Source organism: Paenibacillus sp. PAMC 26794 (assembly GCF_000316035.1).
Classification (GTDB): Bacteria; Bacillota; Bacilli; order Paenibacillales; family Paenibacillaceae; genus Paenibacillus.
The window spans coordinates 1-42,917 of record NZ_ANHX01000033.1 but is presented as its reverse complement, the minus strand read 5'-3'; the positions used below and the strand labels follow the sequence as shown (position 1 = coordinate 42,917).

Sequence of the window (42,917 nt, the reverse complement as noted above, 5' to 3'; positions counted from 1 at the left end):
TTAAAAATTAGAAATCTCTAAAATACGTTTAGAAAGAATAGGAGAAGATTAAGTTGTTGTTTGCTCAATTGGCTAATAAATATCAGTTACATTTTAAATCGGGGTCAATCAACGAAATTCCAGGAGTTGCTATTTTCAATACATCTTGTACTAATCGATATTTTTTAGAGAAACGTTGGGAACAAGGTGGAAATATTTTAACTGCAATTATGATGAATCCAAGCAGAGCTTCACACGATGAAACTGATAAAACAGTTGATCAATTAATCAGTGTCGCGAAAATGCAAAATTGCCACGCATTATTTGTTGTTAATATCTCTAGTCATATTCAAGGTACAAGTAGTAAAACTAAAAATTCACATTTTGATTATGAAGCAATTAATTGGTTGTTTGTTGCTAACGCTATTTTAGAAGCTAAAGTCGTTTTCCTTGGATGGGGTATGAAAGGGCAAAATGGGATCAATAAACAACAAAAATTGTACCCTGCTATAGTAAAGACTTTTGAGGCTTCGATAGATAAATTGTATAGTTATGAAGTATTAAAATCGTTAGATAAGAAATTTATTAAAAACCCTCTTTATTATGTACCTCATCCACGACCTCAGAGACAGAAGGATAAATATAAAAACACATCAATTTAAAATATTAGTAGTGATGAATTTGTATGCTTATTTTCTAGATAATTAAGCTAGCTTTAATTTAAATAAAACTAATGCTTGCAAGTAGTTCAAAGAAGACGTTGACATCCTATAACATAATATTCACGCTGCGGACATTCGTCCTTGGTCCAGCATTCGCTGGACACCCGACATACGTCGGGTCGTGAATACGGGAACGTTATATGAAATCAGCAAACCGATAAATAAAGGATGATGTAGATATGAGAGAAAGAAAATATTATTCTCAAAGACAAGGTGATGTAAAACCTCTGGTATTGAAACTGGCTTTTAAGGCAGTTTATGAATCTTTTGAAGAAAGGTATTATTTTATCGATTTTTTAGGGGAAAGAATATTTGAAGAGGGTGGAATAATTGGTAATAGCTTCGAAGCTTTTTGTATGCGTCAAATAAATCGAAATATCAAGCACCCAAGGAACTCATCACTTTATAAGGAAGAAGACAGTTTTGATGTAATAGAACTCTTGCACGAATATATAAATTACCCTCTAGTTACTATAAAAGAAAATTATTTTGGTAGAGAAGAAGCGACTTCAATTCCTGAAAAAAAATCGATTGCTCCAAAAGAATTCCGAGATGAAATAAATGTATTTCTTGAACAGTACTCTAATGGTTGGGAACTTTCTAATGATGGCTATATCAGAAACACAGTAGAAGAAGGCTTTAGAAGCCTAGTCGATAATACAGCGATTTATGGGGATGAAGATAATATAGATAATAAAATTCGTCGTGCTAAAGAATTATATTTAAAACATGGATCTAGTAAAGAAGATAAGAAGTCAGCAGTAAGAGAAATCGGAGATGCTCTGGAATTTATACGAGATGATTTGAAAGAGAAAGTCGGAAAAAATGAAGCGGATCTTTTTAATATACTAAACAATTTTGGAATAAGACATAATAATGTGTCTCAAAAAAATAGCTATAATTATGATGTTTATCTTCCTTGGATGTTCTACACGTTTCTTTCAACATATGATGCTTATGTGAAGTTAAAGAATCGGAACTAAGGTCAAATTAAAGCTGACATCCTATAACATAATATTCAAGCATCCGCTCCGATGGAGCCTGGGTCTGTGTGGTGGATTTCGGAGAGGGATTTTAGCAGACAACTCCGTTGGGGTTCATGAATACAGGAACGTTATATGAGAGAGCGAAGAATCAAGAAAGGAGTTCTTTTATGTTTAATGTAGACGAAACTGCATATTTAAAATACAAAAGAAAAAGGAAATTTCAGGACAATTTATTGGATGTGGCGAAATTATATAATAAGTTTGGAAAATCGTATGATTCAATTATGTTTACATTAAACGAACATTTAAAATACTTTCCATTGTTAGATTCATGGCGGAGAGAAATTTGTTTTTCCTGGGACACTTGTAGGCAGTCTTTAATATGTGCAACTGCTACCTACGAAGAAAAAATCAAAAATAAGTATCAAACTAAAAGACAAACCAAAGAAAGAATTTACTATACAAATATCACAGAGTATTATCTCGAAAATACATTATATAGATTGTTTAGTATTTTAGATAAACTTTCACATGCATTAAATTTAGTTCTTAATCTTGGATTTAAAGAAAGGGATGTTTCTTTTCCTAGAGTAAGAGATAAGCTAATCAATACTTATCCACAACATAGAATTATTCCAATAATTGAAATGTTTGAATCTAGGGAAAGTCTACACAAGATACTGAGAGAAACAAGAAATGCTATGATACATCGAGAGGGACCATTAGATTCGAGTCTTTCTTTTGAACAAGTGACGTTTGAAGTACCTGAAGGATTTAATGAAAAAGGTTATGTATCTGCTGTAATCCCTATATTAAATAAACCTAAATTAACGTTGGAAGAACTCTATGAAGTGGTTCACGAATATTATGAGATTTCAACTAGATTGATAAATTTTACTCTTATTTTGCTTCTTCTAGAGATTTCAGAAAAATATGAGAAAGAACTAATGATCTTCAGGGATACTGTGTAAAAAATTAGTAATGTATATTTGAAAGTAAGTCATAACATCGTCATATAACAAGATATTAACGCATCGGACATGCGCTCTCTGTCGCCAAGATGGAGTTCGGAAAAGTTTGATCAGGAGACAACTCTGCACCACCTAACAGCGTCGCGACCGGTCTTTAAGGTGGTGAGGGTCCGTGAATACAAAACCTTAAGCGAAAATACTGAATATTTATGACAAGCTCTGTTGATGATTTGATTGTTAAAGCTTATACCTACCATCTTAAATATATCATTTTTAGATGATTATTTTAATTAATGGATTTTTATAGCTTTAAATAAAATTAGTTCTTAAAAAAAATAAAAAATTAATTGGAGATAGCGACATTATGAAAAAAGAGGATGTTAATACTCTATCTAAATTTTTAGCATATTTTCAAAATGAAACAGATCGGGGAGCAGCATTAGTTGGGGCTGCAATGGTCGAGTCAAAATTAGAAATACTACTTAATAAAACCTTATTAGATAATTTCTCAAAAGAAGAATTACTAAGTGGTTTTAATTCACCCATAGGAGCATTTAGTTCTAAAATTAAATTATGCCATGCCTTGGGTTGTATTACAGATAAAGAAGCTAGAGAAGCAAATTTGATAAGAAAGATAAGAAATGAATTTTGCACATTAGCTGGATGATATAGCCTTTTCGAATTCACCTATTCGAGATTACTGCTTACAATTAGAAGCGAATACTCAGGAGATATAAAACATGAGAAGCGTTTTCGTTTTTTATTCGTTAATTCAGTTGCTCTATTATCTATAGCTTTATGGCATCACCCTGAACTTGTGAATAAGCATAAAAAAATAGAAGCAAGAGAATGGGAAATGGAATTATAAAATAATAGGAAAAGAGGAAATCTAACAATTACAAATTTAATTATCAGAGCTGAACTTAAAGAATGATTATCACCCTTCGGTTTTTTTTTTTTTGCTGTTTGCTCTAGACTAGGACCAGGGAGAAGTAATGTATTGTAAATTGTATATAAAGGATTTAGTGAAATAAATTGTTAGTGATGGTCAAGGCGCCATATTAATATTCCAACAACCATCAAAAGCGTAAGTAATCTGGCGACGTTAAAAGGTGGCCTTAGTCTAATTTCTCACTGTTCAGTTTCTTCCTCAAGCAAATACCCCACAGAAACCTCCAAAGCCTTTGCAATTACCACTACTTCGTAATCCTGAACAAGACGATATTGCCCCTCCAGACGTGAGAGACTGGTCTGACTGATATCCAAGCCCAGTGTTTGCAGTCTGGCGAGGAATTCTCGTTGTTTGATTCCTTTACTTTTACGGATAGCTACGACTTTGGAGCCGATTATATTTTTGTCGCCAGGTGGTTCTTGTCTATGCTTCATTATGTACACCCCTCATTTCAACCAAATTGTATGAGAAATAATGGTTGTTTTAATGCGGATATCGAATTAAAATGAAATAAACCGATAATCGCATTAAAAATGGCTGCTCACGTCTAGTCTTAACAAGACCTGGCGCAGCTTAGACCCATCAGAGAGGTGGATGTATGAGCCGGTTGCTTGACTTATTGGAAAAGGAACGGCGCAAGCTTAATCAGCTTGGTGAGACATCCTTGAAGCAAGCGATTCCGTTGTGGGACAATCCCGAGGTTCAGGAACAGAGCCGAAGGGTAGATGAACTGGTGGCACGAGTGAGTGAAATGAAGGCGAGACATAACCGAGTTGTACGATGATGAGTGAGGTACATAATGCGCAAGGGAGGATGAGCAATGAATTTTTCACCGTGGTTGGAACAAGCGATTCAGGCGAGGCTAGATGAAGTATCTGCCCAAATCGAACATGATCCTGAATTGAGTCGTGTACGTGAGGAAAAGGACAAAGCGTTCGAAGGATTGTTTGCTGGCAAGGATATCGAGCAAACACCTGAATATGCTGAGTGGGAGAGCCAATACATTGTCAGTAAAGGAATAGAGAATGAGCGGTTATACATGCAAGGGTTAAGAGACGGAATTCAGCTCACTGTATCCTTGCTAGGTCAGTCGATGCCTGAGGAGATTGATACGAAGGCTTGATCCACTAACGCGAACGCATAAGTCAGAGGAAGCGACCTTAATCTCTATCTAAATAAAAACAGCCGAAGCGTATAACTTAACGCTTCGGCTGTTTTTTTAACTCTCTACTTTTCCAAAACCCAGATCTTACTTCCCACTTACCGATTTAAACCAATCATTCACTTCTTGCGTGATCTGATCTCCGCCATTGGATTTCCAGTTGGCGACGAATTGGTCAAAGGCATCAACTGGCAGTTTGCCGTAGATGATTTTGTTGAAGGTTTCCATTTCGGACTGGCGGAGCAGGTTCCATTTGGATACCATGGTTGGTGTTGCAGCGCCAGTGAAATAGTTTTGTTTACGGATGTCGATTTGCGACATAACGACTTTACCTGCATACCAGTTTTCCGGTTTGCGGAATTCGGCCATTTGTTTCTCGTAAGGTGTTTCAGGCTTCTCGCCGTTGGCCAGCTTCACGAGTGTTTTCATGTACAGATCCGGGATACGTGCTGGCCCTGTCAGGAATGGGAATTCGTTGGAGAAGTCTTTGATCTTCTCTTTGTCACTGGTCGGTTGTCCGTCAATGATATCCCAGTCATAACCTTTGGCGAAGCCGTATTCATACTCACTGCCCGCAGCCGGGTTAGCCAGGTTATCGAGCATGTAGTTGTAGTACAGGAAGATGGCTTCTGGATGCTTCGCATCCTTGTTAATCATGATACTGGCGTTCACGCCAGAGTTCTGCCACTTCGTACCGATCTTGCCGTCTGGGCCAGCTGGAACAGGGTAAGCTTTATACTTTGAGCCAGGTACGTTCTTCAGCAGGTCAGGTGCAGGCCAGTCCGGTACCCAGTTTGCGCCAGGCAGAATGCCTGCTTTGCCAGCTGTCCAGCTTTCAGCGGATTTGCCTTCGTCCCACAGAGCGGAGTCAGCGTGGATATAACCTTTATCCATCCATTCAGCCAGCTTGGCAAGGGCTTGTTTGGCACCCGGGTTAACGGAGCCGTACTCGAGATTGCCGTTCGCGTCTTTATTCCATTGCTCTTCGATTGTGCCGTATGCACCGAACAACCAGTCGAGCTGACCCATCCAGGTGTTGGTGTTATTTTTCAGCGAGATCGCCAGAGGGAATACTTTGTCTGGAGACAGACCGTCCGGGTTTTCGTTTTTGAATTTGTCCATGATGTTCTCAAGGTCTGCGATGGTTTTCGGAGCTTCCAGGTTCAGCTTCTCCATCCAGTCCTCGCGGAGCCAGAGCAGTGTATCGTCGTTATCGGTGTACTCCATGATCGGCATGTTGTATTTCTTGCCGTCCTTGGTGAACGGATACCACAGTTCAGGATGTGCTGCTGCGTGATCTTTCAGGGTCTGACTCGCGTACTTGTCGAACAACTCATCGATGGCGATGAATTGACCGGAGTCGATCAATTGATTTGTCAATACCGCATTGGTGGGTACCGTTACGAAATCAGGCAGTTTCTCGCCAGAAGCGATAGCCAGTTGCAGCTTTTGTCTGTATTGATCGTCATTGGCCGGATACCAGGTATCTTTATGCTTCATACCCAGCGTTTCGAGCATCCAGCGATCGTGCACGTTATTTTCTTTGGTATCTCCTTGCACGTATTTCTTCGGCATTAATACCGAACTGAACTCGATGGGTGGATCATATTTTCCTTTGGCAAAAGCAGCTTCTGCTTCAGCTGAGCCGACAGTTCCCGGCGTATTATTACCATTGTCACTGCCTGTCTCGCCACTGCCGCACGCAGTGATCGTGATGAGCGCGATAACCATGAGCAGTGACCACCATGTTTTTTTGAATTTGATCATTGTTCAATCCCCCTACGGTGTATGATCTTTACAGTGTAACTGTACCAATTTGTGCGGGAGTGCATCTATATGAGTTTTTTAGTTTTGATAGGACTCTATTAGTGAATGTGCAAAAAGATCGGTTTTCAGTCATGTTATTTATGCTGGTCTCTGTATTCCTGCGGTGTAACGCCGAACTGGCGCTTGAACACTTTTATAAAATAAGCCGGGTCCATATAACCAATCTCCATGCTGATTTCATACACTTTTTTGGTGGTCGTGACCAGCTTGTGGCAGGCCCGATCCATGCGCAGGCGCGAGATGTAATCACTGATGCCTTCGCCCGTTTCGATCTTATAGATTTTGGACAAATGGGTCGGGTGCAGATTAACATGGTCAGCGAGCACACGCAAAGACACATCCAGATGCAGGTTCTTATCTGTGAAATCCTGAATCTTCTTCACATACTCGGAACGGATGTCCTTGATCTCGTTAGACGTGCCTTCCTTGAGTTTGCCCAGCACACTGAGTGACCATTTCCGCAATTTGCTGATGGTAGCGAAAACTTCCCCACTTTGCAAACCCTCGACATCATTTCCCATTAAAGTGGTCAGAGTCAGCTTGTTCCGGTGGGCAATATTGGTGAATGAAGCCGTAATAAGAAAACCTGCCTCCATGCAGTGTTCCCAGGATTCCGACCATTTCTCATCCAGTTCCGCGCAGACCGCGCGTATTTTCTCTTCCGCTGCATCCCACTGTCCGCTCTCTAGCAAACTAATAAAGGTGGGCGGGGTGTACAGCACGTCGAGTGGACCTTGCGCCGCAGGTGTCTCGACATCGCTGACACGCATGACGAATTCGCGTTCATCGCCAACGATCTGCCGGAAATAAGCGGAAGCCTGACGGAAGCGATCGTAAAGCTGATCCGGAAAGGTGAACCACTCGGTGATAACGATGGAGAGGGAGCCTTTCAGAAATTGTTTTACTTTGGATTGAAGCTGTATCGACAGCTTCTCCAGAATGGTTTCTTTGCCAATATCGCCTTTCCGTTCTTTCAACTGAAGTAAAAACACCAGATATCCGTGCTCCTCCTTGACGCCCCACACTTCCATAAACTCACCCATAATCTCTTCCGCCATATTGATGATCGCATATTCGATCAGGGTCTGATCATTGCTGTCATAGTGTCCGAATTCTTCTTCCAAACGAACCAGCATTAATGCGGCATCCCCGGTATGAAAGGGCAGAGCGTAATTAGCGAGCTTCCGATCCCATTCGGCAGCGGCGATTCGTTGTCCCTGTAAAGCTCCTAGGAGCAGTCGTCCCCGCAAATGGGGGAGATTCTCTCGCAACGTAAACTGCGTTCGTGTCAGTGAACTGACCATTTCCCATTCGTTGTTCAATTGATCGATGGCTTTCTGCACAGCGCCCATTAATTCCTCGTCTGTCGGGGGCTTGAGCAGATAGTCTACGGCTTCAAACTGGATGGCTTTTTTGGCGTAATCAAATTCGGAATACCCGGATAACAGGATACATTTTATTTTTTTGTCCCGGATGCGGATGCGTTCAATTAGTTCAATGCCCGTCATTTCAGGCATCTGAATGTCCGAGATCACGATATCGATGGGGTGCGTGTCGATCATTTGTAGTGCTTCGTGTGCCGAGTATGCTTTATGCACATGTTCGATCCCCAGTGTGTGCCATGGTTTGGTCATGGACAGGTTATCGACCCAGTGTGCTTCATCGTCTACGATCATCATTTGCATGGTGTATTGTCTCCCTTGGTGGTTGAACCCAGACAGCTGTACACTTGCCACTCCGATGACAGAATAACCTTCCGATCGCTGTTACCCCCAGATTTTCTGAATCAATTTTATAAGGTGAAAATCTGGTGATAAAGGCGAACGCTCTGCTTCTTCAGGTTTTTTCTGTCCTCTGCGTTATCGTGTACGTGATCTTGTTCAAAATTAAATCGTCAATTTATTGTTTGTATTAACTTAAATTTGTATCGGTATTACCTTTATCGGAATCTGTGTCCTCTTTTGGTATCTCCCAGATGATTTCGGTTCGGAATCCGCCAAGTGGGGATGGGCCGAATAGGAGGTAGGAATGACTGCCGAACAGGTGCGTGATTCGTTGGTACGTATTCCAAAGGCCGCAGCCCATTTCTTCTTGTAAAGGTTCCTGCATCTTCAAGTTCAGTGCTTCGTATTGTTCTGGGCTTAAGCCAGGACCATCGTCGTCGATGTATATTCTGCCAAAACCATTCAAGCGCTCCCCGGTAATTCGGATTTCCCCGGATGAATAGGACTTCGCCACACCGTGTATTACGGAATTCTCGACCATCGGTTGAAGCATTAATCGTGGCACCGACTGGGCAAGCATATCCTCAGGGATATCGATGTGATATTCAATCCGCCCATTGCGCAGCTTCTGGATATCCAGATAGTTGATCAGCAGCTTGATCTCTTCTTGTAGCGACGACGTCTCCCGTTCCATACGGGTGGTGTAGCGATAATATGCACTAAGGTTATGCGCCATGGAGACCACGGCTTGCTCGTCTTTCATCTGGGCCATGTTGATGATATACCCAAGACAATTATATAGGAAATGCGGATTGATCTGCGCTTGTAATTGTTTCAGCGTAGCTTCCCTGGCTCTAATTTTCTCATGGAAAACATTCTCGATCAGATCTTGAATCTGATGGGACATATCGTTGAATCGGCGGAACAGGAATGAGAACTCATTCTGGTTTTTGCTATACAGTCGGACAGAATAATCCCCTTGCTCTACACGGCGTAAGCCTTTGATCAGCTTTTTGATCGGATATTGAACATTTCGGTACAGGAGGATTGAAGCAGAGATGCCAACCACCAGCAGCAAAATCATACAGGTGTAGAACAGATTCTGACTGAGCGAGATGGGTTTCAAAATCTGATACAGCGGGATCACGTCAACCAGATGCCAATCCAGATAAGTGGACTTCACAGAGCTAACCAGATAGTTCTTCCCGTTCAGCTTCACGACATCCTGCGTGGTGTCTTCCGGGGAATGCGTATCCAGATACTGAATGAGTTCTGCGGATAATTGCTTGTCCGCACTGCGATTGAGAATCGGTGAATATCCTTTGTGATATAAGAAAGGATCGCCTTGTCCGCCCGCTTTATACGTATCCAGCATATTTTGAATGTTCTCATAACTGAAGCTGGCTTCAATCACCAGATTACTTCCCGTGAGCATCCCCGGCTGTGCCAAGGAATCGGTATAGAACCAATAGAAGGATTGCAGCTTGTCTTTTGATTCCGGACCCTGGTCCCCATAGGTCCATTGTCCACTCATATTTTTTTTCAAATACGCTTCATCATATCCTGTGGTTCGATTGTAGTTGGCGATGACATCCTTATTCTGCTGTGAATGCACTGCATATCGGGTGGGCCATATATCCGTAACGCCGGTTTGCAGCATCATCTTCTCTTGTATTACATAACGGGTCTGCATCCGGTCATACCGATCATCCCACATGTTGAGGCCGTTGAATGCTCTGACATTCGGGTCTCTGGAGAGAATCAGGCTGAAATCCATCATCTGATTGATGCGGGAGTCGATCTGACTGGACAGAAACGTAAGCTGTTTCGTGTTGGAGATCTGCAGTTCTTTGCTGACGACATCATAGGTGACGTTGTTCGAGTAGGTGTACATGATTAGAATGGGGATGAACAAGACCACAATTAACAAGTTTATTTTGGAAAAAAGACTGAATCGGGATCTGGTTTTACCTTGAAAAGGCATTAAGCGCTTCCATATATGCATGAAAAGTCTCCTTCTAATTCGTGTGTAAACTACCTCTTCTGATGATACCCTAACAAAACACTATCAAGCCTAACAATGTTATATAGCAGACCTCAGAATGGCTTGATACTATTTATATCAGAGAACCCGATCACACACAAAAACTTTTTTTGGGAACAGGAGAAGCGCTATGGAGGCTAAATTGGAGGGTAAGCGGATCCCGCAGGCAAACGTTGGGAACAAGCTGGATAAAAAGAGAAAAAAACGCTACAAACAGCCATGGATTCTGCACTTTATGGTGTTGCCGGCGGCCATTATGGTCTTTATATTTTCATACATTCCGATGTCCGGGATTTTGATGGCATTTCAAGATTATAAACCTGCACTGGGATTTTTCAATTCCGAATGGGTAGGACTGAAGCATTTCAGGTACATGTGGGAAAATGATTATTTCTTGCAGATTACGTGGAATACGCTGTTCTTTGCCTGTACGAAGATCATCATGAACCTGATTATTCCGTTTATATTTGCATTATTGCTCAATGAAGTTCGGAAGATGGCGCTGAAAAGAACGATTCAGACGCTCGTGTATCTTCCTCACTTTCTGTCCTGGGTTACGTTATCCGGCATTCTGATCGACATTCTAGCCCAAACGGGTATTGTCAATCAGTTCCTGGTATCCGTATTCGGCATCAAGCCAATCTTCTTCCTGGGGGATGGCAGCTGGTTCCGGTTCACGGTTATTGCGAGTGATGTCTGGAAGGAATTTGGCTTCAATACGATCATCTTCCTTGCGGCACTGTCCGGCATTAATCCTGCGCTCTATGAAGCGGCTGAAGTGGATGGAGCAGGACGCTGGAAGCAAACGATGTATATTACTATCCCGGCACTTATTCCCATTGGGATCGTAATCGCAACGCTGGCACTGGGTAATGTGCTTAACGCCAACTTTGACCAAATCTTTAACTTATATAGTCCGTTGATTTACCAACAAGGAGATATTATCGATACGTTTGTGTATAGAGAAGGTCTGCTTAGTGGGCAGTTCAGTTTCGCTACCGCTGTGAATCTGTTCAAATCGGTCATCAGCCTGATCCTGATTGTGATCTCGTACCGACTGGCTTACCGATTCGCCGGATATCGAATTTTCTAGAAAGGATGACAAACGAATGTACCATAAAACGATGCCTTACCGCATATTCAGCATATTCAACAATGTGTTACTGACCATCCTTTCACTGCTCTGCTTGCTGCCTTTGTATCACTTACTCATGGTATCACTTAGCGCATCCGCACCTGCGAATGCTGGTCTCGTAACGTTCTGGCCAATTGGATTTACACTGGAGGCGTATGCCAAGACGTTCGCCAATACCAACTTCCTCTCCTCCTTATGGGTATCTGTGGAGCGGACGGTACTCGGTACTGGACTTGCGTTGATCGTTAATACGATTGCAGCCTATGCGCTTTCCAAGGAGACGCGGGTGTTCCGCGCACGTAACATCTATCTGTGGTATTTTGTCATCACGATGCTGTTCAGCGGTGGCCTCATTCCGGGGTACATCCTGATTCTGAAGCTGGGACTGATGAACACATTGCTGGCCTTGATCCTGCCAGGATTGGTTGCGGTATTTAACATCATTCTGTTGCTGAATTTCTTCCGTACCGTTCCGAAGGATCTGGAAGAAGCGGCATTTATCGATGGCGCAGGGCACTTTAAGACGTTTATCAAAATCTATCTGCCTGTCTCGGTACCCGTTATTGCAACGGTTTCGCTCTTCATGATGGTTGGGCATTGGAACGCGTATTTCGACGGAATCATCTACATCCGTGATGCGGAGAAGCTGCCACTCGCGACATTCATGCAGACGATCATCGTGCAGGCCGATATGTCGAAGCTTGATCCAGAAGCGGTGAAGAACCTGTCCCAACGGACCATTCGGGCTTCGCAGATCTTTATCAGCGCACTGCCAATCCTGCTTGTGTACCCGTTCCTGCAACGTTATTTTGTTACTGGGATCGTGGTAGGTGCTGTGAAAGAGTAGTTGAATGTAGGGGTTAGAATAGTTTTTAAAATGGAGTCACTGAACTGGGGAAGGCCAGGGAGGTGGCTTCTTTTTTGTGTATGAAGGATAACTCGTTCGTATGTATGAAAGGATGGCCATATAATAATGTGGTCACTAAGGCCACCACAAAATAATGTAAACTGAGTTCGTGAACCGGATGAACCTCCAAAGAGCTAAAATAGAATCAAATGATTGCGTCAACGGTGGGTTAGTGAACATGGTATTCATGGAAGTTTTAGACTATATCATGCCTTTGTATCGATATGACGCTTATTAATAAGGGGGGATTTCGTGTTTACAATCTCAAAATAGGTAAAATATGAAAAATTTCAGGTTGCCGCTAAAATCACAGTCGCGGCAATAATCCTGAATATTATCAATGCGAGCTTTAAGTATTTTTGCGTTTCAAAACAAATATTCTAAAGCAACTGTAAATTAGCACTATTATATTCATAAATAATAGACCTAAATATCCATCCGTAAACTTTGTTCTTTCAATCCACTTGTTTACCAATTCTCCAGAAAGAGCGTGTTTCCCTAAATATTTATTTATATCATCCTGACTTATTTCATCAATATATATAAGTGGAAACTCCATGCTATTGGAAGAAGCAAGAGGCGGATAAAAGTCTACCCATTTTTGACCTGTCCATCGATCATACTTATATTCAAAGTTTACGCTGGGTTCAGATTCAAGATTGTCCCATCTCAGAAAACCTAATATGAGTAGAATACACAGTGTAACAACGCTAATTATTATCTTTTTATTTTTCAAATGAATCACATCCTTATATTACACTAAGTATATCTATTATTCAGATATACTTAGTGCTAATGGGCTTGTATATTCTACCTAATCCATCGAATTATTCAATTCTTCTTTGATCTCTTCAACGAACTCTGTTGCGTTTGTATTTTTAAATCCTTTAAGCATTTTAGAGTTTGAACTTGAACTAACAATTCCGTTGTTATCCACTTGCCATATACCATCATTAAAATTATAGGACCAAAAGAAGTTATCTGATGTACGGTTTAACATTAAAACAACTTCATCATCCGTTTTTATTTTATCAGTACTTTCTGTTCTCTGTAAGTAGGTTATTTCATTCTCAACTAAATCTCCCGAAATGACTTCTTCAATCTTAACTTTTACAGGAGAAACTAAATATGAAGTGTCAACTTTGGGATTATAAATACCGGTCTCTCGACTCACCTCAGGCAACTCTTCAATTACAATGCCTTTTACAATCAACTCAGGAATTGATAATTCTTCAGCTGTAGAGTCACTTTGAATAGCAGCAGCTAAATGATTATGGGCATCATTTGTATGTAATGATGAAGAGTAAATATAACCAAAGCCAATACTAAATGAAATCAGAATTCTTCTCATTTTCCCACTCCTATATATATACTCTATTAAAATCGTTAATATCCGTTGACGTAGGTGTTAAAGAAAAATTACTTTCATTCCACATGTTTTTTTTCATAACTGAAGTTGCTCCAATTAAACTGTTATGGTGAATAGTGAAAGCATGACCAAGTTCATGAGCTATAACACCTCTTCTTCGATCTTGTTTTGTTGATGATAAAAGTCCTCCAGTATCCTTGCTTATATTAATATAAATAGCAGCATAATCAATACTGTTAGATGATGTACACTTATTTGTTGCTAAACTAGTAGCACAAGCAAATGTACCATCATATGGTTGTGTCCACGCATATGTGTTCGATCCCCAGCCGTTATTCTGCCATGTTTGTTCATTAATGGCCCTAATATCAACATTAGATGAAGCAAACGAAGCTGATGATAAGTTTAAATTTGCACTTGTGTTTTTCCATCTGTTAATCCCTTCTGTTATATCTGTCGAAGTATAATCTCCACCAGCAGCATATTCAGTACTAATTTTCAAATTCAATTTTCCTGATTTGATAAAAGAACTTTTCCACGTGGAAAAGCCAAAGTTGTAGAGCTCACCTACAAACCTGAAAATGTAGTTGCGAAGAAAATTTATGACTCTCTTGGTTTTATTCAAACAGGTGAAATATTGGCATGTGGCGAAGTACAGGTGGTATTAACCTTGTAATTGTCCGTACAGCCCCGATTCTGCTCGTTCTTCGTGAAATTCACACCATGACTTGGGCTATTTAGCTCACTTTATTCTCTAATCGGGTGAATTCCAAATTCAGAGAGGATGGACACGATGATGGATCAAAACTTGAAACAAGCAATCGTCGGGGGGGAAACTTCGCTTGGCATTGAATTTGGGTCCACACGAATCAAAGCTGTACTCATGGATCACAATTTTAACACCATCTGTTCCAGCAGTTATGAGTGGGAAAATCAATTGATTGGCGGTTACTGGACTTACCATATCGATGAAATGATTCATGGGTTGCAACAAACCTATCATCAATTAAAGCAAGAGATTGAAAAAAATTATGGTGTAACGATACAAAAAATTGGCTCAATCGGATGTTCTGCTATGATGCAGGGTTATATTGCACTTGATCAAAATGGGGAGTTATTGGTTCCGTTTCGTACATGGCGTAATGCCACAACGGGGAAGGCTGCATCAGAGCTAACCGAGAAATTCCAGTTTAAAATTCCAGAGCGCTGGAGCATCGCACATTTGTATCAAGCGATTTTGAACGGAGAAGAGCATGTTACGAACATCAATTATATTACGACACTATCAGGTTACATACATCGGCTGTTAACTGGCAGTAAAGCTATTGGTATAGGGGATGCCTCAGGTATGTTCCCAATTGATGAATCCACACTGGAATACCATGAAGATATGTTGAAGAAGTTTGACGATATAATTGCCGACAAAGGCTACACGTGGAATCTTAAAGATATTTTGCCTAAAGTGTACACTGCAGGTGAACATGCCGGATATCTTAGTGAAGCTGGTGCCCGACTGTTAGATCCATCAGGTAACTTGAAATCCAATATTCCACTGTGCCCTCCGGAAGGCGATGCTGGAACAGGGATGGTCGCTACAAATAGTGTCCAAAAACGTACGGGTAACATTTCCGTAGGTACATCGATTTTTGCCATGATTGTATTAGATAAAAACCTATCTACGGTATACCCTGAGATTGACATCGTGACTACACCTGATGGCAATCCTGTGGCTATGGTTCTTGCGAATAACTGCTCCAGCGATATTAATGCCTGGGTCGACTTGTTCCGTGAGTTTTATGAGGCTATGGGACAGAAGCCCGATATGAACCAGTTATTCAGTGTGTTGTTCAATGAAGCACTGAAAGCTGACGCTGATGGCGGTGGCTTACTGAGCTATGGCTACTATTCAGGCGAGAACATTACAGGAATTGCAAAAGGTCGTCCGTTGTTCGTACGTTCTCCAGAGAGCCGCTTCAACCTGGCAAACTTTATGAGAGTCCATCTGTTTGCTGCGTTTGCTGCACTAAGGCTCGGGCTGGATATTCTCACACAGAAGGAGCACGTAACGATTGAGCACATTTGGGCGCATGGCGGATTGTTCAAAACCCCACTAGTCGCTCAAAAAATGTGCGCATCCGCACTGAATATTCCCGTGTCGGTCATGTCTACCGCTGGTGAAGGCGGCGCATGGGGAATGGCTATTTTGGCTTCCTACATGGTTAATAAGCAGCAGCACGAGGGTTTGGCGGAGTACCTTACTACTAAGGTGTTTATTGACGCAGAAGGCCAAGAGGTTTCTCCAAATAGGGCGGACGTGAATGGATTTACCTTGTTCATGGAGCGTTACACGGAAGGGTTGGCCATTGAGAAGTCAGCAGTAGATCATTTCGTGGAAAATGGGAAGGAAGCCTGAGATGTAATCATATTTCTTGAACAGAGGAAATTGGAACGAAGCCCGTTGCCTACACTATGCTGCCCTGCTATAATTTCGATATATCTATCGTATTGGGGGTTATGACGTGGCAATATGGATGATGCCGGATTGCTCGTTCGCTAGAAAGCCTTACGCAAAGCCTGAATAGGGGCGGACTTTGTGTAGGGCGCGACAAAAATGAGATCGTTTGCCCTGGAATCAACATTAACATAACGTTTCATCCCTCAGGCTTTGCACCTTATTTGTTCTTCCAATAAAAATAAGGGGCTGAACGCCATGCAAACACCATTTATTCAGAATCATCAATTTAATTATATTCAAAAACAAGCTGATTTCCTGCTGAAAACGCTACGCTCGGTTGTGGATCCCAAAGTATTGGAAACCGTCCGTTATACGGTCGGCACAAATGCGGTGAGCATCTTCGATGAACTCACTTCGGAGCAGAAGCAACTGCTGGAGCAGTTATCCACGTATGAGACGGCACATGAATTGCAGACGTATCTGAACGGGCTGGAATCATATCTGATTCCATATCCGCAAGTATCAGCGAAGCAGATTCAGAAGCTGTTTCCAAAGGCCAAGAAGCTTAAAGTGCCGGATCTCGAATCCATCGATTACGCACATACAACCTATCTGAGATGGACTGACATTGCCACGAGTCGCTTGTTCATCGTGTACCCGCACGAAGGCAGGTTCCTCGGTATTGAGGGACGGATTACACCCACGAACAAAAAAGGGTACTGTATGTTCTGTCATCGTCATCAGGAACTTGGATTCTTCAACGTGAAGACCAAGGCTCATTCGCCAGACAACTTTTCTTCCATTGCCCAGTACGTATGCATGGATAACACAGCTTGTAACCATAGCATCACCGATATCACTATGTTGGAGAAGTTTCTTCTCTCGACAGTAAAATAATGCAAGACACACAGCAGGGTCGCTCTTCGGAGCGACCTTTTTGCCGTGTTCAAGCGTAGTGATTCGCCATTGAACGTACCACAAAACTTCAGAATTCATATTCGGGTTATACCTTTTTTCTCATACCATCATGGAGTCGGAATATCGTTGGCATAGTTCAGGCCCAAGTGATGCGCATGGTTCAGCAGTGCCTCATAATGCTCAGGCTTGGATTCCAACGTTTCATATAAAAACTCAACCCTTGATTGGGACACGCCGCAATAATCGGCAATCCCCACATTGAGCAGATTGGCGATCGATTGACCATAGTTGCGCTTGTGCATCTGTTCTTCCGTCACACCCGAAAGAGCGATCCACAATATCTGCTGATGAGGAAGTTTGTTTGCACCATAGGCAAATCCGTTATTCATGACACGATCTACATAACCTTTCAACATGGCTGGCAGATGCCACCACCAGAGAGGAAACACAAAAGCCACAGCATCGTGTTTCTTCAATCGCTTCATCTCGGTTTCAACCTCAGGTGAGAACACCTGATTTTCTTGGGTATAGTCTGGTTCATCCATCTCCCGGAGAATCGGGTCAAATCCAATCCCATGCAAATCCAATATCTCATAACCGTGACCAGCATCGGTAAGACCATGTGCAAAACGTTCAGCTACCTGAAAGGTCAAGGAGTCTTTTCTTGGGTGGGATACTACAACGAGTACGTTCATCTTAACGTTCACTACCTTTCTGCATTGCATTCTTGTAGCCATGAATCAGTGGCTGATGCTATTATAAACAGGTATGAAAACATCTGGAAGTACGCACTTTGATGTTCTATAGGAAGAATGAAGTGCCATAGGAACATTAAAGTACCCTAAATGGATGCCTCGAAATAGGCTCAAATAATAGAAGAAGAGCAGTAAAAAGATTATGCTTTACCTTGATACAGCCTATTTATGGAGGGGTTCAAAAATGACGGAACATGAAGGCACAAACGCTCCAAAAAAATATAGAGTTGGCGTGGAAGCGGCCTTGGAAGTGATGGGCGGGAAGTGGAAGCCTTTGATTATTTATCATTTGATGACAGGACGTAAACGCACGTCGGAGCTTCGAAGATTGATACCGGACATTACGCAGAAGATGCTGACAACACAGCTCAGAGGTCTGGAAAAGGACGAGATTGTGCAGCGCAAGGTATATTCGGAGGTTCCTCCCAAAGTGGAATATGAGTTAACCGACTACGGCTGGGGACTCAAGCCTGCCTTGGACCATTTATGTTATTGGGGAGAAGAGCATTTGGATAAAATCCACGGGGATAAATTTAAAGTTATGGAGGATTTCGATTCTCAGGAAAGTTGAAGAGAGGGGCACGAGAAGGTGGATGGTACAGAGCACGTGAAACAAGCAGTTCCCATTCGTTGTGAAGGCGTAGCTGTAGTTCTGTTGGAGAAAAGCCTCGATCAATACCGTGTACTGATGCTAAAGCGGGCTGGTCGTATGTTGCATAACGAGTGGTGTTATGTTGGCGGCGGTATAGAGCAGGGCGAGAAGGCATGGGAAGCTGCACTCAGAGAAGTTCATGAGGAAACAGGTATTACGGAAGTCCGTTTGTATTCTGCCAATCAATTCGAACAATATTATTCACCCATGGGGGTGAATATCTATACCGCTCCCGTATTCGTAGGATATGTGGATGAACGCCAGGTTGTCCGGTTAAATCATGAACATACCGAGTACCAATGGATGACGTTTGACGAAGCAAAAGAAAATGCGGCATTGCCCGGCATTGATGATATTTTGGATTTTGTTGAAAAGCATTTTGCCAAGAAGGCTCCGTCGAAATGGCTGCGGATTGATGGGAAGATGTAATTTGAGATCAGAAGATATGAAGGTTTTTAGAGAAATTCAGAAGTTTAGAGGCATAATAATGAAGAGGTGTGAGAGAAATGATTAACGAAGAATATTATGTGAAGCTTAATCGAGATGCACAAGAACAGTATCAATCTTACAAACAAGAAGCAGAAGCACGGGTACATAGAAGAGAATATACGACAAGTAAACGGTATGACATTTCTCCGTACTGGTATGCGCGCCAAGGTGAAATACCTGGAGATATCTCGTATGAAGTGACAGATACCTATTATGAGTTTGATGATGAAGGTAGAATACGGATTTTGGCCTGTGACGATTTAATTGATGGCTACACTTATGTTACATATGAAGAAAGTCATATAACGACAAGAACGTATGTCGATGGCGAATTGGACTCAGTCAAGGAATATTTGATACAAGACGGATTAATCTATCGGTCAGTGGAGTATTTTACTCGATTCAATAAATTAGAGTATGAAGACTATATCTATGAAGGCAACAGACTCGTGGAAGTATATCAACCTCAATACGAAAATAATGCTCTTTTTGATCACCTTCTTCTCACCTATTTCAAATATGATGAGCAAGGAATTCTCCAGCGAGTGTTAGATGGAACCAAAGGTGTGATCTATGTGAAGATGCAACCTGAAGAAGTTCTAATACTCCGGGAAACGGTGAAAAAGGAACTCATTCTGGCTGTGAAAGACATTATTGATATTCTATGTGAAAATGAATCGGGTAAAACATATTGTTTTCTGTCGATTTACTTACACGATGAAGTCGATACGGTATATTCACCTATTTTCGATCCAGGTTTGCAAGAAATAAGAGAAGAACAAATTGAAGAGAAAGATGAAAACGAAGATTACTATTACAACATTTGGAATTCAGGAGAGCATCCTGGAATTGATCAACAAGAACTTACGAATCATGATTTAATTGAGAAGCTTAGAACTCTTATTATGTATTGGCGTAGCAATGGAGATTGGTGGGAGGAAGGCATGAGCTTGTGGAAGGAAGTCGCGTATGCCCTTAATGAAAAGACGAATTGGTCCGATTATTCCATACTCACGGAAAACTTTGTTGTATTCGTCGAATGGGAAGCGATGGATGTTATGAATGGAGATTTGCAAGAAAGCATCCCTCCTGCCAAGTTAGAAGTTTTTCAATCAGAAGGCTTAGCGCCAATCTTTTAAATTCCATCAAATTCACAAGTAGAAATTTGAGAGAAAAATATCATTACTAAATATGAATTTGAGTAAAAAAAAGAGAAGCTGCTTACCAAGATTAAATAGTTCAGAGACAACTGTAAAAATAACAATGGACGATCACCTAAAGTGGGCATCCATTGTTATTTTTATCTTCGTTAACTAATTATCTAAGTCAAACTTACTCATTCGTAATATTTATCGTTTCATCAGTGATCGTTTTTCCATCACTCCCCAATGCTTGAACCACTAAACGATTGTGTAAGGACTTACCCGCAATATTCCACGTTATTTTCCAACCATCATTCCCACTGGTATCGTATCCGATTAGTTCTCTTTCTCCCCATGTCTCTGTCCCAGTTGGAACGGACCAGAAAAGAAGTGTTTCCGCGTTGGTCGTCTCTACAGTGACAGTTAAATCAGAACTGTTTGCAGGGACTACAACCCAACCTTCTTTTTCAGGGAAGTTAGTCTTAATACTCGTGATCATAGGTGCAGACTCTTTTCTTTGCACATCCTCAGTCTCATGATTTTTTGCAGAGTCTTCTGAAGTACACGCAGTGAGAAGAAGAAGGAAAAAAAGAAGCAGATAGAATGCTTTTTTTGTCATTATCATCACCTCCCTCTATAATTTTGAATGAATAATCTATATTATAGAAAAAAATTAAATGAAATTCTAAAAAAACGCCAAACTTTACGTTTGACGTTTTTTAATCTGAACTAAATGATTAATAGTTCCCAGTTTGGATGTATCCACTACTTTTATCAGAAAAACTGTAATAATAGCTTAGTATAGTGTAGTAGTTATACTCTGGGTAATTTTGTGCAATATATTGTGTGCCCCATTGACTTAACACTCCACCCCAAGCTGTACCAATATCCCCTTCTGATCCTGCTCTATATTGAGCGTCAAAAACTTTGCCATCAGAATTGACCATGAAAATTCCTGATACAGCATTAACGGCATTATTTGTAGCTGTTAGTCCAGAATTTGGAACATAATGTTGGTAATTTTGCCAGCGGTCTGTCAAGTGTGCCCCATAATCTGTTGCAGGTTTTCTTGGATAAGTGGCGTTATACCATGCATATGTCTTAATTGTTACTGCCCCAGCTTTCAATGACTCTGATTTCCATGATCCATACCACTCGTTTGGCAATACATTCTTAGCGTAAGTGTCAAAGCCGATATTGGTGATTGTTCCGGAACCAGTAATATACAATTTAAATGTTGATGGCGTACTAGTAGCACTTAGAGGTTGTATATCGCCCGAATTACTCTGAGCATTAATTCCATTTTTAGCCTTTTCCAAATTTAATTGTTCCCTAGGTTTCTTAATCGTATGTAGAAGAATTCACTTTCTTTATTGACTGTATACTTAAAACCAACATAGTAATATCCGATATCCGTATATGCTGAGCTAATGTCAGCAAAATAGGGCTCTACTTTTAGTATATTATTGGAAGGAAGTTTTTTAGCCTCAAATACACTTATAGATTCTACAGATATTACCGGTTTTATTTTCTTTTTGTTCTTTATTTGAAAATCCTTGATAAAATTGTTGACGATCAGGTGAATAAGTTTGAACAAATGAATTCCAGTCTCTATTATTGATTGAATCGACATAATCAGAGACAACGGTAGGCAATATGCTGTTAGATGCACTAATGGTCTCAATCGATTCAGTTGCAAAGGCGTTACTTGCAAGTGGAATTGTTAGAATCGATACCATGCAACAAGACACAAATACTGATTTGAACATTTTCTTACATGAATGTTATTCCTCCCACTATAAAGTAATGTTTTCGCCTGTTTTCGAGGAAGAAGTGACAGAAGAGGATCAGATCGTATTTCACATGCCGCCGGAACAAAGAGCGCATATCGAGAAACGCATTGCAGAATATGATGTGCGCCCTCCTTTTGATGAGAAGAAATGTAAGGAAGAGTACAAAGAATCGATAGAGTGGAATTTTCAATACAAGGCGGAGAATTTGCCACAGGAAATCGTTGAACAAATTGCGGATATTCGTGTATTTACGTTGGGTTATTGCACGAGAGAAGTTATGCTCCAGCTGAATAAACAGAATGCAGAGAATAGAAGAGAAATGGAACGCATATCGAAAGAATTTAGAGAAGTGATGATGGCACAGGATATTTCCGATGAAATACATGGGCGGATTCAATACCATGATTGTACAGTGACAGAACTGCTGACGGGTGATGAGGTGGTCATTCGTTTTGACAACCGTGGGGGCTTCACCAATATAAATAAACTTACGCTGGTTGCACCCGAAATCATCAAGCAAGACGGTGGGATTGTAGGCAGTTACTGGCTATATCAAGAGCTGTATCGAATCGATAACGGATATGAGCTTCATGTTCTATTTGATGGAGAGAATATGCCTGAATTGATTGTTCGCTGTGCTGACATTCTTGTAGAAGAGGAGTAGGGTGTAGTGATGCTAAGCAAGAGTCGTCAACTTGGTAAAATAAGTGTGCACCTCGATCTCTACCAAAAAAGTGACGACTCTGATGAGAAAGGTAAATAGACAATCCGGTGTATCTTGCAATCGGTTTGAAGCATGTAGAATACGTATCATCGTTTCGCGAGTATATTCATCCCGTCATCCAATTGTCCTGATAGTGATAGAACATCATAATAGATCCATTTTTCCGAATCCATGGTTTGCACTTTACCTTGACGGACAGCGGACAACTGCCTCCACACAGGGTTGTGCTGCAATTGCTTATAGGTTAGGGTAGCTTCAGCCCCATATACAATGACAAATAATCGGTCTGCTTCATATTGCCAGAGCTGTTCGACTTCTACTTTTCTACCATACTGGTTAGGGTGCTCTACAAGCAAATGTTGAACAAGTGGCGGTGGTTGCAAGCCGAAGGTACGGTACATAATCTCGCCCGCATTCCGGTCTCCCAGCACATATATCTCGGACCCTTCAATCAGGAGCAGGCCAACGGTCTCATCCTTACTTACATAATTTTTGATTCGCTGGTGTGCCACTTCACGCTTCAATTCGTAATCGTCAATCCAGCTCTTTGCTTGTTTCTCCATCCCAAATACATCACCAATGGCTTGTAAATGTTCCGTGGCATGGAGATCCATCCAAGGGATCGTCACGATGGGAGCGATATGCTCCAGTTGTTGTTGTGTTTCATGGTCTATCGTGTCACAACTGATAATAAGATCCGGTTTCAGGGCTCTCATTCTGTCATAATAGAGGATCGATTTGTCTCCAATGTTCGTAATGTTGTCTCCTAAACGCCCAGCATAATATCCCAAATGATAGGCAGGTGCGCCAATCGGTTTGATGCCAAGTGACAGCAGCGCACATACATAACTCATCGACATGATTTTGTACTGTTTCGTGTTGACATATACTCGCGGTGGGAAGCCTGTGATCTGCTTAAAGCGACGGTTAAAATAATAACTGTCCAGATAGCCGACCTGCTCTGCAATTTCAGCAAGTGGTTGTCTGGAAACGATCAGCAGTTCCTTTGCCTTGCGTATACGGAGCGTTGATATATATTCATGAGGCGTTACGCCTGTGATTTGTTTGAACAAATGAATGAATTGCTTGACACCAATCCCGGCCTGTTCAGCCAATTGTTTCGTACTAATCTCTTCATTAAAATGGTCTTTCAAAAATAAAACACACTTTTCCACCGCTTGTAAAGATGTCACGGTTTCAGATTTAATTATATTTTGCTTAAGCAATGTATGCATCCATTTTTGGAAACGGAAATGATAGCTTAGTTGTTCTTCTTCGCTCTCAGGACGCTTCAGGGCAATTAGCTTGCGCAACACTGCAAGTGTACGAACAAAAGGATCAATGGTAATTTTGCTATTCGCGAAAGGATGCCACATGTCGTCGTCAGGCTGAGTAGAAATGATGTCAAAGGTCACGCTAAAATAATGCAAGACCTCCTGTTCTTCAACGGCTGAAGAGATAACGAGCTTAGCGCCAGGAGAGACTGCATAACCATTTCCAGTGACGGCACGGTAACAACTGTCGTCTATATATATGCTGCCTGAACCTTCAGATACAACAATCAGCCTGTAACTCAGACTGACATCGGGGAGTAGCTTAGGCGTAGTGCTAATGGTTACAGATTCAATATCAACAAACCTAAAGAAATAGGAATGAAATGCAGTAGGAGGGAGTGGGGAGTTCCTATGCGCAGTACGTATGTTCATGAAGTAACAGATTCCTCCTGCATACAAATGAGAATTATTATCATTATATTAAATGACAAAGAAGAAGCTAGTCAACCATGAGGTGAACTAGCTTCTTCTTTGTCATTGGTTATTAGTCAGGAATGATCGCCTTCATGACATCTTGCATTTTTTTCTCATAAGCAAGTGGACCATTCGTGATCCATACATCACCGCGGACTTCATAGACATGACCTTGTTTAACCGCGGGGATCGTCTTCCATAACTTGCTTTCTTTAAGCTCCGTAGCCTGTTCTTCTCGTCCTTCATCAACAGCGAGGAAAATATAGTCTGCGTCGATCTGTGGAATAGTTTCCATCGAGATGGCTTGGATGTCCATATCCTCTCCCCATGCCAACTTGCGTACAATCGGGGCAGGCTCTAATCCAAAGTCGCCATATAATGCTGTGCCTACCTGACCTCCGGGACCGCCATATAATCGAAGTTCTTTACTGGCATGAATGCGAATCATAGCGGCTGTTTTGCCTTTAGCGGCGACCTGTAATTGCTCTTTGGCAAGCTTCGTTTCTGCTTCACGCTTCTTGATTACGTCTTGTGCTTGTTCTGTCTTTCCGAGTAGATCAGCTACAGTAAGCAAGTTCTTTTTCCAGTTCTGCGGGTATTGAATTTCACTACCTGTAAATACATAGGTGGGAGCAATTTTAGACAATTTCTCATACGTACCGCCATCTGCCCAACCTTGGAAGCCCAGAATAATGAGATCTGGCTGCGCCGCCATGATTGCTTCAAAGTTAAAGGCAGCTGTATCGAGCTTCGGTACATCTTTTAAATAATCCTCAAGATAGGTCTGATAATAGGTTCCGCTTGAGTATTGCATAATTGGTTTAACACCAAGTGCACTCATCTCGTCTTCGACGAATAATCCAAGAACGCGCTGAGGTTCGGCGGGTACTTCAATTTTTCCAAGGATATGCTCCACAGTACGCAGCCCTGTAGATGTACTTGCAGAAGACGTCGGTGTTTGTTCTGTTTGTACCGCCCCAGTCTCCTCCTTCACAGTTCCCCCGCCGCATGCAGTAAGTACGAAGATAAGCACAAAGATCATGCTAATTATAGAAAATCCTTTTTTAGTAAATGTCATTCATCTGCCACTCCTTCTACTGATATCTATTCTCATTTAGGTGCTTTGCTTATCTTAAGTAGGAGGACGGATTAATTCAATGGACTTTTGAGTAAAAATGATCCTTTTTCGAAATATGTCTTAAATATACATTTAACAAGAGACGGCTCGTTAATGAATTAAAAAAGCATATTTCCTTTAGTTTAAACTCAATAAAATGGTACTATTAACCAATGAACGTTTTTAAGTCAGCGAGGAGTTGGACACCATTTTGGAATTTATCTGGGCTTTAGTGATCTCAATTATAAGTTTAATTGTCGTTCTTATCTTTGCTGCCATTGTACGGTATGCGATAGATTCATCCAAAACATCGAAAAAGCTGGATGTACTAATTAAAGAAGTGCACTATCTAAAAACTGAAATTAAAAAATTGCAACACCATAAGCAGCAAGATGGTAGCAAGCATATTATCGATGAGAAAGTATAGATGAACGACACGACTTGAAATTTTTCTGAGAAGGGAACAGACCATGATGAAACCACAGGGAAACGTACAAGCTGTTTTTATAGACAGAGATGGAACAATTGGTGGTACAGGTCATTTTATTCATCCGAGAGATTTCAGATTATACCCCAATGCTCAAGAAGCAATTATGCGTTTGAAACGAGAAGGAATTATGGTGCTGGCTTTTACGAATCAATATCGAATTTCTCGTGGAGAAGTAAGTGTTGAGGATTTTGAAGAGCAATTTCGCGAGTATGGATTTGATCACTCCTATATATGTCCGCATGAGCAAGAATGCAGTTGCAGAAAGCCCAAACCCGGAATGTTATTACAGGCATCAGAGGAACTCGGTCTGGATTTATCCAAATGCATCGTTATTGGAGATGTAGGAGATACAGACATGCTTGCTGCCCATGCCGTAGGAGCGACCAAGATCATGGTGAGAACAGGCTGGGGGGAATCTTCATTAACCAAATTCAGAGACAAATGGACGGAGACCGAACCTGATTATATTGCAGAGGATATTTGGGATGCCGTACAATGGATCATTCATGGAAGGGAATTTAGATATTGAGGAGAACCGTATGTTAATTAATCCAACGATAAATGAGATCAATAACTTATTCAAGATGCATCATATCAACGAAGAAATATCTGAAATTCAAAGTTTGTCAGGTACCACAGCTGGACGTGTTTATCGGTTGAGTACGAGTCTGAATAAGCACTATATTCTGAAATCAGATGAATCCCAACAGATTCACATCGCCCAGCAGTTTTTGGATACGTATAAGAATTCTTCGTTATTGCCTGAAGTTTTGTTCACTGATCCGGATAATACTTATTTTATTTATACGTATATGGAAGGTACGACCCATTTCAATCGGGGACAGAAGAAAGACTGGTTAACTCATCTGGTGAAAGAGTTATTCAATACATATGTGCGTTCTTCAGATACGAAATCATGGGGCAGAATAGAGTTCCCGCAGAGGACATGGAAAGAATTCAATCAGATTAGTATTCATGAAGCAAAGATAAATATCGGAAGTATTTTAACGACAGATGATTATAATTTGGTTCAATCCAAAGTGGATCGCCTCTTTCATGAGGAAGAAGAGAAGTTTCTTTTACATGGCGATACGGGGGTTCATAATTTTGTATATGATCAAAATGAACTCATCGGCGTTATTGACCCATCTCCAATGGTTGGACCTATCCTCTATGATTTCTTGTATGCTTTTAGCTCTTCGCCGGATGATATCAACACCGAAACATTATTTGCTACGTTCGAACTTTTAGAGCAAGTAGATATGGATAAATCCAGATTGATAGAGGAAGCTCTGGTCCATCTATATTGCCGAATTGGGCTGAGTAACAAGCATCATCCTGATGATCTGCCTGAGTATTTGAAGGCTTGGCATGAATGGAAGCGATTATGTCAGGAACTTTGAACTAACAAACTTTTTACAGCTATCGTAAATGCCTTAGATCAGACTATACAAGACAGGAGAGATATCACAAGTTGGATAACAAAAGTAGTTTGAATCGTCCGAATGCTTGGACGACCTCCGATGTACTTCATGGCGACTTACTTGCCAGTAAAGAACTTATCTATGACAAGTGTGGCTTTATCTGCTCACAACCACATGAAGAAGCACAAAATGCTGAATACGGGGCGTATGTGTTCACCTTAAATTCTCTCTCCATTCGATTTCGCGTCGCCAAAACCACGCCAACCAAGATCGGACAATTTGTTACCCTGTGGCAGCGTAGTGAGGATGGATCGACACAGCCATATGATGTATCAGATCCAGCAGATATGTATGTCATTAGTACGCGCTTAGGTAGCCATTTTGGCCAATTTGTATTTCCGAAACATGTATTGTTACAGCGAGATATCGTATCGGATCAAGGCAAAGGTGGCAAGCGCGCCATACGTGTATATCCGCCTTGGGACAAGCCAACAAGTAAGCAGGCTCTAAAAACGCAGCAATGGCAACTGGAGTGTTTTTTGGAATTACCTTTTACTGAACCGTTAAACTGTGATCAAGCCCGGGCACTTATGATAAACCATTATAATTACCTATGATTTAGGAGTGTGGTCATGATCGTATTAACGTCAGCAATAGCATTTACCATCCTGATCCTAATCGTGATTCTCTTTCAGGTTGCTTTAGCGGTAGGTGTGCCCTGGGGAGAGTACGCCATGGGAGGAAAGTTTCCCGGGAAATATCCCGTTTCCATGCGTTTTGCTTGCATATTCCAGATTGCAATTTTGGCATTCATGTGTATCATTGTTCTGAGTAAAGCAGGATTGCTTTGGCCTCAGTGGTCTGTTTTTGCAGAGACAGCGATGTGGTTTATCGTCGCGTATTTAGTACTTGGGACGATTTTGAATCTGATTACGAGAAGTGTATGGGAACGAAGAATCTGGGCGCCCGTAACGTTGTTGATGCTGATAACGAGTATAATGGTTGCCATTACATAACATAGCGTTGAAATATTGATTACAGATTGAAAGAGGTGATTCCATTGGTAAATCCATAAACGGAGAAAAATCCATGTATTAGCTTGAATAAACATGCGGTTTTTCTCTGCCTATGATATGAAAATACTCATATAGAGGAGAAGAATTGACATGTTAAATCAATTAAGCGATTCCATTTATTATATGTCCAACGATAATGATAGAGAAAGACCGGTACTAGGCTTGGTGTGTGGGGAAAAACATAGTCTGGTGATTGATGGTGGAAATTCAGTTCAACATGCCAGAGACTTTATCGAGGAGATTCGATGCTTAGATGTGCCGCCCGTTCAGTATGTGGTTATTTCTCATGCGCATTGGGATCATTTTTTGGGAATGAATGAATTCGGTGCGACGATCATCGTTAATCGGTTGACAGAACAGCGGTTGAACGAATGGAGATCTTACTCCTTCGATGATCAGTCACTTCGCAAGTATGTAGATGCCAATATAATCAGCGCGCATTGTATGGAAATTATACAGGCGGAAATCCCGAGGAGAGAATCATTTCTACTAGATAAGCCCGGTATCGTCTTTAAAGATTCCCTCCAGATTGATCTGGGGAACAAGCTCTGTATGCTGGAGAGGATTCAGAGTACGCACACGGATGATTCAACAATAGTTTATATTCCGGAAGAGAAGACTATTTTTCTCGGAGATAGTCCTTATGGAACAACAACGGATAAAATGTTTCATTTTAAACAATCCTTGCTTAACCACATGATACAAGATATCCAGATGTATGATGCAGAGCATTTCATTCTCGGACACGAGTCTATCTGTGATCTGGAAGAGATGGATGTATTCTGGAGAGAGCTTACAACCATTAGCAGAGCGGTGACATCTACTTCCTTGGAGCAGGCGATAACATCTTTTGAAAAGGAACAGCTGCGGGAGCCTAATGGGAATGAACTCTTCTTCTTGAAAGCATTTGTTAATGATCAACTGTTACAGGCACAGAAGAAATAGATGGACAGTTCGAAAGTAACTTAATACTGTGACTTTTAGATTGGTAATGCGGTTTATAAGGTCAAAGTTTCTTAAAGAGAATTTGATTTTGGATCGAAGAGCCCTGGCATATGTGCTAGGGTTCTATTATCCGAAAGGAGGGGAAGTATTGCGCAGCTCCAGATTCACACCGTATTTAAGTTTTATAGGTTTTGGTTTAGTATTTCTGACTTTGAGTGTGAATGTAAGCTTTAAGCTAGGAATGGAGAAAGGTTTGGATGAAGGTTCCCTTATGCTGTTGTCAGTTGCTAATGCAGTGTTACTGGTATATCCATTGGCATGGGGAGTATTTGCTATACTTGAGTTCTACATGTTGTGGAAAGAAAAACAAAAGATGAAGTCCGAGCTGGAACGCGGAAAAATGAACAAAGAAGATTTCTTGGATCAGATCAAGAAAGTTAAGACCAGTTTGGGAATCAATATCAGTTATATTGTCATCCTGTTGTTTCAGCTAGGATACGTCATTATAAACTGGGACGAGGTTAATGTTTAGACTTCTGACCGACCTTTCCTGATTTTGAATAGAAACATACATAACATTTAGGAGGAACATTCATTGAAAGCATTATCGATCGTCAGTCTTATTTGGTACGTACTTAATTTTTTATTAATAGCAGTTTTTTTAGATGGTTCGCAAGAAGGTGCGGAGGTAGCGGCAGTTTTGGGACTTCTGGCTGTCCTGTATGGTCTGCTTTTCTCAATTCTAGCTCTAATCATATCTAGCAAGAGAAAAAAGACCCCTGTGAATGTTCATGAACAACTGCTACAGTTGGGTGAATTAAAAGAGAAAAATATCATATCAGAATATGAATTTGATCAGAAGAAAGAGAAATTACTCTCCAAATACAAGTAATTCAGAGTCTTGCGACAAGGTAAAGGTTATTCCATTTTCTATTTGTGCAAAAAGCTGAACTTCTATAAACAAAAACAGGGCGTTCCCTTCAACGGGAATCTGCCCTGTTTTTGATATAACTATATTTTGTTATACAGATATCAATGGTGATGATGCGCATGGGCATCTGGTGCGTCACCTTTGACGGTACATAGTACCGAGGTGTCATGCAGATGTTTCTCGGACTCCACTTGGAGCGTCACATGTTTGATTTCTTTATGTTCCAGCATATGTTCAATCTTCTGAACCAGGATCTCGGATGCATAAACATCCATCGTTCCATCGACCACGATATGTGCGGTCAGCGCGTTCAAGTTACTGGTAATGGACCAGACATGTACATCATGAACGCCTTTGACGCCATCGACTTGTTTGATGGTCTGCACCAGTTCATTCACATCCACATTGGCCGGTGTACCTTCCATCAAGATATGCAGAGATGATTTGGTGACATAGAACCCACTACGCAATACCAACGCCGCGACAATTACACTCGCCAGTGGATCAGCCCAACCCCAGCCAAAGAACATCATGAGCAGTGCCGCTGCAATGGCCCCAACCGATCCCAGCATGTCGCTGATAACATGGAGATAAGCGCCACGCATATTCAGGTTTTTCTCCGTATCGCTGCCACGCATCATGATCCAGGCCACCAGAATATTGATGAGTAATCCAATGACGCTGATGATTAACATGCCTACGGTTGCGACTTCTGGAGGGTTGATAAATCGACCAATCGCTTCGTAGAAAATGTAGAGTGCAATGGCGATTAACGTAATTCCGTTTAACGTGGCGGCCAAAATTTCAAATCTTCTATACCCGTACGTTTTGCCAGTATTCACCGCTTTTTCACCAAAAGTGAACGCCAGCAAGGCAATCCCGAGTGCAATGGAGTCGGACAACATATGTCCTGCATCCGAGATGAGTGCGAGACTGTTGGTGATGAATCCACCAATGGCTTCAACGATCATATAGATGGTAATAATAATGAAGGAAAATAACAGCACTTTCTTGTTATTGGTGGTGTGAGCGTGGTCGTGTCCATGATCGTGCCCTTGGTTCTGATTTTGATGATGTCCAGACATATAAATCCTCTCCTTTGGAGCGAAGCTCCGTTATGTAATATGATATCTACTGTGGCTATAAATGATATTTAGCGATGGTTACTCACCAACAAATGAATATATGAGCGCTTGTTCATATGTTATGAATTTATTATAGTTGTGCCTCTTAGTAGTGTCAACCAAATTTAAGAAAATATAAACATGTCGAGTGTATCTCCATGCATGTGCTGGCGAATGAGATTGCTTTTATGCTACCATCTGTGCAGGATCAAAGTGAGATGTACTCGTTACATAGAAGGGCGGACAACCTTATGAAACATCTGCTGCTGGCAGACGATGATGCCAATATTCGAGCACTCCTGCGGCATGTCATGACCAAGGAAGGGTATCGGGTCCATGAAGCGCAGGATGGATTGGAAGCGGTCAAACTGATGCAAGAAACGCCGATCGATCTGGCGATCCTTGATGTCATGATGCCAGGCATGGATGGACTGGAGTTATGTGATTACATTCGGCAGCATTACGACATTCCAATTATGTTGCTGACGGCACGAGATCAGCTATCCGACAAGAGAGATGGTTATTTGAAAGGAACAGATGAATATGTGACCAAGCCATTTGAACCGGAAGAATTAGTCTACCGGGTAAAGGCGTTATTTCGTCGGTACCATCGCACATCCAGCGATATCATCCGCATGAACCGAATCGTCATTGACCGTAACAATGTGGAGGTTACCGATGGGCAATCCATTCTCTTTTTGCCAATGAAAGAATTTGAATTACTCTCACAACTTGCGCAGTTTCCGGGGCGTTTGTTCTCACGGGATGAACTCATTCGGCTCGTCTGGGGAGCAGATTACGAAGGAGATGACCGTACCGTTGATGTGCACATCAAGCGGCTGCGTGATCGTTTTGCGGATTATACGGACGATTTTGTCATTCAGACTGTGCGGGGCATTGGTTACAAGATGGAGGTGAAAGTACCTTGAGGACCTTGTACGTCCGGGTATTCCTCATTACGATTGCGGTGATTATGGTCAGCGGCATGCTCGGTTTTCTTTTGTCCAACATCTACTATCATACGAAGCTCAAGGATTTTAATGATGAGAAGCTGGTGGGCATCGCGACGCAAATGAAGCAATTTGTGGAACAGCAACCCGGCACGATGGAGCAGTATCTGAACAATGCCGCCGCACTCGGGTACGAAATCTATGTGACGGATGGAAAAGGCAACAACCGATTCTACGGCCGCGAATTCCGTGAGAAAGATCTGGACAAGCAAGCTGTAGAACTGGTGCTGAATGGTGAGGTGTACCATGGCGTCGCCCAGTTTCCAAGCAAACCGTTCATTACCGGGTTCTTCGATAATCAATTAAGCAATACCGTGGGTATTCATCTACAGCTAGGCAATGCGAATTACGCTCTCTTTATGCGTCCGGATGTAATTCTGCAATTCGGTGAGCTGCGGATCTTTTTTGCGCTGATTGGAGCATTGACGGTGGGTATTAGTATTCTGATCTTTCTGATCAGTACCCGCTATCTGGTCAATCCCATTGAACGTCTGTCCGAGGCGACCAAGCGCATTGCGCAAGGAAAATATAATCTGAAATTGCCTACCGCAAGGCGGGATGAGATTGGTCAACTGGCCCAGCATTTCATGACCATGAGTCGTGAATTGGAAAGGGTAGATCAGGCGCGACAGCAGTTTGTATCGAATGTATCGCATGAGATTCAATCACCGCTGACCTCGATTCAGGGTTTTGCCCAATTGGTGGGGGATCGGGATCTGCCTGAACAGGAACGGGAGCACTATGCATCGATCATTGAGGAAGAGAGCCGTCATCTCTCTTTGCTCAGCAAACAACTGCTGCTCCTGTCCTCCCTTGAACAAGGCAACGAAGATCTGAGCAAAGTAAAGTTCTCTCTGCGAGATCAATTCCGGCAAGCGGTTCAGGTGTTGCAATGGCAACTCGAAGAAAAAGAACTGCTGCTTCGGATTTCGGTGCCCGAATCCATCCAGCTAGTAGGCAATGAAGTGCTGCTCATGCAAGTTTGGATGAATCTGCTGGGCAATGCGGTGAATCATCTGCCACAGGGAAGAAGCATCGAGATTCACGCGGAGCAGATGGATAACCAGTGCGTGATTCAGATTCGGGATACAGGAGACGGGATTGCTGCGGAGCATCTGCCTTTCCTGTTCGATCGATTCTATCGGGTGGATCGTGCGCGTGAACGTTCTTCCGGACGAACCGGGCTTGGACTTGCCATTGTGCAGAAAATTATCCGAATTCATGACGGTACGATCGAGGTTTCCAGTTCACCTGAGGGTACGTTCTTCACCGTGACACTTCCGCAGATGTAATCTGTTATTCATTTTCCGTTCATTTTCGCCTCCTATACTTAGGTTATCAAGAGGGAGGTCACAGAACATGTACTTGGCTATTCGGGAAATGAGGTATGCCAAAGGGCGCTATGCCTTAATTGCTACAATCATGGTACTGGTTTCATTTCTGGTACTGTTTGTTACAGGTCTTGCACAGGGGCTGGCGTATGATAACGCAGCTTCGGTCAAAAATATGGCAGCAACCCACTTTGTGCTGGAGCAGGATTCGAATCATCGGTTTACCCGGTCACAAGTGGATCAGGATCAGCTTAATCAAGCTCGCTCCGAAGTGGGGCAAGAGAACGCTGAGCCACTCGGTGTGAAAATGACAACCGTCAGTCCAACCGGCGACACAAAAAAGATTGATGTCACGCTGTTCATGGTGAACCCGGAAGGCTGGCTCGCTCCAACGGTTACCGAAGGATCTACGATTACAGATCAGACGAACGGGCAGGTTGTAGTGGACCAAAAGTTGTCTGAATCCGGCGTCACAATTGGCACCGTCCTGGTTGATCAAGCTTCGGGAACGGAGTGGACTGTGGGTGGATTTGTTCAAAATGAGTCCTTCAGTCACTCCCCGGTGGTATTCCTGAATGAACAGGAATGGCTTACGCTTCAAGGAGGTTCACGAACTTCGCAAGGTTCAGCCGACACCAATGCTAATGCTCCTGTGTACAATGCCATTGCGATTAAGGGTGCAGGCGATCAGCTAGACCGCCTGAGTGCTGCAATGCCTAATACGGAAGTCATCACGAAGTCGGATGCCGTATCGGCTATTCCTGGTTATAAGGAAGAACAGGGATCGTTGCTTATGATGATCGCTTTTCTATATGTCATCTCGGCGTTTGTGCTTGCGGTATTCTTCTACGTCATCACGATTCAGAAAACGAGTCAGTTCGGCATATTGAAAGCCATCGGAACTCGGAATGCTTATCTGGCGGGTAGCGTTTCTTTACAAGTCTTGGTCTTGTCAGTTGGTAGTCTGGTCATTAGCGTACTGTTGGTTCGACTGTTCGAGTCCATTCTACCAGCATCGATGCCATTTCAATTAGGCTTGTCCACCCTCGCTCTGACCTGTGTGTTATTCATTCTCATGTCTGTGGCGGGTTCGTTATTCTCGGTGTGGAAGGTTACCAAAATTGATGCACTTGATGCGATTGGGAGGACAGCAGCATGAGAAACCGATTGGTATTACAGGGAATTACACAGACCTTTGAAGATGGCGGCAGCAAACGGACGATTCTGGACAAGTTGGACCTTGAAGTTGCTGAAGGGGAACTTGTGGCTGTGATGGGGCCTTCCGGCTCGGGCAAAAGTACATTCTTGTCCATTGCTGGTGCACTTCTTGAGCCAACGGAAGGAAAGGTTCTACTGGATGGGGCTTCTATTATGGGCAAAAGCAAACAGGAGATATCCGATGTGCGATTACAGCAGCTCGGTTTTATTTTTCAAAGTGCTAACCTCATTCCGTATCTGAAAGTAGAAGAACAACTCATGGTCGTTGCAAAGCTCGCCGGAACGGATAAAAACAAGGCGGAGAAACGAGTAGATGAGCTGTTGGATACGGTAGGCTTGACCCATCGGCGGAAGGCGTATGCGGAGAAGCTGTCTGGAGGAGAACGTCAGCGGGTCGCCATTGCACGGGCGTTGATGAACGATCCAGCTGTCCTGCTCGCGGATGAACCAACAGCCAGTCTGGATGCGGAACGTGGGCTGGATATTGTCGGCATGATTGCACGGCTCGTGAAAGAGCAGGGCAAGAGTGCAGTGATGGTTACGCATGATGAGCGGATCTTGCCGCTCTGTAGCCGGGTTCTTTTTTTGGAAAATGGGAAACTGGTGCAGCATTAGAAGGAGCATGGTCTGAGAGTCTGGAGAGAATACTGATCCAAGGCTTAAGGGCAGAGAGCGTAAGGTGAGGGTCACGTATTCCCGTTGGGGAGGTGGCCTTCTTTCTGTGTTTTCGACTATAATTGGAAGAATAGTGGAATTAGATAGAGAGGAACGGATGCGGATGAGTAGCTTGAGTGCGGAACTATTTCCGGCGCTGAGTACGTCGATTCATTGGGGAATTATTGAGGCGGAGTTCAGATTGCACGACATCGTGGATGAAACGCTGGTGAGCAATATTAGCATCATTCCGTTTGTCGGGGATCAATGTGTCGTCTTTCAACTGGATAATGGAGACTGGGAGCTGCAACAGTATTTTTATAAAATGGAACAGGAATGATTCTGAAAACTCTGACTTGGGAGTGATATCTTATGCAGGAACTGTTTAAGAAGATCATCAATACAGACCTCAAACCCTTATTTGCCAAACACGGCTATTCCAAGAAAAATCTGAATTTCTACAAAGCGGATGGAAACCTCGCATACAAGTTCAACATTCAAAAAGCAAAGTATAACACCACTAGTCAAGTCCAGTTTTATGTTAATTGTGGTGTTCATTCCACCGAGCTTGCGGAGTTGCAGTCCGTTGGATTGAATGGAGACATATCGGAGGACATATCTCATTTCACCTGCCGAATCAGAGAAATAGCCCCTTCCGCTCCGGCCCACTATACCTTAACGCCTGATATCGATCCAGACGCTTTATCGAAAGAACTGGTGTCGCATTTGGAAGAGGGCATGTCATTCCTACACTCACTAACAGGGGCCAGAGATATAGTTCATTATTATATGGACAAGACAGCGCTACATTTAAGCGAAGTAAGCTTCCGCTTCCTGCTAAAAGCCGGCGATACGGAAGAAGCCAAGCATTATTTACAGCAACTGCACGCCAAATACGGAGCCGAAAAGCGCTGGACGATATTAGAAAAGAAATATGCAGCCGTTTTTTCCGAGTACGGAATGTAAGCTTTGCTCCAGACAAATAGCCAAAATGAGAGGGGATAACATATGAACGATACTCAATATAATTTAAATTTTGAGAAACTGTGTAATGAATTACAGCTTGGTGAATTGATCAGTTCGCCCAAACCGATTTCAGGTGGACTTCTTCATCGAATGTACGCTATCGAAACCACGCAAGCTAATTATGCAGTTAAGGCATTGAATCCCCAGATCATGATAAGACCTGCTGCTGTGCAAAATTATATGGATTCAGAAAAAATAGCAAACGTGGTAGCTGAACATATCCATGCTCAACCTGCAAAAAGGTTAAAGGGTGCTTCTATGCATAACATTGATAATCAATTCTATCTAATTTTTGATTGGATTGAGGGGCAACGCTTGGAACAAGATGAAGTTACTATCAATAACAGTTCTCTGATGGGAACGATCCTTGCAGATATCCATAAAACGGATTTTAGACAACTAGAATTGGATAGTTCACAGGCGACTAATTCTAAAAAAATAGATTGGATGTTTTATCTGAACAAAGGAAAAAATGAGAATTCGGAATGGATTAAGATTTTGGACTCCAATATGGATAAGCTGTATGAGTGGAGCATGAAAGCTAAGAATTCATCTTCAATGCTAGCATCCGATAATGTTATTAGTCACAGAGATCTGGAGCCTAAGAATGTGATGTGGAGACAAGACATTCCTATTATTATAGATTGGGAATCGGCAGGTTATATTAATCCGATGCATGATCTGGTAGAAACAGCTGTGTATTGGTCAGTAGATAGCTCTGGAAGTATAAACGAGGAAAAGTTCTTGGCTTTTATAGGTGGATATAAGAAGCGAGTGGGGAGTCTAACAGCCAATTGGGAAGTGGTTCTGGATATTGGTTTTGCTGGAAAGTTGGACTGGCTCGAGTATAGTCTTAAACGGTCACTGTGGATTGAATGTACGGACATAGAGGAACAGTTATTAGGAACATCACAAGTCATTAGGACTTTAGAGGCTTTGAAACAATACGAAAATATGATTTCAGATATTAAGAACTGGTTGAATACTTAATCCAGGAGGGGATGCCCACATGGCAAACGATAAAGGAACACTCAGAACATGCGAACAAGGACATTCGTATTATAAAAAAGTGATTGCCCAACCTGTCCGACGTGCGAAGCTGAACGTAAACCGACAGAGGGATTTCTAGCCTTATTGTCAGCTCCCGCCAGACAGGCCTTGGAGAGTGAAGGCATCACAACACTACTGCAACTTGCGGAGTACACTGAGAAAGAGATCCTGAAACTTCACGGAATCGGGCCATCTGCCATGCCCAAACTGCGAAGCGCTTTGGAAGAAGAGGGATTGTCTTTTAAGAAATAACTCTCATTACTCCTTTCCTTTAATCCACAACGGAAGTAATCTCCTTCATCGTTACCTGATAAAACAATTTACTCTGAACGAACATACCTCGTTTTCTTTCGGGGATCTGATTCATCAGCAGCACATAGACAAGGCCATCACCGCCCCACTGGGTGGAAACGATTTCGAAGCCCTCGACATAGTTTGAAATGTTGGCAAAAGGCAAAAGTTTTACTTTGGGATTGGGCATATCCATATCCTCCTTCGTAGTCGAAATGCAGAGTCACCACCCGCATCTGTATAAGAGGATTATGACGTACGTGTACTTTACTGAACATGGCGGAAGTATAGCGAAGGCCTTCTTTGCTTTCACAGTGAATGAGTACGATGTTTTGAAATGGCTGCTTCGTCCTTGACACGTGTAGTACAATAAGGAAGTTGTGTAAAATTCTATATAAGAGGAGGGCGGAGAGATCGCTATAAGTAGAGTGTGACAATACATACAACGCACGTGAAGTAAGGGGTAAGTATCACCCGTAGATTCAATTTGAAATTACGAGGAAGACTCATCTCAGAAAAACAAAACTGGTTAAGGAAGTGTTACGAGGTGGAACCACATATTCAAGAGCAAAAGACAGACTACCGTCCACTAGGCGTATCGGGTTTAGGGGGTTGGCTGATTCTCATCCAGATTGGATTATTTGTTACGGTAATTCTACTTGCAGTGCAATTATTTCAGCAGATAATCCCCACATTCACAACTGAGACTTGGGAAATGCTAACTTCCAAACAATCAGACTATTATCACCCATTGTGGGGTCCAGTACTTATTTTTGAGATGGTGTACAATACGCTGTTTTTATTATTCAGTGGATATACAATTTTTGCGTTTTATAGCAAGAAAGCAATATTACCCCGTCTGATGATCATCTTCTATGGTCTCAGTCTGATTGTTGGCATTATTGATTACCTATTATTGCTCCAGATTCCGTTAGCAAAAGAATTGGAAGATGGAAGCTCGATCAGAGAAATTGCTAAATCTGTCATCACTTGCGCCATCTGGATTCCTTATTTTATCAAATCCGAGCGAGTTCATAACACATTTGTGAGATGAATGGTAAGCAGGAAATGCCCGATCTTGGATAGAAGCTATCTGAGGTCGGGTTTATTTGATACATACGAAAGTAGTTATAGATGTAAAGTTAACCTGTTCAATGTGAAAAGGAGGAGAGATCTTGAAAATTTATCTGGTAAGGCATGGGATGGACGAGGAAGGATATCGAGGCGGATGGAGTGAGCGTGGACTTACGGAACAGGGGATCAATCAATCCAAGAGACTGGGAGAGCATTTGCATCGTTACGTTGGGGATTACGACATACATACGATCATTAGCAGTGATCTTCCTCGTGTAGTACAGACAACACGGGAAATTGAGAAGAAATTAAATATGCAGGCTAGCTTAATGAAAGATTGGCGGGAGATGAATAACGGAGATTTGGCAGGTATGCTCCATAAGGATGCTGAAGAACATTACCCAGGAGTTTATTTCAACACCCTTGAGATGGATTCCCCTTTTCCGGGAGGAGAAAGCCCAAGGGATTTTTACAACCGGATAAGCACATCTTTCGAGAGTCTTCTTAGAGATATAGAGGAACAAACAGTCAAGTCCAATGTTCTGTTAATTACTCACGGCGGAGTGATTAATATTCTGTATTATCTACTTGAGGAGAGGAAATGGAGCAATAAGTCCAGCTTTTATCCCATGGACAACACCAGTGTACATGCCGTTGAAAAGGGAAGGCATGGTTGGAAACTTAGCAGCGCAAATGTGTTAAGTCATCTAGATTAGTTGTTTACTAGATCAAGAGCTGATAAGTCGACTTAATCAGGAAGTACAGACTCATAGGTTCCAATGTATTACAATGGTATAAAATAGAAGACGGAGGCGATGATATGAGTGATCAACCAATTGAACTGCTGCAACGTTTGAAGTCTTTATCCGGACCATTTCCAACGTGGGATATGGAGCAGTTGCCGGAGCGGCCGGGGAAGCTATTTTTGGAGTGGTTGAGATTGGCGGTTGAGAACGAAGTGAAAGAACCTCATGCCATGACGATCTCCACCGTGGATCACGACGGTTATCCTGATGCGCGGGTGCTGATTTTGAAAAATCTAATCGACGAAACGTTCTATTTTGCCTCCAGTTCGGAGAGTCGAAAAGGACAGCAGTTGAAGGAGAACCCTCATGTGGCTCTCACCTTCTACTGGCCTTCACTTGGAAGACAGATTCGAATAAGGGGAATTGCCGAGGATCAGGGAGATCAAGCGGGCGCTGATGATTTCCGCAAACGTTCAGCAGGAGCGAGAGCAGTTGCCATGACAGGGCATCAGAGTGAGGTTTTGGATCGTGAGGAAGTGCTGGATAGTTCCATCGAAGCTCAGAAAGAAAAGATAAGCCGTGACCCCAGTGTTATTACACCTCATTGGCGTTTATATGCCGTGAATGCACAAGAGGTGGAGTTTTGGCAGGGAGATTCGGAGCGCAAGCATGTACGAGTCCAATATGTGATGCAAGATGGGCAGTGGAAGACACTCCGATTGTGGCCTTGATTTTTAGAACAGATGAGTTAGGCAATACGGACCGAACTACTGTGAGTTTCTTTTTCCTAACAATCTCAATGAGGGTGAGTCTATGAGAACGATTGAAAGCTTCTTCGAACCATTTCCGATGTTGGAAACCGAAAGAACTTTACTCCGGCCTCTTACCTATGATGATCTGGATGATATGTATAGTTATTGCGTTGTACCTGCTGTATCGGAGTTCACTACCTGGGACGCGCATCAGAGCAAAGAAGACACCAAAGCTTTTTTAAATTTTGTCATGAGTCGCTATGAGACGGATCTAATAGGCCCGTGGGGGATTGAAGATAAACACACCAAGAGGCTGATTGGTAGTTGTAACTATCTAGGGTGTGACAGCGATAACAGGAGAGTTGAGCTGGGATATGTATTATCCGATCAATTTTGGAATCAAGGCTACATGACCGAAGTGGTGCAACGAATCATCCAATTTGGATTTGACGAAGTGGGGCTTGAGCGAATCCAGGCCAGATGTTTGGTGAAAAACACAGGTTCCGCCAAGGTCATGGAGAAGGCAGGCATGCAATTCGAAGGTGTGCTGAGGAAATACATGAGGGTGAAAAATGAGCTTCAGGATCTGAAGATGTATGCTATCGTAAAAGAAGACTTCTATACTCGTGTTAAATAAAGAACATATTTTTGATCAAAAGGGCGTGTGTCATTCATCATGCCGGCGAGCCATGAGTTTGCCTATAATCCTGAATTCAACAAGGATGTCATACAATAAAGGGTTCTGGGATTACCTTATATCACATCTGACTGAGATTCAGAAGTTCTATCATATTGCTGCATCGAAAGGTCAAGGTATCGTATTTTATATTGTCTAATTCAATAATTATATGCCAAGCTTTGGCCCATTCCCGATCGTTGAGGATATGGGTTTTATTTTTGCCTTTCCGCAACCAACGTACATAATGTCATATCGTGAACTGGATTCCTTCCGCTATAATCTTCAAGTTATCCAAACGTGGATTGAATGAAGGAACCAGGAGGTACAACGAATTGATAGCCAAAAACAGATATAAATCACTTGAACTGGAAACACCCGGTGTATATGAGCTGGAAGGGCTTGAGGTGGGGGTGACATCGAACTGCAATTATAAATGCGACTATTGCTGCGCTTACAATCGGGATGATGGAGCGTGCATCAATAGTCAGGATGTCATCCGTATTATTAGTGAGCTTCCTCGTCTCAAGAGAGTGCGATTATCCGGAGGAGAAGTAACACTGAAATACCAGGATTGCCTGGAGATTGTGACGTACTGTGCAGCACATGGCATTGATACACAATTGAATAGTAATGCCAGTCTGCTGAACGAAGAACGGATTCTTGCGTTGCGAGATGCAGGCTTGTCCAACATTCATATTTCGTTCAATTATACCGATGCGGAGTCGTATGCTGCGTACTACCGAGTGCATCCTCGCATGTATGAGAGACTGGAGCAGAATATCCGTTTGTGTACTGAAGTCGGTCTGGAGACGGTATTGGAAACGTTACTGTTTGAGGGTAACCAAGCGAACATGCAGGCGATTAGCGATAAGGTGTATGATCTGGGTGTTCGCATCTATGAGATCCAGAACAGCATTAAGATGCCACATACCGATTGGAGTCAAATTGTATCCAGAGAGTCCCTCATTCGATCTGTAACGGAGCTGATTGAACATAAAAAGCCAGATACAACGCTCTATTTCACCTGCATGGATCGGTTCGCTGAACAGTTGAATTTACGTGAACAACCTGGTGTGTATTTCTCGAATTGTGTGGATGGCACGAAACAGCTGCACCTGCACGGCAACGGGGATATCCTCATCTGTGAGTTATGTCATCCTGTCGTGATTGGTAACATCTATAATGGAACGTTGTTGAAGGATATCTATGCCCAGCAGCCCCCGGCGTTAACAGAATTCCTGGAAAAGCGGCCTTGTCCCGCGTACGATGCTCTTTTTGCAGACGCATGACAGGAAGAGTTATTGAAGATATGTGATATGTATGTTGAAAGAGATATGTACACGATAACAGTGACCTTTAGGGTTATATAGATTAAAAATCAAGGTGATCTGATTTCCTTAATAGGAAATCGGATGACCTTTTTTGATTGAACTATTCGTTTACACAATAACGGAGAGGACAGAAAAAACCTGGAAAAGCGAAGCGTTCGCCTCGAAAGCTTTCTGAAGAAAAGCTGCATCGGAAG

48 protein-coding genes and 1 pseudogene are annotated in these 42,917 nt (G+C 42.3%); 35 read left to right on the top strand and 14 right to left on the bottom strand.

Going from position 1 to position 42,917, the window contains the following annotated elements; translation table 11 throughout:
* Positions 1 to 53 precede the first annotated feature (53 nt).
* From D829_RS0115625 to D829_RS31175, 4 genes are all read left to right on the top strand, one after another.
* Positions 54 to 641, top strand: coding sequence for a DUF1643 domain-containing protein (locus tag D829_RS0115625; protein WP_017689850.1), 588 nt, complete (start codon positions 54 to 56; stop codon positions 639 to 641).
* 239 nt (positions 642 to 880) lie between these two features.
* Entirely contained in the window at positions 881 to 1,684 is an 804-nt protein-coding gene (locus D829_RS0115620) for a hypothetical protein (RefSeq protein ID WP_017689849.1), read from the top strand.
* A gap of 170 nt (positions 1,685 to 1,854) precedes the next feature.
* Positions 1,855 to 2,658, top strand: a complete 804-nt coding sequence (locus D829_RS0115615) for a Cthe_2314 family HEPN domain-containing protein (protein WP_017689848.1) — start codon at positions 1,855 to 1,857, stop codon at positions 2,656 to 2,658.
* A gap of 364 nt (positions 2,659 to 3,022) precedes the next feature.
* Positions 3,023 to 3,325 carry a hypothetical protein gene (locus tag D829_RS31175; RefSeq protein WP_017689847.1) on the top strand — a complete coding sequence of 101 codons (303 nt, stop codon included), beginning with the start codon at positions 3,023 to 3,025 and terminating at the stop codon, positions 3,323 to 3,325.
* 464 nt (positions 3,326 to 3,789) lie between these two features.
* Here D829_RS31175 and D829_RS0115605 read toward each other — a convergent pair whose 3' ends face one another.
* Complete coding sequence (locus D829_RS0115605) at positions 3,790 to 4,044, bottom strand: helix-turn-helix transcriptional regulator (RefSeq protein ID WP_017689846.1); 255 nt, start codon at positions 4,042 to 4,044, stop codon at positions 3,790 to 3,792.
* A gap of 164 nt (positions 4,045 to 4,208) precedes the next feature.
* On the opposite strand from D829_RS0115605, the gene D829_RS0115600 reads away from it, so the two are divergent.
* Entirely contained in the window at positions 4,209 to 4,394 is a 186-nt protein-coding gene (locus D829_RS0115600; RefSeq protein WP_017689845.1) for a hypothetical protein, read from the top strand.
* Between the two features lie 36 nt (positions 4,395 to 4,430).
* On the top strand, positions 4,431 to 4,733 hold the full coding sequence (locus D829_RS0115595; RefSeq protein WP_017689844.1) for a hypothetical protein: 303 nt from the start codon (positions 4,431 to 4,433) through the stop codon (positions 4,731 to 4,733).
* A gap of 126 nt (positions 4,734 to 4,859) precedes the next feature.
* Here D829_RS0115595 and D829_RS0115590 read toward each other — a convergent pair whose 3' ends face one another.
* The 3 genes from D829_RS0115590 to D829_RS0115580 all read right to left on the bottom strand — a co-directional run bounded on the left by D829_RS0115590 (position 4,860) and on the right by D829_RS0115580 (position 10,328).
* Complete coding sequence (locus D829_RS0115590; RefSeq protein ID WP_017689843.1) at positions 4,860 to 6,539, bottom strand: ABC transporter substrate-binding protein; 1,680 nt, start codon at positions 6,537 to 6,539, stop codon at positions 4,860 to 4,862.
* A 134-nt stretch (positions 6,540 to 6,673) separates the two neighbouring features.
* Complete coding sequence (locus D829_RS0115585; RefSeq protein ID WP_017689842.1) at positions 6,674 to 8,284, bottom strand: response regulator; 1,611 nt, start codon at positions 8,282 to 8,284, stop codon at positions 6,674 to 6,676.
* A 226-nt stretch (positions 8,285 to 8,510) separates the two neighbouring features.
* Positions 8,511 to 10,328, bottom strand: coding sequence for a histidine kinase (locus tag D829_RS0115580; protein WP_017689841.1), 1,818 nt, complete (start codon positions 10,326 to 10,328; stop codon positions 8,511 to 8,513).
* 274 nt (positions 10,329 to 10,602) lie between these two features.
* Here D829_RS0115580 and D829_RS0115575 point away from each other — a divergent pair, with 274 nt between their 5' ends.
* Together D829_RS0115575 and D829_RS0115570 are read left to right on the top strand one after the other, a co-directional pair.
* On the top strand, positions 10,603 to 11,460 hold the full coding sequence (locus D829_RS0115575) for an ABC transporter permease subunit (protein ID WP_193748477.1): 858 nt from the start codon (positions 10,603 to 10,605) through the stop codon (positions 11,458 to 11,460).
* A 16-nt stretch (positions 11,461 to 11,476) separates the two neighbouring features.
* Positions 11,477 to 12,349 carry a carbohydrate ABC transporter permease gene (locus D829_RS0115570; protein ID WP_017689839.1) on the top strand — a complete coding sequence of 291 codons (873 nt, stop codon included), beginning with the start codon at positions 11,477 to 11,479 and terminating at the stop codon, positions 12,347 to 12,349.
* 409 nt (positions 12,350 to 12,758) lie between these two features.
* Here D829_RS0115570 and D829_RS0115565 read toward each other — a convergent pair whose 3' ends face one another.
* The 3 genes from D829_RS0115565 to D829_RS0115555 form a co-directional block, all read right to left on the bottom strand.
* Positions 12,759 to 13,145, bottom strand: a complete 387-nt coding sequence (locus D829_RS0115565) for a hypothetical protein (RefSeq protein ID WP_017689838.1) — start codon at positions 13,143 to 13,145, stop codon at positions 12,759 to 12,761.
* Positions 13,146 to 13,223: 78 nt separating this feature from the next.
* Positions 13,224 to 13,760: a hypothetical protein gene (locus D829_RS0115560; protein ID WP_017689837.1), complete on the bottom strand. Its 537-nt coding sequence runs from the start codon at positions 13,758 to 13,760 to the stop codon at positions 13,224 to 13,226.
* 10 nt (positions 13,761 to 13,770) lie between these two features.
* Positions 13,771 to 14,280: a M48 family metalloprotease gene (locus D829_RS0115555; RefSeq protein WP_017689836.1), complete on the bottom strand. Its 510-nt coding sequence runs from the start codon at positions 14,278 to 14,280 to the stop codon at positions 13,771 to 13,773.
* Positions 14,281 to 14,574: 294 nt separating this feature from the next.
* Between D829_RS0115555 and D829_RS0115550 the strand changes: the two genes are divergently transcribed.
* Both D829_RS0115550 and D829_RS0115545 read left to right on the top strand, forming a co-directional pair.
* A complete protein-coding gene (locus D829_RS0115550) occupies positions 14,575 to 16,191 on the top strand; it encodes an FGGY-family carbohydrate kinase (RefSeq protein ID WP_026081193.1) in 1,617 nt (538 codons plus the stop codon).
* A gap of 297 nt (positions 16,192 to 16,488) precedes the next feature.
* Positions 16,489 to 17,130 (top strand): elongation factor G-binding protein, encoded by a 642-nt coding sequence (locus tag D829_RS0115545; protein ID WP_017689834.1) that lies wholly within the window; start codon positions 16,489 to 16,491, stop codon positions 17,128 to 17,130.
* Between the two features lie 128 nt (positions 17,131 to 17,258).
* Here the strand turns inward: D829_RS0115545 and D829_RS0115540 are convergent, their stop codons facing one another.
* Entirely contained in the window at positions 17,259 to 17,846 is a 588-nt protein-coding gene (locus D829_RS0115540) for an NAD(P)H oxidoreductase (protein WP_017689833.1), read from the bottom strand.
* Between the two features lie 244 nt (positions 17,847 to 18,090).
* On the opposite strand from D829_RS0115540, the gene D829_RS0115535 reads away from it, so the two are divergent.
* From D829_RS0115535 to D829_RS0115525, 3 genes are all read left to right on the top strand, one after another.
* Complete coding sequence (locus D829_RS0115535; protein WP_017689832.1) at positions 18,091 to 18,477, top strand: helix-turn-helix domain-containing protein; 387 nt, start codon at positions 18,091 to 18,093, stop codon at positions 18,475 to 18,477.
* 18 nt (positions 18,478 to 18,495) lie between these two features.
* Complete coding sequence (locus tag D829_RS0115530; protein WP_017689831.1) at positions 18,496 to 18,987, top strand: NUDIX domain-containing protein; 492 nt, start codon at positions 18,496 to 18,498, stop codon at positions 18,985 to 18,987.
* 77 nt (positions 18,988 to 19,064) lie between these two features.
* On the top strand, positions 19,065 to 20,186 hold the full coding sequence (locus D829_RS0115525; RefSeq protein WP_017689830.1) for a hypothetical protein: 1,122 nt from the start codon (positions 19,065 to 19,067) through the stop codon (positions 20,184 to 20,186).
* A gap of 193 nt (positions 20,187 to 20,379) precedes the next feature.
* On the opposite strand, the gene D829_RS0115520 is transcribed toward D829_RS0115525, so the two are convergent.
* Together D829_RS0115520 and D829_RS32455 are read right to left on the bottom strand one after the other, a co-directional pair.
* The gene (locus D829_RS0115520; protein ID WP_017689829.1) at positions 20,380 to 20,808 is read right to left on the bottom strand and encodes a hypothetical protein; all 429 of its coding nucleotides are present in this window, start codon (positions 20,806 to 20,808) and stop codon (positions 20,380 to 20,382) included.
* 118 nt (positions 20,809 to 20,926) lie between these two features.
* On the bottom strand, positions 20,927 to 21,508 hold the full coding sequence (locus D829_RS32455; protein WP_017689828.1) for a SpoIID/LytB domain-containing protein: 582 nt from the start codon (positions 21,506 to 21,508) through the stop codon (positions 20,927 to 20,929).
* Between the two features lie 514 nt (positions 21,509 to 22,022).
* Here D829_RS32455 and D829_RS32450 point away from each other — a divergent pair.
* Positions 22,023 to 22,646: a DUF4085 family protein gene (locus D829_RS32450; protein ID WP_193748476.1), complete on the top strand. Its 624-nt coding sequence runs from the start codon at positions 22,023 to 22,025 to the stop codon at positions 22,644 to 22,646.
* 146 nt (positions 22,647 to 22,792) lie between these two features.
* Here the strand turns inward: D829_RS32450 and D829_RS0115495 are convergent, their stop codons facing one another.
* Entirely contained in the window at positions 22,793 to 24,412 is a 1,620-nt protein-coding gene (locus D829_RS0115495) for an AraC family transcriptional regulator (protein WP_017689824.1), read from the bottom strand.
* 112 nt (positions 24,413 to 24,524) lie between these two features.
* On the bottom strand, positions 24,525 to 25,532 hold the full coding sequence (locus D829_RS31160; RefSeq protein WP_017689823.1) for an ABC transporter substrate-binding protein: 1,008 nt from the start codon (positions 25,530 to 25,532) through the stop codon (positions 24,525 to 24,527).
* A 250-nt stretch (positions 25,533 to 25,782) separates the two neighbouring features.
* Between D829_RS31160 and D829_RS0115485 the strand changes: the two genes are divergently transcribed.
* The 8 genes from D829_RS0115485 to D829_RS31155 all read left to right on the top strand — a co-directional run bounded on the left by D829_RS0115485 (position 25,783) and on the right by D829_RS31155 (position 30,398).
* On the top strand, positions 25,783 to 25,998 hold the full coding sequence (locus D829_RS0115485) for a hypothetical protein (protein WP_017689822.1): 216 nt from the start codon (positions 25,783 to 25,785) through the stop codon (positions 25,996 to 25,998).
* 43 nt (positions 25,999 to 26,041) lie between these two features.
* The gene (locus D829_RS0115480; protein WP_017689821.1) at positions 26,042 to 26,590 is read left to right on the top strand and encodes an HAD-IIIA family hydrolase; all 549 of its coding nucleotides are present in this window, start codon (positions 26,042 to 26,044) and stop codon (positions 26,588 to 26,590) included.
* A gap of 10 nt (positions 26,591 to 26,600) precedes the next feature.
* Positions 26,601 to 27,464: a phosphotransferase gene (locus D829_RS0115475; RefSeq protein WP_017689820.1), complete on the top strand. Its 864-nt coding sequence runs from the start codon at positions 26,601 to 26,603 to the stop codon at positions 27,462 to 27,464.
* A gap of 71 nt (positions 27,465 to 27,535) precedes the next feature.
* Entirely contained in the window at positions 27,536 to 28,102 is a 567-nt protein-coding gene (locus D829_RS0115470) for a MepB family protein (protein WP_017689819.1), read from the top strand.
* A 15-nt stretch (positions 28,103 to 28,117) separates the two neighbouring features.
* Entirely contained in the window at positions 28,118 to 28,501 is a 384-nt protein-coding gene (locus D829_RS0115465) for a hypothetical protein (RefSeq protein WP_017689818.1), read from the top strand.
* Between the two features lie 150 nt (positions 28,502 to 28,651).
* Positions 28,652 to 29,506 carry an MBL fold metallo-hydrolase gene (locus D829_RS0115460; protein ID WP_017689817.1) on the top strand — a complete coding sequence of 285 codons (855 nt, stop codon included), beginning with the start codon at positions 28,652 to 28,654 and terminating at the stop codon, positions 29,504 to 29,506.
* A gap of 88 nt (positions 29,507 to 29,594) precedes the next feature.
* On the top strand, positions 29,595 to 30,038 hold the full coding sequence (locus tag D829_RS0115455; protein WP_017689816.1) for a hypothetical protein: 444 nt from the start codon (positions 29,595 to 29,597) through the stop codon (positions 30,036 to 30,038).
* Between the two features lie 63 nt (positions 30,039 to 30,101).
* The gene (locus tag D829_RS31155) at positions 30,102 to 30,398 is read left to right on the top strand and encodes an SHOCT domain-containing protein (RefSeq protein WP_017689815.1); all 297 of its coding nucleotides are present in this window, start codon (positions 30,102 to 30,104) and stop codon (positions 30,396 to 30,398) included.
* 140 nt (positions 30,399 to 30,538) lie between these two features.
* Here D829_RS31155 and D829_RS0115445 read toward each other — a convergent pair whose 3' ends face one another.
* Positions 30,539 to 31,522 (bottom strand): cation diffusion facilitator family transporter, encoded by a 984-nt coding sequence (locus tag D829_RS0115445; protein WP_017689814.1) that lies wholly within the window; start codon positions 31,520 to 31,522, stop codon positions 30,539 to 30,541.
* Positions 31,523 to 31,812: 290 nt separating this feature from the next.
* Between D829_RS0115445 and D829_RS0115440 the strand changes: the two genes are divergently transcribed.
* The 8 genes and pseudogenes from D829_RS0115440 to D829_RS31150 all read left to right on the top strand — a co-directional run bounded on the left by D829_RS0115440 (position 31,813) and on the right by D829_RS31150 (position 38,102).
* Entirely contained in the window at positions 31,813 to 32,490 is a 678-nt protein-coding gene (locus tag D829_RS0115440) for a response regulator transcription factor (RefSeq protein WP_026081192.1), read from the top strand.
* Positions 32,487 to 33,863, top strand: coding sequence for a HAMP domain-containing sensor histidine kinase (locus D829_RS0115435; protein WP_017689812.1), 1,377 nt, complete (start codon positions 32,487 to 32,489; stop codon positions 33,861 to 33,863). Before D829_RS0115440 ends, D829_RS0115435 begins: the two co-directional genes overlap by 4 nt.
* A gap of 67 nt (positions 33,864 to 33,930) precedes the next feature.
* The gene (locus D829_RS0115430; RefSeq protein WP_017689811.1) at positions 33,931 to 35,061 is read left to right on the top strand and encodes an ABC transporter permease; all 1,131 of its coding nucleotides are present in this window, start codon (positions 33,931 to 33,933) and stop codon (positions 35,059 to 35,061) included.
* Positions 35,058 to 35,735 carry an ABC transporter ATP-binding protein gene (locus D829_RS0115425; protein ID WP_017689810.1) on the top strand — a complete coding sequence of 226 codons (678 nt, stop codon included), beginning with the start codon at positions 35,058 to 35,060 and terminating at the stop codon, positions 35,733 to 35,735. The genes D829_RS0115430 and D829_RS0115425 overlap by 4 nt, the downstream gene beginning before the upstream one ends.
* Before the next feature lie 163 nt (positions 35,736 to 35,898).
* Positions 35,899 to 36,114 (top strand): hypothetical protein, encoded by a 216-nt coding sequence (locus D829_RS0115420; RefSeq protein ID WP_017689809.1) that lies wholly within the window; start codon positions 35,899 to 35,901, stop codon positions 36,112 to 36,114.
* Between the two features lie 32 nt (positions 36,115 to 36,146).
* Positions 36,147 to 36,740 (top strand): DUF4304 domain-containing protein, encoded by a 594-nt coding sequence (locus tag D829_RS0115415; RefSeq protein WP_017689808.1) that lies wholly within the window; start codon positions 36,147 to 36,149, stop codon positions 36,738 to 36,740.
* 42 nt (positions 36,741 to 36,782) lie between these two features.
* Entirely contained in the window at positions 36,783 to 37,790 is a 1,008-nt protein-coding gene (locus tag D829_RS0115410; protein WP_017689807.1) for a phosphotransferase, read from the top strand.
* 19 nt (positions 37,791 to 37,809) lie between these two features.
* Positions 37,810 to 38,102: pseudogene (locus D829_RS31150) on the top strand (RNA polymerase alpha subunit C-terminal domain-containing protein).
* A gap of 19 nt (positions 38,103 to 38,121) precedes the next feature.
* On the opposite strand, the gene D829_RS0115400 reads toward D829_RS31150, so the two are convergent.
* Complete coding sequence (locus tag D829_RS0115400) at positions 38,122 to 38,331, bottom strand: hypothetical protein (RefSeq protein ID WP_017689804.1); 210 nt, start codon at positions 38,329 to 38,331, stop codon at positions 38,122 to 38,124.
* A gap of 357 nt (positions 38,332 to 38,688) precedes the next feature.
* Here D829_RS0115400 and D829_RS0115395 point away from each other — a divergent pair, with 357 nt between their 5' ends.
* The 5 genes from D829_RS0115395 (at position 38,689) to D829_RS0115375 (ending at position 42,681) form a co-directional block, all read left to right on the top strand.
* A complete protein-coding gene (locus D829_RS0115395; RefSeq protein ID WP_017689803.1) occupies positions 38,689 to 39,195 on the top strand; it encodes a DUF2569 domain-containing protein in 507 nt (168 codons plus the stop codon).
* A gap of 121 nt (positions 39,196 to 39,316) precedes the next feature.
* Entirely contained in the window at positions 39,317 to 39,931 is a 615-nt protein-coding gene (locus D829_RS0115390) for a histidine phosphatase family protein (protein ID WP_017689802.1), read from the top strand.
* A 104-nt stretch (positions 39,932 to 40,035) separates the two neighbouring features.
* Entirely contained in the window at positions 40,036 to 40,692 is a 657-nt protein-coding gene (locus tag D829_RS0115385; protein ID WP_017689801.1) for a pyridoxal 5'-phosphate synthase, read from the top strand.
* A gap of 82 nt (positions 40,693 to 40,774) precedes the next feature.
* Complete coding sequence (locus tag D829_RS0115380) at positions 40,775 to 41,350, top strand: GNAT family protein (RefSeq protein ID WP_017689800.1); 576 nt, start codon at positions 40,775 to 40,777, stop codon at positions 41,348 to 41,350.
* Positions 41,351 to 41,724: 374 nt separating this feature from the next.
* The gene (locus D829_RS0115375) at positions 41,725 to 42,681 is read left to right on the top strand and encodes a radical SAM protein (RefSeq protein ID WP_017689799.1); all 957 of its coding nucleotides are present in this window, start codon (positions 41,725 to 41,727) and stop codon (positions 42,679 to 42,681) included.
* The last annotated feature ends 236 nt before the right edge of the window (positions 42,682 to 42,917 follow it).

Bases quoted from the DNA above. Each gene is read 5' to 3' on its own strand.
- D829_RS0115620 (WP_017689849.1), top strand. From the start codon at position 881: ATGAGAGAAAGAAAATATTATTCTCAAAGACAAGGTGATGTAAAACCT.
- D829_RS0115615 (WP_017689848.1), top strand. From the start codon at position 1,855: ATGTTTAATGTAGACGAAACTGCATATTTAAAATACAAAAGAAAAAGG.
- D829_RS31175 (WP_017689847.1), top strand. From the start codon at position 3,023: ATGAAAAAAGAGGATGTTAATACTCTATCTAAATTTTTAGCATATTTT.
- D829_RS0115605 (WP_017689846.1), bottom strand. From the start codon at position 4,044: ATGAAGCATAGACAAGAACCACCTGGCGACAAAAATATAATCGGCTCC.
- D829_RS0115600 (WP_017689845.1), top strand. From the start codon at position 4,209: ATGAGCCGGTTGCTTGACTTATTGGAAAAGGAACGGCGCAAGCTTAAT.
- D829_RS0115595 (WP_017689844.1), top strand. From the start codon at position 4,431: ATGAATTTTTCACCGTGGTTGGAACAAGCGATTCAGGCGAGGCTAGAT.
- D829_RS0115590 (WP_017689843.1), bottom strand. From the start codon at position 6,539: ATGATCAAATTCAAAAAAACATGGTGGTCACTGCTCATGGTTATCGCG.
- D829_RS0115585 (WP_017689842.1), bottom strand. From the start codon at position 8,284: ATGCAAATGATGATCGTAGACGATGAAGCACACTGGGTCGATAACCTG.
- D829_RS0115580 (WP_017689841.1), bottom strand. From the start codon at position 10,328: ATGCATATATGGAAGCGCTTAATGCCTTTTCAAGGTAAAACCAGATCC.
- D829_RS0115575 (WP_193748477.1), top strand. From the start codon at position 10,603: ATGGTGTTGCCGGCGGCCATTATGGTCTTTATATTTTCATACATTCCG.
- D829_RS0115570 (WP_017689839.1), top strand. From the start codon at position 11,477: ATGTACCATAAAACGATGCCTTACCGCATATTCAGCATATTCAACAAT.
- D829_RS0115560 (WP_017689837.1), bottom strand. From the start codon at position 13,760: ATGAGAAGAATTCTGATTTCATTTAGTATTGGCTTTGGTTATATTTAC.
- D829_RS0115550 (WP_026081193.1), top strand. From the start codon at position 14,575: ATGGATCAAAACTTGAAACAAGCAATCGTCGGGGGGGAAACTTCGCTT.
- D829_RS0115545 (WP_017689834.1), top strand. From the start codon at position 16,489: ATGCAAACACCATTTATTCAGAATCATCAATTTAATTATATTCAAAAA.
- D829_RS0115540 (WP_017689833.1), bottom strand. From the start codon at position 17,846: ATGAACGTACTCGTTGTAGTATCCCACCCAAGAAAAGACTCCTTGACC.
- D829_RS0115535 (WP_017689832.1), top strand. From the start codon at position 18,091: ATGACGGAACATGAAGGCACAAACGCTCCAAAAAAATATAGAGTTGGC.
- D829_RS0115525 (WP_017689830.1), top strand. From the start codon at position 19,065: ATGATTAACGAAGAATATTATGTGAAGCTTAATCGAGATGCACAAGAA.
- D829_RS0115520 (WP_017689829.1), bottom strand. From the start codon at position 20,808: ATGACAAAAAAAGCATTCTATCTGCTTCTTTTTTTCCTTCTTCTTCTC.
- D829_RS0115495 (WP_017689824.1), bottom strand. From the start codon at position 24,412: ATGAACATACGTACTGCGCATAGGAACTCCCCACTCCCTCCTACTGCA.
- D829_RS31160 (WP_017689823.1), bottom strand. From the start codon at position 25,532: ATGACATTTACTAAAAAAGGATTTTCTATAATTAGCATGATCTTTGTG.
- D829_RS0115480 (WP_017689821.1), top strand. From the start codon at position 26,042: ATGATGAAACCACAGGGAAACGTACAAGCTGTTTTTATAGACAGAGAT.
- D829_RS0115475 (WP_017689820.1), top strand. From the start codon at position 26,601: ATGTTAATTAATCCAACGATAAATGAGATCAATAACTTATTCAAGATG.
- D829_RS0115465 (WP_017689818.1), top strand. From the start codon at position 28,118: ATGATCGTATTAACGTCAGCAATAGCATTTACCATCCTGATCCTAATC.
- D829_RS0115460 (WP_017689817.1), top strand. From the start codon at position 28,652: ATGTTAAATCAATTAAGCGATTCCATTTATTATATGTCCAACGATAAT.
- D829_RS0115445 (WP_017689814.1), bottom strand. From the start codon at position 31,522: ATGTCTGGACATCATCAAAATCAGAACCAAGGGCACGATCATGGACAC.
- D829_RS0115440 (WP_026081192.1), top strand. From the start codon at position 31,813: ATGAAACATCTGCTGCTGGCAGACGATGATGCCAATATTCGAGCACTC.
- D829_RS0115430 (WP_017689811.1), top strand. From the start codon at position 33,931: ATGTACTTGGCTATTCGGGAAATGAGGTATGCCAAAGGGCGCTATGCC.
- D829_RS0115425 (WP_017689810.1), top strand. From the start codon at position 35,058: ATGAGAAACCGATTGGTATTACAGGGAATTACACAGACCTTTGAAGAT.
- D829_RS0115420 (WP_017689809.1), top strand. From the start codon at position 35,899: ATGAGTAGCTTGAGTGCGGAACTATTTCCGGCGCTGAGTACGTCGATT.
- D829_RS0115415 (WP_017689808.1), top strand. From the start codon at position 36,147: ATGCAGGAACTGTTTAAGAAGATCATCAATACAGACCTCAAACCCTTA.
- D829_RS0115410 (WP_017689807.1), top strand. From the start codon at position 36,783: ATGAACGATACTCAATATAATTTAAATTTTGAGAAACTGTGTAATGAA.
- D829_RS0115400 (WP_017689804.1), bottom strand. From the start codon at position 38,331: ATGCCCAATCCCAAAGTAAAACTTTTGCCTTTTGCCAACATTTCAAAC.
- D829_RS0115385 (WP_017689801.1), top strand. From the start codon at position 40,036: ATGAGTGATCAACCAATTGAACTGCTGCAACGTTTGAAGTCTTTATCC.
- D829_RS0115380 (WP_017689800.1), top strand. From the start codon at position 40,775: ATGAGAACGATTGAAAGCTTCTTCGAACCATTTCCGATGTTGGAAACC.